We start from the raw sequence: 54862 nt of genomic DNA, 5'->3' as shown, positions 1-54862 counted from the left end.
GCTCGCCGCGGTCGGCCACCCCTGCGCGGTGAATCCCTCTCCGGGGCTGCTGGCGGAGGCGCAGCGTCGGGGATGGCCAGTGCTGTGGTCCACCGGCGGCTGACGGCGCGACGGCAAAAAAAAGGGGCGGCGCAATGCCACCCCTGATTCGCTCCCTGACGGGGATCAGCCCGGGTAGATGCCGCGGTCTTTACGCGCCATCAGGATGCGCTCGCAGGCCACGATATAGGCGGCGGTACGCAGGGTACATTCTTTCTCGGCCGCTTTATCGCAGACGTGAATAATGGCGTCGGTCATGATGCGGTCCATCTTGGCGTTGATCTCCTCTTCGCTCCAGAAGAAGCTGGCCATGTCCTGCACCCACTCAAAGTAGCTGACGGTCACCCCGCCGGCGTTGCAGATAACGTCCGGCACCACGATCACCCCGCGCTCGGCCAGCACATCGTCCGCTTCCGGATAGGTTGGGCCGTTAGCCCCTTCCAGCACCAGTTTGCAGCTCAGCTTCTCAGCGCGCTCGCGGGTGATTTGCCCTTCCAGCGCCGCCGGGATCAGGATGTCCATCGGGGTGGTCCAGAACGCCTCTTTATCGATCTCCTGGGCGCCCGGGAAACCGGCGATCTGCTTTTTCTCCGCCTGCCAGGCGGTGAGGGCGGCCATATCAATCCCGCCTTCGTTGTACAGGGTGGCGGTGTGATCCTGAATGACCACTACGCGGGCGCCGACGCCGGCGAACAGGCGCGCCGCTTCGCTACCGACGTTACCAAAGCCCTGCAGCGCCACTTTAGCGCCTTCAATTTCGATGCCGGCGCGACGGGCCACTTCCCGGCCGGTGACGAACACGCCGCGTCCGGTGGCTTTTTCACGACCGAGGGAGCCGCCGAGGTGGATCGGCTTGCCGGTGACCACGCCGGTGATGGTGGTGCCATGGTTCATGGAGTAGGTGTCCATCATCCACGCCATCACTTTGCCGTTGGTGCCAACGTCCGGCGCCGGAATATCTTTCTGCGGCCCGATGATAATGCCGATTTCGCTGGTATAGCGGCGAGTCAGGCGTTCCAGTTCACCTTCCGACAGCGAGAAGGGGTCGACGCGGATGCCGCCTTTGGCCCCGCCGTAAGGAATATTGACCGCGGCGCACTTAATGGTCATCCAGGCAGAAAGTGCCATGACTTCGTTAAGATCAACATCAGGATGGTAGCGAACACCACCTTTACCCGGCCCACGCGAAAGATTGTGCTGAACGCGATAGCCCTCGAAGTGGCGAATGGTGCCGTCGTCCATCTGCACAGGGATGTCGACGATCAGCGCACGCTTCGGATGGCGCAGGGTTTCCACCCAGTAGGCAAGATCGCCGAGATAAGGCGCGACACGGTCGATCTGGCGCAGGTAGGTGGTCCATGGAGATGTACTACTTTCAGATGCGTAAGATAACTTTTCCATAAGAGTCCTGTTTCTCAGTGTTATTTATGTCGTGTAAAACCGTGGAATAGCTACAGCAGTAAACTCTGTGCAATGAATGGTATCACCAATTTTATAAAGCGGTATTTGACGGCAATTCCGATTTTTAAATTTTTGTTAGAAATTTTATTTTTTAAGTGAATAACTACGCACGAGAACCACCCGCAAGCTGTGCATTTTAATTCACTTTTTATTCACTTAAGTGCATAAGAAAATATTTTTTCTATGTTTTTCATTATCTTGATGATCTTCAAAAAGTGAATAAATTGCGTTTCCCCATATTGACAATCTTATTGTTCACAGGCCAGCATTAGCCCACACAACAACATGGCGTTAACCATGAATTAACAAATACCCGTAAAAATAATAGGGCTTAACTTTTCTGTGGTGAATATTTTTACCATCGCAGCGGGCGCGCTCGTGCCCAAAATAAGCCGAGGGTCAGGGTTAATGTCGATTGTCCAACGCGGCGGGAGCGTTTTCCGTCGTCTTACGTTCCGGAGATGAATGATGTCAGGCAGTATGACTCGCGAAGATTTTGACGCTTACCTGGTTCCCTGTTTTGCCCCCGCGCCGTTTATTCCGGTGAGGGCGGCGGGCTCCCGCGTCTGGGACCAGCAGGGGAAAGAGTATATCGATATGGCCGGCGGCATCGCAGTGAACGCCCTCGGCCATGCCCACCCGGCGCTGGCTGAGGCCCTGCAGGGTCAGCTGGCGAAACTGTGGCATATCGGCAATGGTTATACCAACGAACCGGTGCTGCAGCTGGCGAAAACCCTGGTGCAGTCCACCTTTGCCGACAAGGTGTTCTTCTGCAACTCCGGCGCTGAAGCGAACGAGGCGGCCCTTAAGCTGGCGCGGAAATATGCCCACGATAAGTTCGGCGGTGAAAAAAGCGAAATCATCGCCTTCAACCACGCCTTCCATGGCCGCACGCTGTTCACCGTCTCCGTCGGCGGCCAGCCGAAATATTCCAGCGATTATGCGCCGCTGCCGCAGGGCATTACCCATCTGCCCTATAACGATATCGAGGCGGTCACCGCGGCGATCTCCTCACGTACCTGCGCGGTGATCGTCGAGCCGATTATCGGCGAAGGCGGGGTGATCCCGGCGGACCCGGCGTTCCTCCAGGCGCTGCGCGCCCTCTGCGATCGCCATCACGCCACCCTGATATTCGATGAGGTGCAGACCGGCGCCGGGCGTACCGGCCATCTCTACGCCTACCAGCATTACAACGTCGTCCCGGACATCCTCACCAGCGCCAAAGGGCTGGGGGGCGGCTTCCCGATCGGCGCGATGCTGGCGAAAGAGGCCTGGGCGCAGGTCTTCCAGCCAGGCACCCATGGCACCACCTTCGGCGGTAACCCGCTGGCGGCGACCGTCGCCAACGCCGTGCTGGCCCATCTGGATGCGCCGCTGCTGGCGGGGGTCGGCGAGCGCCATGCGCTGATCGTCGACCAGCTGAATGCCCTCTCTGCCCGCTACGATGCGTTCAGCGCCGTGCGCGGCGCCGGTCTGCTGATCGGCGCCGAGCTGGCCGGACCGCTGCGCGGGAAGGCCAAAACCCTGACCAACCTGGCGGCGGAAGAGGGGGTGATCGCCCTGATTGCCGGTCCGGACGTGCTGCGCTTCGCGCCGGCGCTCAATATCCCGCTGGCGGATATTGCGCAAGCCTTCGTGCGCCTTGATCGCGCCGTTGCCCGCTTAACCCGCTAACCGGGAGGACGGCCTGTGATACTATTTCGTCCCGTAAGGGAAAACGATCTTGACGACATCGTCCGCCTTGCCGCGCGGGCGGGGGTCGGCATGACCTCTTTACCCCATGATGCCGGGCGCCTGGCCGCCCGGATACGCCGCAGCATTGACACCTTCGCCGGCGCGCTGCCGCGCGGCCAGCAAGGCTTTCTGTTTGTGCTGGAAGACACCGCGCTGGAGCGGGTGGTGGGGGTCAGCGCCATTGAGGTGGCGGTGGGCCTGGACGAGCCGTTTTACAATTTTCGCATTCAGAAAACGGTTCGCGCCTCGAAAGCGCTGGGAGTCTATAAGCCTCAGGAGCTGCTCAATCTGAGCTATGACCACACCGGTCACAGCGAGCTGTGTACGCTGTTTCTCGACCCCGGGTATCAGCGCAACCGCAACGGTCTGCTGCTCTCCAAGGCGCGGTTTTTGTTTATCGCCGCCTTCCGCGAGTGGTTTTCGCCGCACCTGTTTGCCGAACTGCGCGGCTGCAGCGATGAGCAAGGGCAGTCGCCGTTCTGGGATGCGCTGGGCCATCACTTCTTCGAGATTCCGTTCGCCGATGCCGACCGGCTGACCGGCACCGGCATGAAAACCTTTATTGCCGAGCTGATGCCGGCGTACCCGATCTATATCTCGCTGCTGCCGGAGAATGCCCGTCAGGTCATCGGTCAGGTGCATCCCAACACCGCCCCGGCGCGGGCGATCCTCGAGAAAGAGGGGTTCAGCTGGCGCGGCTCGGTGGATATTTTCGATGCCGGTCCGGTGCTGGAGGCGGAGACCGATCAGATCCGCGCCGTGCGCGACTGCCAGTGCCTGCCGGCTCAGCAGCTGACGGGCACGCTGTCGGCGCCGACCCTGGTCGCCAACGGTCAGTTCGACAATTTTCGGGCGCTGCTGGTGGCCCACGAAGAGCAGGTCTCACTGGACGCCGCTGCGCTGGATGCGCTGCAGGTCACTGAAACCGACCGCGTTTACACGGTAACCCTGAACCCAGAGGAAAACAGATCATGGCGGTAAAAGCACAGTTCATAGCCGGGCAGTGGCAGCCGGGCAGCGGCGCTACGATGAGTAAACTGGCCCCGGAGGATCAATCTCTGCTGTGGCAGGCGGCCAGCGCGGGGGCCGACGACGTCCAGGCGGCCTGTGCCGCGGCGCGGGCGGCGTTTTATCCCTGGTCGCACCGCCCGCTGGCCGAGCGTATTGACGTCGTCCAGCGTTTCGCCGCGCTGCTGGAGACGCACAAAGAGGCGCTGGCGACCCTGATTTCCCGGGAGACCAGCAAGCCGCTGTGGGAGACCCGCACCGAAGTGCAGGCGATGATCGGCAAAGCCGCCATCTCCGTCGAGGCCTATCACCAGCGGACAGGCTTTCACGAGTCGACCCTGCCGGACGGTAAAGCGCAGCTGCGCCATAAGCCGCACGGCGTGATGGCGGTCTTCGGTCCCTACAACTTCCCGGGCCATCTGCCCAACGGGCATATCATTCCGGCGCTGATCGCCGGTAACACCGTGGTGTTTAAACCCAGCGAGCTGACGCCGGCCACTGCGGAACTGACGGTCCAGCTGTGGCAGCAGGCGGGCGTCCCCGACGGGGTGATTAACCTGCTGCAGGGCGGGAAAGCCACCGGCCAGGCGCTGCTGGAAAACCGCGATATCGACGGCGTACTGTTCACCGGCAGCGCGGCGGCGGGTTTCCACTTCCATCGCTACTTCGGCGGTCAGCCGGAGAAGATGCTGGCCCTCGAGATGGGCGGCAACAACGCGCTGATTGTGGCCGACGTGGCCGATGTCGATGCGGCGCTGCATGTGATTATCCAGTCGGCGTTTATCTCCGCCGGACAACGCTGCACCTGCGCGCGCCGGCTGATCGTTCAGCGCGGCGAGCAGGGGGATGCGCTGCTGCGGCGACTGGTGGAGGCCAGCGCGCAGATCCGCGCCGGGAAATGGGATGACCAGCCGGCGCCGTTTATGGGCGGGGTGATTTCCCTTGAGGCGGCGCAGAACATGCTGGCGGCGCAGCAGAAACTGGAGGCGCTCGGCGGCAAGGTGCTGCTGCGTATGCGCCAGCCTGACCCGCACTCCACGGTGCTGACCCCGGGGATCGTCGACGTCACCGGTATCGAGGTGCCGGATGAAGAGTACTTTGGTCCGCTGCTGACGGTTATCCGTTACGACGACTTCCCGGAGGCGATTCGCCTCGCCAACCAGACCCGCTATGGCCTGGCCGTGGGGCTGATCTCCAGTGATGCGGTGCAGTTTGACCAGCTGGCGGACGAGGCGCGAGCCGGGATCGTCAACTGGAACAAGCCGCTGACCGGCGCTTCCAGTAAAGCGCCGTTTGGCGGGGTGGGCGCCTCCGGCAACCACCGGGCGGCAGCGTGGTACGCCGCCGATTACTGTGCCTGGCCGATGGCCTCTCTGGTCAGCGACACGCTGACGCTCCCGGCGACGGTATCGCCGGGCCTGCCATTCTGATAACGGATCCTGTGAGGACATATGTCTGGTTTTGAAGCTAACTTTGATGGCCTGGTCGGCCCGACGCACCACTATGCCGGACTCTCCGTCGGCAATGAAGCCTCGCAAAATAACCGCGATGGTCTCTCTAACCCTAAAAAGGCCGCGCTGCAGGGGCTGTATAAAATGAAAGCCCTGGCCGACCGCGGATTCGTGCAGGGGATCCTGCCGCCGCAGCCGCGGCCGAACCTGCGCCTGCTGCGCGACCTGGGATTCGAGGGTAGCGATGAGCAGGTCATCCGCCAGGCGGCCCAGGCGGCGCCGCAGCTGCTCTCCGCCTTCAGCTCCGCCTCGTCGATGTGGACCGCCAACGCGGCGACCGTTTCGCCGTCGGCGGACAGCGCCGATGGCAAAGTCCATTTCACTGTCGCCAACCTGAACAATAAGCTGCACCGCATGCAGGAGGCGCCCACCACCTCGGCGATCCTGCGCGCCACCTTCGCCGATCCGCGCTACTTCGCCCATCACGCGGCGCTACCGCAGCATGGCGACCTCGGCGACGAAGGGGCGGCCAACCATAACCGCTTCTGCCGGGAGTACGATCGTCAGGGCGTGCAGCTGTTTGTCTATGGTCGACGCGCCAGCGGCGGCATCGCCCCGGTGAAGTATCCGGCGCGGCAGACCCTGGAGGCCAGCGAAGCGGTGGCCCGTCTGCACCAGCTGGATCCGCGCTATACGGTGTTTGCCCAGCAGGCGCCGCAGGCTATCGATCGCGGCGTGTTTCATAACGACGTTATCGCGGTCAGCAATCGCCATGTGCTGTTCCACCATCAGCAGGCGTTTGTCGAACAGTCGACAGTATTGGCGACGCTGCGGGCAAAAAGCGACCGTCTCGATATCCCGTTTACCAGCGTGGAAGTGCCGGACGAGCGGGTGTCGCTTGATGACGCCGTAGCCTCATATCTGTTCAACAGCCAACTGCTGAGCAAACCCGACGGCAAGATGCTGATCGTGGTGCCAGAGGAGTGCCGGCAGCGGGAAAACGTCTGGCGCTACCTGGGCGACCTGGCGGCCGACAGCGCCTCGCCGATCGATGAAGTGGCGGTTTTTGACCTGCGGGAAAGCATGCGCAACGGCGGCGGCCCGGCCTGCCTGCGGCTGCGGGTGGTGCTCAACGAGGCGGAGCGCGACGCGGTCAACGCCCACAGCCTGATGAACGACGAACGTTACCAGCAGCTGACGGCGTGGGTGGAAAAACACTACCGTGACCGGCTGCACGCCCGCGATCTGGCGGACCCGCAGCTGCTGAGCGAGGTTTATCAGGCGCTGGATGAGCTGACGCAGATCCTGCGTCTGGGCCCTGTCTATGATTTTCAGCGTTAAGGAGCGGCAGATGGAGCATCTGGTTAACGATTTACTGCACTGCCGCCTGCAGGAGTGGACCTTTCCGGCGGACATCGAGGCCCGCTGGCTGGGCGAGGGCATCCTGCAGCTGCTGCCGTCCACGCCGTGGCGTCAGGCGACGATCCTCTCCGCTGGCGTCCATGGCAATGAGACCGCGCCGACCGAGCTGCTGCTGCAGCTGACCCACGATCTGAGCCAGGGGCGGCAGCCGCTCACCCAGGCGCTGCTGATCGTCTTTGGTAACCTGCCGGCGATCCGCGCCGCGCGTCGCTATCTGCACAACGACCTCAATCGCCTGTTCGGCGGCCGCCATCTGGCGGTCTCCCCGGGCAATGAGTCGCGGCGGGCTTTTGCCCTCGAGCAGGCGGTGCAAGCCTTCTATCGCGCCGCCGACGCGGCGGGGCCGGTCAGCCGCAGTCATCTCGATATGCATACCGCCATTCGCGGGTCGCTGTATCGCCAGTTTGCACTGCTCCCGGCTCACGCGGAGGATTTTTCGCCCGGCTTCTACCAGCTGCTGCAGGCCAGCGGGATGGACGCCATCGTGCGCCATACCGAAGCGGGCGGCACCTTCACTCATTTCACCTGCGAAAAGTTCGCCGCGCAAAGCGCCACCCTTGAGCTGGGAAAAGTGATGCCGTTCGGCGCCAACGATCTCAGCCTGTTCGCCGCCGCCGACGCGGCGATCCGGGCCTGGATTTCTGACGCGCCGCTGCCACCGCGCGACAAAGCGCCGGTGGATTACTTCCTGGTCGAGGAGAGCATCATCAAGCGCGAAGGGGAATTTACGCTCAATCTGGCGGCCAACGTCGAGAACTTCACCGCGCTCCCGGCAGGGTATGAGATCGCCCGCCAGGCAGAGAAACGGTGGGTGGTGCAGGCCCGGGCCCCCTATATCCTCTTTCCCAATGCCGGGGTCGCCACCGGCCAGCGCGCCGGGCTGCTGCTCCGCGCCGCGGCGCTTCGCCTCCCGCAACCAGCCTGAGGAAACACCATGACTGAACATCAACATCAGGCGCCATCTGCCGCCGGAGGTGAAGGCGCGTCACAGCTTAAGCGCGGGCTTGGCGCCCGCCATATCCAGATGATCGCCCTCGGCGGCGCCATCGGCACCGGGCTGTTTATGGGGGCAGGGCGCAACATCGCCGTCGCCGGCACCTCGATTCTGGTTATCTATGTGCTGGTCGGGTTCTTTACCTATATGGTGATGCGGGCGATGGGGGAGCTGCTGCTCACCCGCCATGACTACCGCTCGTTTGCCGACTTTGTCGGCGAATATCTCGGACCGCAGGCCAGCTTTTATCTCGGCTGGACCTACTGGCTGAGCTGGGTGGTGACCTGTATCGCCGACGTGGTGGTGTGCGGGAGCTATATGCAGTACTGGTTCCCCGAGCTGTCGGCGTGGATGCCGGCCCTCAGCATGCTGGCTATCCTGTTTCTGCTCAACCTGCTGTCGGTGAAAATGTTTGGCGAGGCGGAGTTCTGGTTCGCCCTGATCAAGGTGATCACCATTATCGCCCTGATCGCCACCGGCGGCTGGATGATTGCCACCGGCTGGACCTCTCCGGACGGCGTGACGGCTTCTCTGAGCCATCTCACCGACCCGACGGCCTTTATGCCTCACGGTGTCACCGGCTTTTTCGCCGGCTTCCAGATAGCGATCTTCTCCTTTACCGGCATTGAACTGCTGGGGACGATGACGGCGGAGACCCGCGATCCACAGCGCATTTTGCCCAAGGCGATCAATGCCCTGCCGCTGCGGATTATCATCTTCTATCTGCTGTCGATGGTGGTGATCATCGCTGTCGCCTCCTGGCCGGGAGTGTCGGCGGAGACCAGCCCCTTCGTGACGCTGTTTGCCAAAGCCGGGCTGCCCGCGGCGGCGGCGGTGATTAACTTCGTGGCGCTGACCTCGGCGATGTCCTCGGCCAACAGCGGGGTCTTCTCCAGCACCCGCATGCTGTACGGCCTGTCGGTGGAGAAGCATGCGCACTGGCAGTTCCGCATTCTGTCGCGCAGCACCCGCATCCCGGTGCGCAGCCTGCTGTTTTCCTGCTTCTGTATGCTGATCGGTACGCTGCTGCTGTTCCTGGTGCCGAATGTGATGACCCTGTTTACCATCGTCTCGACCCTGGCGGCGATTATGGTGGTGTTCAGCTGGGGGATGATCCTCGTGGCCTATCTGGTTTATCGCCGTCAGCGTCCGGACCTGCACGCCGGTTCGATCTTTAAGATGCCCTTTGGCGTGGCGATGAGCTGGGTGAGCCTGCTGTTCTTCGCGTTCGCCATCTTCATCATGATCTTTGACCCGGACACGCTGCTGGCGCTGCTGGCTTCTCCGCTGTGGTTTATCGCGCTGTGGGCCTTCTGGAAGCTGAAGCAGCGGCGCGAGGGGCAGCTTCAGCTGGACAATCAGAGCGCCTGACACCCGCCGGCCCTGGCGGCCGGCTACAATTCGTCTTAACCGTTGTTCTCGTTTGTCTGCCCGGTGGCGGCTGGCGCCTTACCGGGCCTACTGTCTTACTGAGCCTGGGATGAGCGGTTTCCCACGAGGCGCGATCTCCCTGTAGGCCCGCGCAAGCGCAGCGCCGCCGGGCAGGATGGTCGACCCGGACCGGCTGCGGTTAGGCGCTTTCCGCCCGGGGGCGCGCCGCGCCAGGGACGGATTTCATCCGGCTGGCGCAGAATATCGCCAGCAGCGAAATCGCCACCGTAACGCCCAGGTAGATGGCCACCGGTCGCCAGTCACCATCGTATTTCGCCAGCAGACCGGTGGCGATAAGCGGCGCGGTGCCCCCGGCCAGCGCGGCGCCCAACTGGTAACCCAGGGTGATCCCGGTGTAGCGCACATTGGCGCTGAAAATCTCTGAGCACAGGGTACCCAGCACCGCAGTCACCGGCGCCCACAGGATGCCGAAGGCAACGATCGTCGCCAGCATAATGCCCCAGCTGGTGCCGGTGTCGAGCAGCAGGAACCACGGGACGATAAACAGCCCCAGCAGCACCACGCTCAGGGTGTACATCTTTTGCCGGCCCACCTTGTCGGACAGCAGCCCCATCAGCGGGATCATCACGGTGGCCACCAGCGCGCCCAGGGTGACGGATTCCAGCGCCTGCGACTTCTGATAGCTCAGGGTGGTAGTGGCGTAGCTGACCACAAAGGTAGAGAAGATATAGAAGGGGGCGGTCTCCACCACTTTCAGACCCGCGGCGATCAGCACCTCCCGCCAGTGGTGTTTGAGCGTCACGCGCAGCGGAGCCTTCGCCACCTGGCCAGACTGTTTCACCTGCTTAAAGGCGGGCGTTTCGTCGATATCTTTGCGGATCCACAGGCCGAGGAAAACGAGGACGGAGCTGAGCAGAAACGGAATGCGCCAGCCCCAGGCAAGAAACTGCGCCTCATCGAACAGGGTCATCAGCGAGACGATAAAGGTCGCCATCAGCATGCCGATGGTCACGCCGGCCTGAGGAATACTGCCGAAAAAGCCTTTCCGCTTTTCCGGGGCGTATTCGTAGGCCAGCAGCAGCGCGCCGCCCCATTCGCCGCCGATACCCATGCCCTGAATAATGCGCAGGGTAATCAGCAGGGCGGGCGCCCACAGGCCCACCATCTCGTAGGTGGGCAGCAGGCCAATGGCCACCGTGGCGCTGCCCATCAGCGACAGGGTCAGCACCAGCGTCTTCTTGCGACCGATGCGATCGCCGATGTGGGCGAAAATGACCCCGCCGATGGGGCGGATAAAAAAGGTGAGCGAAAAGGAGAGCCAGGAGAGGATCAAGCCGATGACCGGGTCGACCATTGGAAAGAAGATTTTGTTAAACACCAGCGCGGCGGCGGTGCCATAGAGAAAATAATCGAACCATTCGATGGCGCTGCCGGTCAGGCTCGCGATCAGGACCTTCTTGTTTTTCTGCAGAATGGATGCAGTGTTGCTTTCTGGATTGCTCATTACGAAACGTTCTCCCGCCACGGTAAAAGGTCAGGTGTCACTCTGTGCGTGCAGGGTGCAACCTGATGTGAAAAAGGTTGTGTAATTGTTAAGCAACTTAGAGTTGATGGTTACAATTGGCAAGTTATCCCTCGGCAACGCGGACGAGAAAACGCGCTTTTGTCTGGTGTAACCGCGAGGTAAATTTTTATTTTCCACCTGTTTTTGCTGTTTTTTGTTATTTTCATGGTCAGTTATTCAGGTGCAACCTGTGTGTTTTTAGATGTTTCTTGTTATTTCAAAATGGTTACAAATCGACGTCGCTTTGCGCCCCGGCAGGCGGCGTTTATGATGGCCGGACTATCCTCTCTGCGCGGCTGAGAGGTGATTAAGGAGATCAGAATGGCAGAACAATTTCCCCCGCTGTCGGCGACGACGCTGGCGGCGGCTAACCTGACTGGCGGCTGGCTGGCGCAGAACGATCTGGCGACGCTGACCGCGCCGCCGGCAGTGGATGTGGTGGTGCTGGCTGGCAATGCTGTGATCCCCACCATCGACGCCGCCTGCCGGCTGGCGGCGGAGCAGGAGGTTCCGCTGCTGATCAGCGGCGGCGTAGGACACTCCACCGGTTTTCTGTATGAGGCGGTGCGCGAGGATCCCCGCTACCGTTCGCTCGCGGTGGAGGGCCGCCCGGAAGCGCATATTCTGGCGGATATTGCGCATGACTTCTGGCACATTCCTCGCCCGCGGCTGGTGGTGGAGGATCGGTCGACCAACTGCGGGGAAAACGCGCGCTTTACCCGCACAATGCTGGAGAGCCGGGGGATCCCCCATCGTCGCGGGATCGTCATTCAGGACCCCACCATGCAGCGGCGGACGATGGCCACCTTCGCCCGCGTCTGGCAGGGGGAGACGACGCCGCCGCAGTGGCTGAGCTTTCCCGGCTGCTCGCCGGTGCTGGAGCAGACCGACGGCCAGCTGGGGTTTGCGGGCGGCGGGGCGGGGCTGTGGCCGGTGACCCGCTACCTCGCGCTGCTGCTGGGCGAGCTGCCGCGCCTGCAGGATTCCCCTGGAGGGTACGGTCCGCGGGGGAAAGACTTTATCAGCCACGTGACCTTCCCGCCGGCGATCCTCGACGCCTGGCGACAGCTGCGGGAGGATGACCGGCTTGCCGGGGCGCTGCAGGCCCGCATCCTCGGCTGAAAAATGCCCGTTTGCGGCAGATTTATCGCAAACGGGCAATTTGTGTTATTGAAATGTAACCTCAACCGGCCATTTTTGGCCCGGTTTTATGAATCAGCTCACAGAAATGCGCCAACGTGCTGCGAAGCCACGGCTTATCCGCCCGATATTTAACAAAAAAATCACTTGTTAAATACAAATGCACCACAGGAGCAGCCATGACAGCACCCGTTCAACACCCAATGTATATTGATGGCCAGTTCGTTACCGGTCGCGGCGACGGCTGGATCGACGTGCTTAACCCGGCGACTGAAGCGCTGCTGTCGCGGATCCCGGACGGGACTGCGGAAGAGGCGCGGCTGGCGATTGACGCCGCAGAGCGCGCCCAGCCGGCCTGGGAGGCGCTGCCGGCCATTGAGCGCGCGGGCTGGCTGCGCAAAATTGCCGCTGGCATTCGTCAGCGTGCCGACGACATCGCCGGGCTGATCGTCGCTGAAGGGGGCAAGATCCAACAGCTGGCGGCGGTGGAGGTTGCGTTTACCGCCGACTATCTCGACTACATGGCCGAATGGGCGCGGCGTTATGAAGGGGAGATCGTGCAGAGCGACCGTCCCGGGGAAAATATCCTCGTCTTCAAACGCGCGCTGGGGGTGACCACCGGGATCCTGCCGTGGAACTTCCCGTTCTTTCTTATCGCCCGCAAGCTGGCGCCGGCGCTGATCACCGGCAACACTATCGTCATTAAGCCCAGCGAACTCACGCCCAATAACGCCATCGCTTTCGCCGAGATCGTCCACCAGGTTGGGCTGCCGAAAGGGGTCTTTAACCTGGTGCTCGGCCGTGGGGAAACCGTCGGCCAGGAGCTGGCCGGCAATCCGAAGGTGGCGATGGTCAGCATGACCGGCAGCGTAGCGGCGGGGGAGAAAATCATGGCCGCCGCGGCAAAAAATATCACCAAAGTGTGCCTCGAGCTCGGCGGCAAAGCGCCGGCCATCGTCATGGACGATGCGGATCTGGAGCTGGCGGTGAAGGCGGTGGTGGACTCGCGGGTGATCAATACCGGGCAGGTGTGCAACTGCGTCGAGCGGGTCTATGTTCAGCAGGGGATTTACGATCGCTTCGTCAACCGCCTCGGCGAGGCGATGAAGGCTGTGCAGTTTGGCGACCCGGCGGCGCGCGATGACATCGCCATGGGGCCGCTGATTAACGCCGCCGCGCGGGATCAGGTGGCGCGCAAAGTGGCAAAGGCGGTGGCGCAGGGGGCGCGGGTCGCGCTGGGCGGTCAGCCGCAGGAGGGGAAAGGCTATTTTTATCCGCCGACCCTGCTGCTGGATGTGCGTCAGGAGATGGATATTATCCATGAGGAAACCTTCGGGCCGGTGCTGCCGGTGGTGGCGTTTTCGACGCTCGATGAAGCGCTGGCGATGGCCAATGACAGCGATTATGGCCTGACCTCCTCGATCTATACCCGCGATCTTAATGTGGCGATGAAGGCGATTAAGGGGCTGAAATTCGGCGAAACCTATATCAACCGCGAGAACTTTGAGGCGATGCAGGGATTCCACGCCGGCTGGCGTAAATCGGGGATCGGCGGCGCAGATGGCCGCCATGGCCTGAATGAGTACCTGCAGACTCAGGTGGTCTATCTGCAGGCCTGAGGCGCTCAATGCAGAATCGGCGGGCAGCGCAGGCTGTCCGCCGTTCACTTAGCGGGCAAATTTCTCCAGCACGCGGATCAGCTGGGTGACAAAGCCATATTCGTTATCGTACCAGGCGACGGTTTTCACCAGCTGTACGCCGCCGGCCTCCACAATCTCCAGCTGGGTGGCATCGTAGATTGAACCGAAATGGCTGCCGATGATATCGGAAGAGACAATCTCTTCTTCGGTGTAGCCAAAGGATTCATTGCCCTCTGCTGCCTGCTTCATCGCCTGATTGACCTCATCCGCAGTCACTTTTTTCTCCAGCACCGACACCAGCTCCGTCACTGAGCCGGTTTTGGTCGGTACGCGCTGGGCATGGCCTTTCAGCTTCCCGCTCAGGGCGGGGATCACCAGGCCGATAGCCTTGGCCGCGCCGGTAGTGTGCGGGATGACGTTTTCCGCCGCCGCCCTGGAGGCGCGCAGATCTTTACCGCGCGGCCCGTCCACCAGCGACTGGGTGCCGGTATAGGCGTGGATAGTGGTCATGGTGCCTACGGTGATGCCGAAGGCATCCTGCAGGACTTTGGCCATCGGCGCCAGGCAGTTGGTGGTGCAGGAGGCGACGGAGATGATGGTGTCATCCGGCGTCAGGGTGTCATCGTTGACGTTATAGACGATGGTTTTCATCTCGCCGGCAGGGGCGGAAATCAGCACCTTGCGCGCGCCGGCCTGGAGATGGGCCTGCGATTTCTCTGCCGAGGTGTAGAACCCGGTACACTCCACAATCACTTCCGCGCCCGCCGCCTGCCACGGAATATGCTGCGCCTCTTTTTCGGCATACACGGTGATGGTCTTACCGTTGACGATCAGCGCATCTTCCGTGAAGTCGACGCTCCACGGGAAGGGGCCGTAGTTTGAATCATGCTTTAGCAGGTAGGCCAGTACTTTTGGCGAGGTGAGGTCGTTGATAGCCACCACCTCGAGGTTGCTGTCGACTTCTAATAAACGGCGTAACACCAGACGTCCGATACGACCAAATCCATTAATCCCAAGTTTACTCATGGATATTCTCCGGTTGGTAAAACGACTCGATGTGATAAAACTCCTCCAGGCTTAGTCCTGACTCGCAGCCAGGTCAACTGACAATCTGTGCGGTTCGCTGCCGGGCCCGCAGCATGAGCCACAAAAGTGGATGTTTTGGCGGGCTTTTTTATCCGTGACGGCAGGGAATAATTTTTGTTACCGGAGATGAGGGGGCCGCCTGCTGGCGAAGCGGTGAAAAGCGTCTATGCTTAACTATTGAATAACTTAGTAAAATGTTGCCGTTAGATGAAGGGAGAGCTTATGGGATTCTGGAGAATCGTTTTTACTATCATTCTGCCGCCGCTGGGGGTACTGCTGGGGAAAGGTTTCGGCTGGGCGTTTATTCTCAACATTATTCTGACCCTGCTGGGCTATATTCCAGGCCTGATCCACGCCTTCTGGGTGCAGACCCGCGATTAAGGGCTGGCCCCTCAGGCCAGGCTTCCCCCTGGGACCCGCTCAGGGGGGAATCAGGCTCTCTTTATACAGCAGCCTGTTTTCCTTCGACCAGTAGTGGCGAGTCTCCTCGTCCAGGTCGACGCTCCACTTAAACACCCCGGCGCTGGCGAGATCCCTGCAGTACTGTTCAAAGTTGATGGCGCCGGCAAAATGGCGGATGACCGCGGCCGAGGTCAGCCGATGGCTGGGGGCGCTGCGCACGCGCAGCAGGCCGCGGGCGCTTTTTATCGTGATCACCTCGTCGTTGGCCATCACGAAATTCATATTGCCGGTAGAGACAAAGTAGATATAACACGAGACCTGATGCCGACGCAGTTCACTGGCGAAGGTGGAAAAATCGGCATCTGAACGCACTTGCTCAAAAAAATGACCCAGCCTGGCCAGCAGTTCCATTTCTATCCTTATTGTGTTGCGGTGCGCGGCTTTGGCCGGTAGCGGCAGAAACCATTCACGAAGTTACTTATTCGTATTTTAATAATATAGGCGCGTTATATTAAGGGTTATTGGATAACTGGAACATCGTTTCAAGTGTTACAATGTATTGCAATCGTTTGCCTGCACGGCCCCTCTGGTGGTGAGGAAATGGCGTGACGGGAGACAGGGAAACCCATGCCGGCGATGAAGGTCGCCGGCGGGAAAACGGGTTACTTCTGGATCAGATAGCGAATGGTCGGGCCATCCTGCTGAATATCCAGCACCGTATAGCCATGGTTCCTGGCATCAAGCGGAATGTTATTGATCGACTGCGGACAGTCGCTAATCACTTCGAGGATCTCGCCTTTTTGCAGGGAGGGCATCGCCTCCAGGGTGGCGACCGCCGGATAGGGGCAGGGCTCGCCGACCATGTCCAGGCGATAATCAGGGATGATGTTCTTCATGCGCTCTCCTTCGCGGTCCGGACCGCTGCCGACTGGCGGCGGAAAAAATGTCTCTCCCAGGCGATCACCAGCAGCAGGGCGATCAGCAGCAGCAGATAGGTCGCCAGCAGTCCGCCGAAGGGACCAAAAGCGTTCAGCAGGTTGACCTTTTGCCAGTGGGTGGCGAGCGGGGCGGCGATATCGTCCCAGCACCAGGCGAGCAGCGTGGAGCCGATAACGTTTCCCAGCCCCACCCACCAGTAGTGAACCTGGCCTTCCACCGCCCGGTACATCCAGCCGGTTTCACAGCCGCCGGCCAGCACGATGCCAAAGCCAAACAGCAGCCCGCCAATCGCCGCGTTAGGACCGGCCCACATGATTTTCGGCGCCATCCCCAGTTGCACATAGCTGAAGATGCCGATGGCGCTCGCCGCCATGCCGAAGATTATCGCCTTCGCCATCACCGTCCGGCCGGTGATCCACATATCGCGAAAGGCGGAGGTGAAGCAGATCTGCGCGCGCTCGATAAGCAGACCGAAGCCGATGCCGAACAGCATCGCCAGGCCGAGCGCAGGGTGGTCTGCGGCGGTGAGCAGGCCCCAGCCGATCATGGCGAAAAAGATCACCATGCCCAGGCGGAAACGGCGGCGCGCCTGCTGCGGTTTTTGGGTTAACGGCGAAGCAGCGGATACCTTTTGCATTTTTACCGGTATGCGAAAAAGAGGCAGCAGGGTGAAGCGAGCGCCAAACCAGGAGCCGATGGCGGTGGCGATGGCAAACAGCCAGGCGTGCAGGGAGAACTGCGGAATGCCGGTGAAAAAGGCCGCCAGGTTGCAGCCCATCGCCAGCCGCGCGCCGAACCCGGCGATGATACCCCCGGCTACGGCCTGCACAATGCGGATCCGGCTGCGTGGCAAGCGCAATTTGACGTTATTGGCCCACAGCGCCGCCGCCAGGCAGCCGCCGAACATGCCGATGATCATCCTGCCGTCGATGCGGGTCAGCGGCGTCCCGTCGAGATGGATCAGCTGATAATAGCCCCACTGTTCGCTGTGGACCCCCAGCAGCTGCAGCAGCTGGCCACCCCAGCGGGTAAATTCGCCGGTCACCGCCCAGAAGGTGCCGGTGATGCCAAAATAGTAGGTTGAGAGAATGCCCGCGGCGATGACCGCCGGGACGGGGGACCAGAACCGGATAAGCCAGGCCTGTTTGAAGGATTGCCATGTCATAAAAATGCCTCTGAACTCAGAAGGTATTAAAGGTCGATGACCGACCGAAGGGGGCACATAGTATCCGCCTTACCGCCAGCTTTCTCTGTTTAAGATCAAGGCCCTACCCCTGCGTCAGCACCGCCAGCAGCGCCAGCAGCGCGGGCAGCGCCTGAATATAGAGAATTTTGCGGCTGGCGGTCAGCGCGCCGAATATCCCGGCGGCCAGCACGCAGGCGAGGAAAAAGATCACCACCGGCTCGCCGGACTCCCCCAGCCACAGCCCCCACGCCAGGCCGGCGGCCAGGAAACCGTTATACAACCCCTGGTTGGCCGCCAGCACCCGGGTTTCCCGGGCGAAATCGGCGCTGAGGTTAAAGGCCCGGCGCCCGGCGGGCGCTTCCCAGAAAAACATCTCCAGCACCAGGATGGCGAGATGAATAATAGCGACCAGCGCAACGAGGAGAGTGGCTAACACAGCAGTCCTTAATCGATGAGATGAATGTGTCTGCAGTATAGCCGCTGGCGCTCACCAGGCGAGAGGGCGACTGCTATAGTGCATATAGCGTCATGTTTGCCTGCCGCGACGAGCGCCGGTTTATCTGATTGCCCTTTGGTTTAGCTTAGCGGTGATAGTATGCCGGGTTCTTTTTTTACGGGTGTGGCGTAGGTTACTGAATGTTGAATAAATTATGGCTTGTGTTATCCGGGCTGCTGTTGGTTGCCATGCCGTCGGCGCAGGCCGGGGAATTAAATCTCTATTCGATGAATACCGGTTCCTATGTTTATCACATGACCGGCAACCACGGACAATATAACGAGCATTTCAACAACAACTTTTTCTCGGTGGAGCGCAAGTTTTCAGCGGTTTCAAAATACAGCGCGCTGGTCGGCACCATGAAAAACAGCTTCGACGATCGCTGTCTGACCCTCGGCGTGCGCCGCGACTGGCTGAAAAACGACACCGGCTGGCTGCTGAAAGGGGTGTATGCCTATACCGGAGAATTTTTCTTTGACGCTTTCAGCCACTGCGGCGACTCAGGTACCTACCGCACCGCCAAAAAAATCACCGGCGTCGGTTTTTCGCCCTATATCTATCATGGTCTGCAGTATAACTTTACCGATTATTTCGGCGTCGAGGGCGGGATTATTCTCCCGGCGATCTTTGTGATGAGTATTCAGTGGAGCTTTCGCTAAGCGCCTGTATCAGGCCGGTAAAGAGAGGCCACCCTGGGTGGCCTGCTCATGTTGCCCTGGCGGCAGGGATTAATGGAAACCGAGACGGATCAGATCTAACGGACAGAAGCGGCCCTCGCAGCCGTCGATTTCCACGCAGTCCGCCCGACGCAGCTGCTCGGCGGTTTTCCCCTCGCCATGGATCGCTTTAATCACGCCCGTCGTACCGTTACCGGCGATCATGACCATGCTGCCGGTGGCAATAGCGTTACGATTACGGTCATAGGTTTTCATGCTCTCCTCCTCAATAAACCAGTGTAAGCAATGATTAAGCGGCCAAATTAATACCGCTTCCTGCCTAAAAAAGTTTTGAGGAATATCAAAATTATTTTAATAATGCCGACATCAGCCGGGCGCGAGAGTCATTCATGGCCGCTACAGGGTTTGCCTGCGCCGAGGGAAAAGCCTCGATCATCCTGCCAGCCATCTGGCAGGCAGGATAGGGTTTGACGACCAGATAATTCACTTTGCCGGCGCATCAGATAAGGCTGCGCAGGGCGGCTATCAGCCCAGCGACACCGCGCTCCAGCTAGCCGACATTGAGGCGCAGAAAGCCATTGCCTTCGGGACCATAGGTATACCCCGGCATAATCGCCACCTTCTGCCCGGCGACCGGCGCGTGGTTCGGTCTGCTGCGCGCCGGAAGGCAGAGTGGTGAAGATGGCGTCGACAGCTACTTCGAGCAGCGGGTGGCGCTGGCGGCGTTCGCCGATGTGCCTGAGGCCGCGCTTGACGACCTGCCGCTCACCTGGGTCACCACCCCGGCGCGCGAGATGGGAAAAACGCTGGCGGAGTCGATGCTGCGGCGGCTGGAGGAGGGCGCGGGCGAGACGCGAAATCAGATCATGCCCCCGCGGCTGGTGACGAGAAAATGACGGAGACGGCGCGCGGTGGCCGTCTCCTGAGCCGATAAGTTACGGCTGCGGGGCGGCGTCGTCCTGCTGAGGCGCGGCGTCATCCTGCTGCGGCTGGCCCTCCTGCGGCGCGCTGTCCGGTAACGAAGGCGCTTCGAGACCAAACATCGCGGCAAAATCCTCCAGCGGCATTTTCTGGCCGTTCAGCGTCACCTGGCCGTTCGCGTACTGCAGGCTGCTGCTGATGGCGTTATCTTCCATGGTGGTGATGCGGAACATCTGGCCCATCGCCGCCAGGCCTTTGACCTGCTGATCGGCGAGTTTGGCGGCGTCGGCTGGCTGGTAGCCTTCCAGACCGGCGATCTTAGTCATAAACTCCGTCGCCATATCCACCGGGATCACCACTTTGCCGTCAAGGGACTGCACCACGCGATCCAGGCTGTCCGCCAGGGTCTGCGGCGGGGCGGTCACCTGGGCCGGATCTTTCAGCAGCACCGAGAGGTTGAGGCTGCTTTCGCCTTTGGCATTGCGCCAGCTCAGCGGTGAGATAGTCACCGACGGATTGCCCTTAAGCAGGATCGGCAGCGCATTGAACAGGGTTTCGGTAAGCGCCTGCTGATACAGCTCCGGGTTCTGCGCCAGCTCTGGTTTCGCCAGCAGCGCCTGAGACTGCGCGCTGTACTGCTGGCTGAACTGGTGCCACGCCTGACCGTCGACGTTATCCATTTTCAGCGTCAGTTTGCCGCTACCCATATCCTGACCCTGCAGCTTCAGGCTGTTGACGGTGTAGTTCACCTGGCTGTTCACGCCTTTGCCGTCCTTGGTCAGCGTGGAGCCGCCGTCCAGCGCCATGCCGTCAACCAGTGCCAGCTCTTTGCCTTCGACGCTGATGGCCAGTTTATCGAGGGTCATTTTTTGCTGGCCGATACGCTCGTTGAAGCTGGCCAGCTCGGTGGCGCCGTCGGTGGTCAGGTTGACGAAGCGCAGCTGCACCTTCTGATTATATTCGTTGAGAGCATCGATCTGGCCGCTGCCGGCCTGGCCCTTCAGGCTGATGTTTTTGCCGTCGCGGTCGGCGTCGAGCTGGAACTCGCCGCCGCTGAAGGTGACTTTCTCATCCCCTTTGGCGTAGTCGAGGGCATTGAGGACGATCGCCGACTGGCTGTCGCCGCTGTAGGCGATGCGCGTATCGACAGTAAAGGGGGTATTGCCTTTGGCTATCTCGAACAGCGCCTGGCTGGCGTCGTTTTTCACCAGCGTGGTGTGGACCGAGGCCATCGCCGGGGCCAGATTAAAGGTTTTTAACGAGGCCAGCGGGAAGGGGCCGTGATCGACCACCTCGTCAAGCACCACGCTCTGCCCGGCGGCCAGCCAGCCGTTAGCCTGACCGGCGATCGGCTTCACCACCAGCTGCAGATGGCTGCTGAACAGCCCGCGCTGGTAGTCCTGATAGCTCAGCTCCAGACCTGACTCAGGCGCGCTGCTGCGTAACTGCGCGTTAGCCTGCTGCACCATATCGGCAATCCGGCCTTCCAGCTGTTTGCCGGTGTACCAGGCGCCGCCTGTCCATACCACGCCCAGCGCCACGATGATTCCTGCTGCGACCAGCGATTTTTTCATAGCATTTGTCCATAAATGAAGCCAGGCGGAGAGACCGCCTGGCTGAGTTGTCATAATCAGTAAGCGCGACCTGAAAGGTCTGTCGTTTACTGGAGCTTATTGAACACGCGCGCCACGCGGCCATGGCCGCTGACCTGCACCGGCGACTCATTGGCGGCCACAAAGGCAGATTCGCCCGGCTTGAGGGTCAGGCTCTGGTCGCCTTTGCGCAGCAGGGCTTCGCCGTCGACGCAGAAAACGATCGCCGCGCTCGCCTGGGCCAGATCGCTGGCCTCGGCGGAGAGATCGTGCAGCGAGAAGGCAAAATCTTCCACCGGGATCGGGAAGTCCAGCTCCGCGCCGTGCCGCTGCGGCTGGGTCAGCAGCTCACCCGCCGGTTTGGCCTCGAACTTGACGTTGGCCACCAGCTCAGGGATATCAATGTACTTCGGCGTCAGGCCAGCGCGCAGCACGTTATCCGAGTTGGCCATCACCTCCAGCGCCACCCCCTGCAGATACGCGTGCGGCGTTTCGGCAAACAGGAACATCGCTTCGCCCGGATTCAGCTTCACCACGTTCAGCAGCAGCGGGGAGAAAAGTCCGCTGTCGTCGGGATAAAATTCGGCGATCAGGCGGATGGTCTGCCACGGTTCGCCCTGTTCGCGGTCCAGCACCTCGCGCAGCGCCTGCAGCGCCTGCGCTTTTTCCTCGCCCTGCATATTCAGCAGGCTGGCAAACAGCTGGCTCAGGCGAGCCGCGTCCGGCTGCTGCAGGAAGGCGCCGATCGCCGGGTGCGCGTTAGCCACCGGCTGCAGCAGGCTGACAATCTCGCTGAACTCGCGAAACGCGTTCATCGCCAGGAACGGGGTCAGGGCGAAGACCAGCTCCGGCTTGTGGTTCGGATCTTTATAGTTACGTTCGGCGGCGGAGAGGGGGATGCCGGCGGCGTTCTCGCGGGCGAAACCCTCTTCGGAGGCCTGCTTGTTAGGATGGACCTGAATGGAGAGGGGCTGCGCGGCGCACAGCACTTTAAACAGGAACGGCAGTTCACCGAAGCGTTGCGCCACTTTGTCGCCGAGCAGGGCGGCTTTGTCCGCATCAATCACTTCGCGCAGCGAACGCGGCTGGCCGTCTGCCGCCAGGATCTGCGAGCTGCTCTTCGGATGCGCCCCCATCCACAGCTCTGCCATCGGCAGGTTGTCCGGGTTGGCGATGCCATACAGTTCAGTTAAGGCGGTGTGGCTTCCCCATGCATAGTTCTGCACGGCGTTAATCAGCTTTTGCATTCTCAATCCCTGTTTCAATCAAAGTAAAATTTATCGCCCTATTAAACCAGCAAACGCTGGAGAAGCAACTGCTGAAAGAAAAAGTCGTCCCTGTCTCAGTTTTTGTTAAAAAATTGTGTAAAATTGATCGACTCGCTTTTCTACAGGCACATGGAGTCCCTGCCTGAAACATAATCAGCCAAAGCAGTAAGTGAGAGTACAATGTCGAATAAACCGTTTGTTTACCAGGATCCTTTTCCCCTCAAAAAGGATGACACCGAGTATTATCTCCTCAGCAGTGATTACGTCTCCGTCGCCGAATTTGCCGGCCAGGAAGTGCTAAAAGTTGACCCTCAGGCGCTGACCCTTCTGGCGCAACATGCCTTCCACGACGCCTCCTTTATGCTTCGCCCGGCCCATCAGCAGCAGGTAGCGGATATCCTTAACGACCCGGAAGCCAGCGAAAACGACAAATACGTCGCCCTGCAGTTCCTGCGCAACTCCGATATCGCCGCCAAAGGCATTCTGCCTACCTGCCAGGACACCGGCACCGCCATCATCATGGGTAAAAAAGGCCAGCGCGTCTGGACCGGCGGCGGCGACGAAGCCGCGCTGGCGCAGGGGGTATACAACACCTACATCCAGGACAACCTGCGCTATTCGCAGAACGCCCCGCTGGATATGTATAAAGAGGTCAACACCGGCACCAACCTGCCGGCGCAGATCGACCTCTATGCTACCGATGGCGATGAGTACAAATTCCTCTGTATCGCCAAAGGCGGCGGCTCGGCGAACAAAACCTATCTCTACCAGGAAACCAAAGCGCTGATCACCCCGGCGAAGCTGAAAAACTATCTGGTGGAGAAGATGCGTACCCTTGGTACCGCTGCCTGCCCGCCGTACCACATCGCCTTTGTCATCGGCGGTACCTCGGCGGAAGCGACGCTGAAGACCGTCAAGCTGGCGTCCACCAAATACTACGATGGTCTGCCGACCGAAGGTAATGAGCATGGCCAGGCGTTCCGCGACATTCAGCTGGAGCAGGAGCTGCTGGTGGAGGCGCAAAACCTCGGCCTCGGCGCGCAGTTCGGCGGCAAATACTTCGCCCACGATATCCGGGTGATCCGCCTGCCGCGCCACGGCGCCTCCTGTCCGGTAGGGATGGGGGTTTCCTGTTCCGCCGACCGCAACATCAAAGCCAAAATCAACCGCGACGGCATCTGGATCGAGAAGCTGGAGAGCAATCCGGGGAAATATATCCCTGAGCATTTGCGCCAGGCCGGCGAAGGCGAAGCGGTGAAGGTGAACCTTAACCAGCCGATGAGCGAGATCCTGGCGCTGCTGTCGCAGTACCCGGTCTCCACCCGTCTGTCGCTGAGCGGCACCATTATCGTCGCCCGCGACATCGCCCACGCCAAGCTGAAAGAGCTTATCGATAACGGCGAGGAACTGCCGCAGTACGTGAAAGATCACCCGATCTACTACGCCGGCCCGGCCAAGACGCCGGACGGTTACGCCTCCGGCTCCCTCGGCCCGACCACCGCAGGCCGCATGGACTCTTACGTCGATCTGCTGCAGTCTCACGGCGCGAGTAAGATCATGCTGGCGAAAGGCAACCGCAGCCAGCAGGTCACCGACGCCTGCCACAAGCACGGCGGTTTCTACCTCGGCAGCATCGGCGGCCCGGCGGCGGTACTGGCTCAGCAGAGCATCCGCAGCCTGGAGTGCGTGGCGTATCCGGAACTGGGGATGGAGGCGATCTGGAAAATCGAAGTGGAAGACTTCCCGGCGTTTATCCTCGTCGATGATAAAGGCAACGACTTCTTCCAGCAGATCCAGACGTCGCAGTGCGCCCGCTGCGTGAAATAAACCTGGCCGCCCTTCGGGGCGGCTCTGGCCGATGACAAACCTGTTTTCGTTATCGTGCGCGCCTTCTGCCGGGTGGCGGCTTTCGCCTTGCCCGGCCTACGAAAACAGCAATATCAACCGGGTATGCCATTCCCTGTCGGCCCGCGCCAGCGCAGCGCCGCCGGGCAATCGCTGAAGATGGCACGTTGTCAGCCGTCCGGGCCGCCCTTCGGGGCGGCTTTTTTATGCCGCTTTGCGGCACGAACCACCAAAACAACTTATCAATCTGGCCAATACTTACTCTTTTAAGCAGGTGAGCTTTGTCGCTATGACGCACTTTTCATCCAAGGAGAAAGTAATGACAACGCATCGCAGTGAAAAAGACTCGATGGGCGCCATCGACGTCCCGGCCGATAAACTCTGGGGCGCCCAGACCCAGCGTTCGCTGGAGCATTTCCGCATCTCGACCGAAAAAATGCCCGGGGAACTGATATATGCCCTCGCGCTGACCAAGCGGGCGGCGGCGAAGGTCAATCAGGATCTTGGCCTGCTGACGGCGGAGAAAGCCGGGGCGATCGTCGCCGCCGCTGACGAAGTGCTGGCCGGAAAACATCCCCAGGAGTTCCCGCTGGCTATCTGGCAGACCGGTTCCGGCACCCAGAGCAATATGAATATGAACGAGGTGCTGGCTAACCGCGCCAGTGAACTACTCGGCGGGGAGCGGGGGATGGCGCGAAAAATCCACCCCAATGACGATGTCAATAAAAGCCAGAGCTCGAACGATGTGTTCCCCACCGCCATGCACGTCGCGGCGCTGGTCGCCCTGCGGGAAAAGTTGCTCCCGTCGCTGCAGGCGCTGCGGGCCACGCTCAACGAAAAAGCGGTGGCCTTCAGGGATATCGTGAAGATCGGTCGCACCCATCTGCAGGACGCCACGCCGCTCACCTTAGGCCAGGAAATCTCCGGCTGGGTGGCGATGCTGGACCATAGCCTGAAGCATCTTGAAGCCAGCCAGCCGCACCTTGCCGAGCTGGCGCTGGGCGGGACGGCGGTGGGGACCGGGCTGAATACGCATCCGGAATATGCCGTGCGGGTGGCGGCCGAGCTGGCCTCGCTCAGCGGACAGTCGTTTGTCACCGCGCCGAATAAATTCGAAGCGCTGGCCACTGTCGATGCCCTGGTCCATGCCCACGGCGCGCTGAAAGGTCTGGCGGCCTCGCTGATGAAAATCGCTAACGATGTCCGCTGGCTGGCCTCCGGGCCGCGCTGCGGGATTGGCGAAATCGCCATCCCGGAAAACGAGCCTGGGTCATCGATTATGCCCGGTAAGGTCAACCCGACGCAGTGCGAGGCCCTGACCATGGTCTGCTGCCAGGTGATGGGTAACGACGTGGCGGTGAATATCGGCGGCGCCTCGGGTAACTTTGAGCTCAACGTCTATCGGCCGATGGTCATTCACAACTTCCTGCAGTCGGTGCGTCTGCTGGCGGACGGCATGACGAGCTTTAACGAGCACTGTGCGGTGGGGATTGAGCCGAATCGTGAGCGGATCACCCAGCTGCTCAACGAGTCGCTGATGCTGGTGACCGCGCTAAATACCCATATCGGCTATGATAAAGCGGCGGAGATCGCCAAAAAAGCGCACCATGAGGGGCTGACCCTGAAGGCTTCGGCGCTGGCGCTGGGCTACCTGACGGAAGCCGAATTCGATAGCTGGGTGCGCCCGGAACAGATGGTCGGCAGCCTGGCTACTCGCTAGCCAGCCAGAGGTGCAGACGAGGGATCAGTAATCTCAGCGCCTGCGCCTCCGGTTTGTAGCGGTATTGCACATTGTCGGCATCGTAGTTGAGCAATTCCCCAATATCCGGCACGCTGACCCCCTGGCTACCGGACATCAGGGCGATCAGCGGGCTGGGGCAGGCGTACTGCACCTGTTTCTGCTCGCTGGCATACCAGACGCGGGCAATCGGCTGCACTTTCACCGGCCGTTTGATTTTCAGCCGCGCCCGCTGCGGCAGGGCGGCGATATCCTGATACTCCCTTTCCAGTTTGCTCTGCCACTGCTCGCGGGTCCAGGGCGGCACCGCCCGCGGCGATTGCAGGCTTTTTTCCAGCATCATCAACACCTGGTCGCGGGTCAGATTTTTGATCACGTGCTTATTGGCCCAGCCGAAGCGGATAGTGCTCGGGTCGAGGAGGGGCGTTAGCGTGCGATAGGCGCTGAGGGTGATTAACCCAGGCAGATGGCGATGCACCCACTCAAAGCGGGCGGTGGGGGGCAGGCCAGCGTCGACAGTGACGATTTTCTCGAAGGTGGCCTTCAGGGCGTTAATCTGCTGAATGCGCGCCAGCAGCGCCTGCTGTTCCGCGGCGGAGACCTGGAGACAGATAGCGCCCGGCAGGCGGACGGCGGCTTTGCTGCTGCGGGTTTCCGACTGCTGCTGGATAAACAGATGGCCGTAGTGGCGCAGGGCGAGATCCAGCGCCGCCTCGCCGGTGTGCTGGACGACCGTAATGTTCGCCAGCGGGTCGTGCTCGGCATCCTTACTGATCGCCGGCAGCTCAAACACCCGGCCCGCCAGCAGCCGGCAGGCCGCTAACGCCTGGCGCAGCGCCTGCAGCTCCAGTTCGATCTGGCGAAAGGTATCATTCAGACGTTCAACGAGGTCGTAGCTGGCCATCGCCTTCACCTTAGTTACAACATACTATTCGATTTTTGCAGCATACCCAGCCCGCGGCTTCTGCGCAAGTTTTATTCAGGCAGAGGTAAAATCGGGCAACTGATGATAGACCGGCCAGCTAAAGCAGAAGCGGGCGCCGCCGAGTGGACTGGCCTCGCAGCGAACGTCGCCCCCCATCGCCTGGGCGATACTGTGGACAATGGCCAGGCCGAGGCCGCACCCTCCGGTCGCCCGATCGCGGCTGGGGTCAAGACGAACAAAAGGTTCGAACACCCGCTCGCGCTCCTCGGGGGCAATGCCCGGGCCGTCATCGTCGACCTGCAACGACGCGCGGGAACCCTGCAGGGTCAGGCTGACCGCTACCCGCTGACCGCTGTAGCGCAGGGCGTTGTTCACCAGATTATCCAGCACCCGCTCCATCAACCGCATATCCAGCGCGCCATAGTTGCCGCGGGTCAGCGTCGCGAGGCCGACTTCGCGCTGCGGGTTGACCATCTGGATATCCTCGACGTGGTCGCGGATCCAGGCGGGGAAATCGGGAGTGGTCAGGCTGAGCTCCGTCTGCGGGCGGTCGAGACGGGCGTAGGTCAGGAGCTCTTCTATGAGCGCCTCCAGCTGGCCGATATCGCGGTTCAGCGCCTGCGATTCCGCTTCTGTGAGGTTTTCGCTCATCTCCAGACGGTAGCGCAGGCGCACCAGCGGCGTCCTGAGCTCATGGGCGATGCCGTCAATCAGCTGCTTTTTACTGGCAATGAGGGCGTTAATGTTGTCGGCCATCTGGTTGAAGGCCACCCCGAGCCGCTCAAAGCTGGACATGCTGTCAAAATGAATACGCTCGCTGAGGTGGCCTTCGCCAAAGCGCTGGGCGGCGGTCTCAATGCGCAGCATGTCCTGCCAGTGCGGACGCATCCAGATAAACACCGGGAAGGCCAGCGAGATAGCGATAAACGCCATCAGCGCTACGTCCAGGAGACGCATTTCATGCAGAAAATAGAGATAGGGCACCGGGCCCACGGATAACACATAGTGGCTGCGGGGGATGCGCTGGATAAAGGTGTACTGGTCGTCGAGCGCGACGATATCCCCGGCGCGCAGGTGCTGCATCGAGCTTTCCGACAATTTGAATTTGCTCATCGGTTCGATGTGCAGGTCGAACGACAGATTAAGATCCAGTTCTTTCAGCGTCTTGCTCCAGTCGCGAGGCGGAATTTCCCGCAGCTCGCTGCGCATCAGATACAGTGAGCTTTTCATCAGATCGTCAAGCGACTGCCGGCCGGCGCGTTCAGCGGTAAATTTATAGACCAGGCCCACCAGCATGGTCATCACCAGAAAGCAGACGAAGAGCAGAAGGTAGAACTGCACGAACAGCTTTTTCATTACATTACCGCATAGTCAAAAAGAGAAACCTGCCGGCGCCTCGGGACCATCTGCCCGGCGAGGCGGAAACGTCTCGGGTTTACCGGGGCGAGCCGAGGCCCGCGCGGGAGTAACCGATACGCTATCAAAGCAGGGTTTATGCCCCCTGACAATAGCCAGCCGGGGGGAGCGACGTCGTTGAAAATGTGACAGTGTCACTTATTGCGAGCTTACCTCTGCATTAGGCAAGGATTATGTCCAGTGTCATCTGCGCGCCGCTGGGCGCTACTCGCGATAGTAGGGGATATCCACCGGATAGAGGGTGGCCAGGCTCAGCAGTCGACAGCGCACCAGCTGTTTTGCTTCGGCATACCAGTAAGCAAATTCGCCGGTGGTCTGGTGGTAAATCATCTGATCAAGGTTAGCAAACGGGATCACCAGCAGCGGCCCCTGGCGCACGTATCCGCCGCCGGTTTCGAAATGGTGATCTCCCCAGGATTGCTGGGTATGTTGATAGCGGTGGAGGAGCACCTTAATTTGCCCGCGCTGTGGACAGAGGAGCCGGATATCGGCGTTGTCGAGGGAAAAAGCCCAGCCAGAGAGTGACGTGAAGAGGGTAAGTGCCAAAAGTACAACGTATTTCATCATGCAAAAGTCCTGTGTTTTCAGGCTTTATGCCACTCTGATAACGGTAAGTCCTTGAGCACAATCATATTGAGGGGTTATGTGATGGGCTTCTGTACGGCGAAACATATTGATTTACTCAATATGACAAACTGGCGGCGGCCCGCCAGCGCGAAGGCGGCGGAAAATGCGATGCGCATACCGCCGGGGAACAGGCGGTAAACGGGCCCCTTTCAGGGCCGCAGAAGGAACGCTCAGTTGTCCCAGGCGTGGGGGGCGAAGAGGTAGCCTTTATTGCGTACCGTCTTAATCCGGTAGGGTTCTGTGGCGTTATCGAGCAGTTTTTTGCGCAGGCGCGAGATGGCGACGTCGACGCTGCGATCCATCCCGTCGTAGGTGACGCCGCGTAAATTTTTCAGCAGGGCGTCGCGGTCCATAATCTGCCCGGCGTGGGTAGCCAGCTCCCACAGCAGGTCGAAATCGGCGGTAGACAGGGCGACGCTTTCTCCGCCGAGCAGCACCTGGCGGTTGACCGGGTCAATGGTCAGTGAGCCAAAGGAGATGGTCTTGTGCGGGGTCAGCGTCGCAGGCGCGCCTGCTCCCGCCGGGGCGATATGCTGGCGCAAATGCAGACGCAGTCGCGCCAGCAGCACCGCCGGCGGGGTGGTTTTCAGGATATAATCGCTGGCGCCCATCTCCAGGGAGAGGATATGGTTCATATCGCTGTCGAGCGAGGTCAGCAGGACAATCGGCCCTTGCCATTGCCCACGCAGATCGCGACAGAGCGTCATTCCGTCCTTGCCGGGCAGCATAATGTCCAGGAGCACGAGGTCCGGTTTCTCCCGCGCGATCACTTCCTCTGCGCGGTCGCCGCGAGGCTCGACCACCACATCCATATCATGCTTGCCGAGATAGGCGGCGATCAGCGCCCCTACCTCAGGGTCATCCTCAACAAAAACGATTTTATTCATGTCTATTGCACATCAGTAAAAGAAGTAACATACACCGCGCCTATTTTACCCGCCATTCCTCTTTTAAAAACAGCGCTAATTCCGCTATGCTGCGCTAACTTGTTGATTCATTGTTAAGGCATAAGGACATGGGGCTGTTAATCAAAGGGCTGCTGGGCGCGCTGGTGGTGGTGCTGATTGGCGTGCTGGCGAAAACCAAAAACTACGCCATCGCCGGACTTGTTCCGCTGTTTCCCACCTTTGCGCTCATCGCCCACTATATTGTCGCCAGCGAGCGCGGTATTGAAGCCCTGCGCACCACTATCGTGTTCGGTATGTGGTCGATCGTTCCCTATTTTATCTATCTGCTGTCGCTGTGGTACTTCACCGGGATCATGCGCCTGCCGTTGGCGCTGGCAGGCGCAGTGGGGTGCTGGGGGCTGTGCGCGTGGCTGTTGATTGTTGGCTGGAGCCGCTTCCACTAACGCAGAGGGCGACCGCCGTCGACGGCGAATGACCGGCCGGTCACGTAGCGGCTGGTAAACAGATAGTCGATAAGGTCGCTGATCTCTTTCTCGCCCGGGGCGATTTTCATCAGCGACTTATCCAGCGCCTGCTGACGATAAGCCTCGTCGTCACCTTCATTGAACATGATCAGCGACGGCGCAATGGCGTTGACTTTGATCTCCGGGGCCAGCTTGCGGGCAAAGGAGCGGGTCATGTTGTCCAGCGCGGCCTTGCTGGCGGCGTAGGCGATATGTTTATCGCTCCCGCGCTCCACCACGTAATCGGTGATATGGATAATGTCGCTGGCGGCATGGCCGTGGCCGCGCAGGAGATCCTCCAGCGCGTGGTTGAGCAGATAGGGGGCATGGACGTGGATCTGCATCATGCGGTTGATCACCGTGCTGAGCGGTACGCCCGGCTTCTCCGCCATCCAGTCGCTGGCGTTGTGGATGATGGCCCGCAGGCCGCTGGTATGCGATTTAACCGCTTCGGCAAAGGTCAGAATGCCGTCATCGCTGCTGAAGTCGGCCTGCAGACAGAGGGCGCCCGCTTCGCGCAGGTCTTCGATCGCCGGATAGGGCGTGCGATAGCTGACGATCACCGGCTGGTGTTGCTGCAGAAAATGGTGCGCCAGCGCGAGGCCGATGCGGCGGCCTCCTCCTGTGATCAGAACCGGGCGGGGCTGTTGTTCAGCCATGGGTATCTCCTTTGATTTCTGCGGCAGGGCGACCGCTTACCCCACCAGCATCCACGTTGCCGGCACAGCGGCAACCAGCAATAAACCAATTAGCGCCAATTCGCGGCGTTTGAGCGAACGATCGTGCTGGTGCGTACGTCGGGCGTACAAAAAGACCAGAAGACCCGGAGCGTAAAGTACCACCGACAATAGCAAATGCACAGGTCCCGACGCGTATAATAACCATAAGCCATAAATGCAGGCGCCGATACCCACCGCTTTATGCAGCGGATGGGTGGCGATTTTGAGTAAAAAGGCGCCGACCAGCAGATAGGGCACGAGGATCATCTCTGAGGCGATGGTCAGCAGGGTGCCGTAGTCCGAACCGGTCAGCCAGATGAGGACCAGCGACGCCTGAACGCTGATATTGGTCAGCCACAGCGAAGCGGAGGGGGCGTTGTTGCGGTTCTGGCGGGCGAACAGGCGCGGGAAGGCTTTGTGAGTGGCGGCGAGGTAAGGCACTTCGGCGGCCATGATCGTCCAGCTGAGATAAGCGCCACACACCGACACGATAAGCCCGGCGGCAATCACAATTTCACCCCACGAGCCCATCAGTCTGACCATCAGTCCCGCCATCGACGGGTTGCGCATTTCGGCCAGTTCGCTACGCGGCACCACGCCCAGCGACAGCAGGGTGACCAGCAGATACACCGCGAGGGCCGAAAGCACCGCCAGCAGCGTCGCGCGGCCAACGTCCCGCTTGTGTCGCGCGCGGGCGGAGACCACCACCGCGCCCTCGACGCCGATAAACACCCACAGAGTGATCAGCATCGTGTTTTTAACCTGCTCCCACACCGGTACGCCCAGCGCCAGGCCGCTGAAATCGAGGCGGAACGTATCCAGCTGAAAGGCCAGGGCGGCGAGGGCGACAAACGCCCCCAGCGGCAACAGCTTGGCGAGGGTGGCGACCAGGTTAATCCCCGCCGCCGTCTGCACGCCACGCAGGACCAGGAAGTGGACCACCCACAGCAGAACTGAAGCGCCAACGATAGACTGCCAGGTGTTGCCATCGCCAAACAGGCGCAGCTCAGGGGTATCGGTGAAGAAACTGAGCGCCGAAAAGACGATCACCAGATAGGAGACATTGGCGATCACCGCGCACAGCCAGTAGCCCCAGGCGGAACAGAAGCCGATCAGCTCGCCGAACCCTTCGCGGGCGTAAGTGAAGATCCCGCCGTCGAGGTCGGGACGAATACGGGTCAACAACAGCATCGCGAAGGCGAGGAACAGGATCCCGACGCCGGTAATCGCCCAGCCGATGAGCAGAGCGGAAGGGCTGGCCACGGCCGCCATATTTTGCGGCAAACTGAATACGCCAGCGCCGAGCATTGAGCTGAGGACCAGGGCGGTCAGGGCGCTCAGGCCCAGTTTCTTTTCCATTGCATTCCCGAAGTGAAAATGGCTGTTCCAGAATATTTATTTTGCGAAATCGCATAAAAATGGAGGATTGCGCTAAGGCGCGGGATTTTACGGAGTGTCCGGGGGCCATGCAATGGCGGGGGATGAAAAAAAATGAAAAGGCGGCAATGCGCCGCCTTTTTAGCCAGTCAGCAGCGATTATTTGTACAAATCGGCGCTGATGGTGATGTTGCCGCCGCGTTCCTGCCACTGGCGGGTAATGTGATAGTACTTCGCCCCTTTCTTCGCCGCGCGTTTTGCCGTCTGATAGGAGATCTCGGTCATGTTGCCGTAGTTGCCGGTGAACTTGATGTTATCGAACGGCACCATTTGCGCCGCAGTCACTTTGTTCACTTCTTCAACTTTGGTGCCATCCGGCAGCGTGACAGTGTAACGTCCGCCTTTTGACGACTGGGTCTCGAAGAAACGACCTACGCCGGTGCCGGAGCCAACCGCCGCGGTGGTGGCGACGCCCGGGATTTCGACGTTTTTCGCCGCTTCGCCGCCTTTGGCCAGCGCCGCGCGGCCGGCTTCAGAATCAGCCGGGATAGCGTCCGGGCTCTGCAGAACACGTTTTTCCGCATCTTTTTTGTAGATATAGGCGGTAATGCGCTGATTGCCGCCCTGGTTGGCGTCCACCTGGCGGACGATGAAGAACGCATAGGCGCCTTTCGCTTTCGCCGCTTTGGTGATGGCGTCGTTCACTTCCGGCTGGCTGCGATAGAAGCCCTGGACGGTGACGGTGTCGTAAGGCATCAGCTCAACGGCCTGATCTTTCGGCAGCTCCATCACGCCATTGATGATGCGATTTTTCGGCGCATCCGCTTTCGGCGCGTCGTCTTTATAGAGGTCAGCCGTGACGCGCCAGTTGCCGCCATTGCCGTAATCCGACGTGTCGACAACATAGAATGAGGCCGCGCCGTCTTTGTCAGCTTTGCGCGATACCGCTTGCACCGCGTCGCCAATGGCATTAAAGCGGCCGGTGACGACAACGCGATCGTAGGGCTTCAGCGCAGCCGCCTGCTCCGGGGTCAACTCGGTCGCTGCGTGGGCAGACAACGTGGCGGTTGTCAGGAGAGCAGACGCCAGGAGGGTGTTTTTAAGCTTCATAAAAATAATCCTTTGCCTTGCGCAAACCATATACTGGTGTTGTTGTTGACTGAAAACGTTTGATTATTGCATTTAATCGCCGTGACTGTCTGCGTCATTTTTTGCGTGCCGCCCGAATCGTATACTACGGAAAGATAACATTTTTCGATATGTTGAAAAAACAGCCGCTTGACCAGCAAAAACGATAATCGATACCACTTTTATTAGTTAATGTAATGTTAATACAATGATCTCAATGGCGATAAATGGCGTTTTATACCACTGGATAAGCGGATTATCAGGCCTGAGAGGCAAATTCAGGTAAATATTGCTGCCCGGAACCATCTGTGCTGACAATAAGCAATAAAATCAAAATTTCTGTTTTATCGCTGTAGATCACAATCGCTATTTTCAGTAGGTTATAAAAAGTTTGTTACTGTTTCATTTTGCAGACAGCGAAAGATGGCGAGGATGATTTTGCCGTCCTGTCGCTGTTGGTCAGAAAAGTAAACCATCATCAAAAACCGATGGAAGGGAAAACTATGCGTATTGGTGTACCACAAGAAAGGCTAGCCCAGGAGACCCGGGCCGCCGCCACGCCGAAGACCGTTGAGCAGTTGCTCAAACTCGGCTTTAGCGTCGCGGTAGAAAGCGGCGCCGGGAAGCTGGCCAGCTTTGACGATGAGGCCTTTGCCCAGGCAGGGGCTGAAATCGTGGCCGGCGACGAGGTGTGGCAGTCTGATGTCATCCTCAAGGTCAATGCCCCGAATGACGATGAAATTGCCCTGTTAAACCCAGGAACCACGCTGATTAGCTTTATCTGGCCGGCGCAAAACCCGCAGCTGATGGAAAAACTGGCGGCCCGTAATATCAACGTGATGGCGATGGATTCGGTGCCGCGTATCTCACGCGCCCAATCGCTGGATGCGCTCAGCTCAATGGCCAATATCGCCGGGTACCGCGCTATCGTTGAAGCGGCCCATGAATTCGGTCGTTTCTTTACCGGGCAGATCACGGCGGCAGGCAAAGTTCCGCCCGCCAAGGTGATGGTTATCGGCGCCGGGGTAGCTGGACTGGCGGCGATTGGCGCCGCCAACAGCCTGGGCGCGATTGTCCGCGCCTTCGATACCCGCCCGGAAGTGAAGGAGCAGGTGCAGAGTATGGGCGCCGAGTTCCTCGAGCTGGATTTTAAAGAGGAAGCGGGCAGCGGCGACGGCTATGCCAAGGTGATGTCCGAAGCCTTTATCAAAGCCGAAATGGCGCTGTTCGCCGCTCAGGCGAAAGAGGTCGATATTATCGTCACCACGGCGTTAATACCGGGCAAACCGGCGCCGAAGCTGATCACCCGGGAAATGGTTGACTCAATGAAGTCGGGCAGCGTGGTGGTCGATCTCGCCTCGCAAAACGGCGGCAACTGCGAGTACACCGTGCCGGGCGAAGTGGTGACCACCGCCAACGGCGTGAAAATTATCGGTTATACCGACCTCCCAGGCCGTCTGCCGACCCAGTCCTCCCAGCTCTACGGCACTAACCTGGTGAACCTGCTGAAGCTGCTGTGCAAAGAGAAAGACGGCAATATCGTTATCGATTTCGATGACGTGGTGGTGCGCGGCGTTACCGTGGTGCGCGAAGGCGAAATCACCTGGCCGGCGCCGCCGATTCAGGTCTCCGCTCAGCCGCAGGCCGCGGCGAAAAAAGTGGAAGCGCCGAAAGAAGAGGTCAAACCGGCGTCGCCGTGGCGCAAATATGCGCTGATTGCGCTGGCGATTATCCTCTTCGGCTGGCTGGCCAACGTGGCGCCAAAAGAGTTCCTCGGCCATTTCACCGTCTTCGCGCTGGCCTGCGTGGTGGGTTACTACGTGGTATGGAATGTCTCCCATGCCCTGCATACGCCGCTGATGTCGGTGACGAACGCCATTTCGGGCATTATCGTGGTTGGCGCATTGTTGCAGATAGGCCACGGCGGCTGGGTCAGCTTCCTGAGCTTTATCGCGGTACTGATCGCCAGCATTAATATTTTCGGTGGTTTTACCGTGACTCAGCGCATGCTGAAAATGTTTCGCAAAGGATAAGGGGTAGCACATGTCTGGTGGATTAGTTACAGCTGCATACATTGTTGCTGCAATCCTGTTTATTTTCAGCCTGGCGGGTCTGTCGAAACACGAAACCTCGCAGCAGGGCAACTATTTCGGCATCGCCGGGATGGCCATCGCTCTGATCGCCACCATTCTGGGGCCGGACGCCGGCAACGTCGGCTGGATTATCCTCGCGATGGTGATCGGCGGGGCAATCGGTATTCGTCTGGCGAAGAAGGTCGAAATGACCGAGATGCCGGAGCTGGTGGCCATCCTGCACAGCTTCGTGGGCCTGGCGGCGGTGCTGGTAGGGTTTAACAGCTACCTGCAGCATGAAACCGGTATGGAGCAGATTCTGGTCAATATCCATTTGACCGAAGTGTTCCTCGGCATCTTCATCGGCGCGGTGACCTTCACCGGTTCGGTGGTGGCGTTTGGTAAACTGCGCGGCAAGATCTCCTCCAAACCGCTGATGCTGCCTAATCGCCATAAGCTGAACCTGGCGGCGCTGGTGGTCTCCTTCGTACTGATGGTAATTTTCGTGCGCTCCGACAGCACCGGCACCCAGGTCCTGTGCCTGCTGGTGATGACCGCGATCGCGCTGGCCTTCGGCTGGCACCTGGTGGCCTCTATCGGCGGCGCGGACATGCCGGTGGTGGTCTCTATGCTCAACTCCTACTCGGGCTGGGCGGCGGCGGCGGCGGGCTTTATGCTGAGCAATGACCTGCTGATCGTCACCGGCGCGCTGGTGGGCTCTTCCGGCGCCATCCTCTCTTACATTATGTGTAAGGCGATGAACCGCTCCTTTATCAGCGTGATTGCCGGCGGCTTCGGCACCGATGGTTCCTCCAGCGGCGGCGATGAAGAAGTGGGCGAGCACCGCGAAATTAGCGCCGAAGAGACGGCGGAGATGCTGAAAAATTCGCACTCGGTCATCATCACCCCGGGCTATGGTATGGCGGTGGCCCAGGCGCAGTATCCGGTGGCCGAGATCACCGAGAAGCTGCGGGCGCGCGGCATTAAGGTGCGCTTTGGCATTCACCCGGTCGCCGGCCGTCTGCCGGGGCATATGAACGTCCTGCTGGCGGAGGCCAAGGTGCCTTACGACATCGTGCTGGAGATGGATGAGATCAACGATGATTTCAGCGACACCGACACCGTGCTGGTCATTGGCGCTAACGATACCGTCAACCCGGCGGCGCAGGACGATCCGAAGAGCCCGATTGCTGGTATGCCGGTGCTTGAGGTGTGGAAAGCGCAGAACGTGGTGGTCTTTAAGCGTTCGATGAACACCGGTTACGCCGGCGTACAGAACCCGCTGTTCTTTAAAGAGAACACCCATATGCTGTTTGGCGATGCCAAAGCCAGCGTCGATGCGATCCTGAAAGCGCTGTAATGTAACATTATTGTTTTACAACGTTTGTTTATAAGCCGTCTCCTGTGAGACGGCTTTTTTATATGCAGAAGGATGCCAGGAATTGTTCATAAAATAAGCGGAGAGAGGTGATATAATGTTCCGGTTCTTACATCAGACAGAGGATATTATGGATACCGAGTTAACCCCAACGCAGATGGCCATCGAATTCTTACGCCGCGACACTACCGTCATGACCCCAGCGCAGTATCTGAAAAAACTTAAACTGCTGGAGCTGGAGTTTGCTGACCTGATGGCGCTCTCCTCGCTGGAGCTGAAAGAAGAGATCGATCTGGCCTGGCGTCTGGGTATCCACTGAGTTGTTCATGATCGCCATGCAATGACGGGGCCGCAAGCGGCCCTTTTTTGTGCCTGAGGGAAAGCGGGCAAAAAAATCCCCCGCGAGGCGGGGGAAGGTGAACGTTCCGGGAGGGAAGGTTAATCGTCGTCGTCGTCGTCCAGTTCCACCGGCGTCTGATAGGCCTCTGGTTTAAGCACCAGCAGATCGCAGCGCAGGTGGTCGACGACCTGCTCCGCGGTATTGCCAAGGAACGCCGCGGAGAGGCCGGTGCGTCCGACCGTACCCAGCACCACGATCCCCGCCTGCAGATGCTCGGCGAGATCCGGGATCACCTCCTCAGGCAACCCTTTTTCCACATGGGTGAATTTCTCGTCAATGCCAAACTTCTGCCGCAGCGCTTTCATCGCCAGCAGATGCTGACCGCGAATGGCGTCGTTGTACACGCTGGGATCGAAATCCGGCAGCTCAATCGCGATATTGATCGGGGTGACCGGATAGGCGCCGATAAGGTGCACTTCAGTGTGGTTGACTTCTTCCGCCAGCGACAGCGTCTCGCGAACCAGCTTCTCGTTGAGGGTGTTGTGATAATTCTCTTCACTGGCCAGATTGACGGCGACCAGCGCTTTACCGCCTTCCGGCCACGGCTGATCTTTCACCATCCAGACCGGGCAGGGGCACTTACGCAGCAGATGCCAGTCGGTCGGGGTGAAGATCACCGCTTCCAGCTTGTCGTGCTGGTGGGCCATCTTCAGCAGCAGGTCGTGTTTCTCACTGATCACTTCCTGAATAATGGCTTCGAAGGGGCGGTTGTGCCACACCACTTTCACGTCAATCGGCACACCGGATTCAAGATAGAATTTCGCCTGCTCGCGGATCCAGGCCGTTCGTTGGGCAATGACGCCCTGACGCATCGCCGTCCGTTCGTCCGGCGACAGCAGGGTGGTCATTTCATAAGAAAAATCATAGATCGGCAAAAAGGCTTTGATGCGTCCACCAATCCGTTGGTGCAGGTACACCGCTCGCCTTAGCGCCGGCTGGTCGTCCTGGTTAGGATCGATTACTACCAGCATGCTCTGATACTTCGCCATACAGGGTCTCCTTACAACTGCAGCTACCGTCAGTTATTAAAAAGATAACCTATATGGATGAATTGAAACAGGGGAGGAGCCTGGTCAGATCAACAAATCTGAAAAAAATGCCGATCCTGACCAGGTGTTGCGCGGAGATTAAGCGACGTTGCGCGCCTGACCGGCCAGCTGGGCCAGCAGGTCGCCGTTTTCAATGGTGATGTATTTGCCTTTCACCGCCAGCATGCCGCTCTTCTGGAAACGCCCCAGCAGACGGCTGATGGTTTCGACGGTGAGGCCGAGATAGTTGCCAATGTCGCCGCGGGTCATGGTCAGTCGGAACTCGCGGGGAGAGAAACCGCGCTGCGCGAAACGGCGTGACAGGTTATAGATAAACGCGGCCAGGCGCTCTTCGGCGTTCTTTTTGGAAAGCAGCAGGATCATATCCTGGTCGCCTTTGATCTCACCGCTCATCAGGCGCATCATCTGCTGACGCAGATTCGGCATTTTTCCGGAAAGATCGTCGAGGGTTTCAAAGGGGATCTCGCACACCATCGAGGTTTCCAGCGCCTGGGCGAAGCTCGGGTGCAGGCCGGTGCCGATGGCGTCGAAGCCCACCAGATCGCCCGCCAGATGGAAGCCGGTAATCTGCTCATCGCCTTGCTCGGTGATGGTGTAGCTTTTGATGGTCCCGGAGCGAATGGCGTACAACGATTTCAGCTCATCGCCCGCTTTGAACAAGGTTTGACCTTTCTGGATGGGCTTTTTCCGCTCGATAATATTATCCAGCTGATCAAGCTCATGCTCGTTCAGAGTAAAGGGGATGCAGAGCTGGCTGATACTGCAATCCTGACAATGGATAGCACAACCGCCAGACTGAATGCGTCGAATAATTCGCTTCTCAGGGATCATATGTCTGCTCAGGCCTTAATTGATATTGGTCAATTTTAACATCTTTTTGATGAGCAGGTAAGTCTTCAGGCTCTGAAACACGTAATATCAGCAGGGTAAATCAACACAGGCTGATATCTGCTTGATTAAAAATAGATTATTCAGCCACATTGGATTGTAAAATTACCTGAAAATTCCGAAAACGCATTTTCAGTCAAAGCAACAGATAGCCCTCGTGGCGCAGAAGCCACTCTTTACGCTGCACGCCGCCGGCATAGCCGGTCATCGTGCCGTTACGCCCGATGACCCGATGGCAGGGCACCACAATACTCACCGGGTTGGCGCCATTGGCGGCCCCCACGGCGCGCGCCGCGCCGGGACGACCGAGCGCCTCGGCCAGCTGACCGTAGTGCATCACCTGGCCGCAGGGGATCTCGCGTAACGCCCGCCAGACCTGACGCTGGAAAGGGGTGCCGGCGGTGGCGGTAGGCAAGGTCTCGATAACGGCCAGATCGCCGGCAAAATAGTCGTTCAGCTTACTGCTGAGACCGCCTGGATTGCGGCAGTCGACGCGCTGATAGCCTTCCCGGCGATAGTGTACATCGAGCAGGGTTTCCATCCGATCGCGGTGCTCGTCCCACTCGACGGCGCGCAAATTAAACTGTTCGTCGCAGAGCACCCACAGCGCCCCCAGCGGGGTATCCATTTTATCCTGCAGCAAGGTCAACATCGTTTCGGTCATCCACCATCGTACACGAGGGCCACACGATACCACGCGCCGGCGGCGGTCAACTATACTCCCAAAAGATAAACCCGCATCATCGACCGGCAGCCAGCGGCCGTTACGTTGATTTATTTTTGGATCGATCCTGGCGGGTTATCGGGCATGGTTTTTGCTACTTTTAAGCTGACGACGCCGGTCCTCCGCGCAGCTTTGCGCGCCCGGGAAGGTGCCGCCGCGTCGGCGCGGCGCGGTTAATAACTCAGAGGTGGGGCTATGCAATATATACTGACTGGCGTAATCGTATTGATCTTCAGCGGCCTGGTTATCCATGGCCTCACGCTGTTGCTCGAACGCGGGTATCGCGCGCTTTTCGGCATCTTCGCCGGAGCCGCGGATCTCCCCCGCAAGGTCAAAGTGAAGGTTCCGCGTTAAGCGTAAGCCGCCGTCCCTGGCGCTTCAACGGCTTAAGGAAGCCGCGGATAGATGCCAGGGCCGATGGGCAGTCCTGCCAGATACCAGCCCACCAGCAACAGCAGCCAGACGGCGAGGAAAATCAGCGGGTAAGGGAGCACCAGCGAATAGTATGTCCCGAGGCGGGCGTCCGGTCGGTAGCGCTGTAAAAAACCGAGAAACAGCGGCACAAACGGTGAAACCGGCGCCAGCGGCAGCACCGATGAATCGGCGATGCGAAACAGGATCTGCGCAAACGCCGGGTGGAAGCCCAGCAGCATAAACATCGGCACGAAGATCGGCGCCAGAATCGACCAGATGGCCGAGCCGCTGGCGATAAACATACACAGAAAAGCCGACAGCAGCGCCAGACCGACAAACGCCGGGACGCCGTTCATGCCAGCGCTCTCCAGCAGGTCCGTCAGGCCAACGGCCATAAACTTACCCATATTGCTCCAGTTGAACATCGCCACGAACTGCGCCAGCGGGAAGACCATCACGATAAATCCGGCCATCTCTTTCATCGGCTCAATCATCAGCTGCGGCAGATCGGCCTGGCGGCGAATTTTGCCGGTGGCGATGCCGTAAGCCAGCGACACGACAAAGAAGAAAAAGATGATCAGCGGCACGATGCCTTTGATAAACGGCGAGGGCATGACCGTGTGCTGAACCGGATCGCGAAGAATGCCGTTTTCGGGAACCACCATCAGGGCGATGACCGCCACGAACGCCAGCGTCGCCACGCCGGCGATGCGCAGGCCGAAACGCTCCTCGGCGGTCAGGGTCTGCAGCTTGTCATCACGACTGCCTTGCCATTGGCCCAGCCGCGGCTCCACCAGCTTGTCAGTGATCAAACCGCCGACGAGGGTCAGGAGGATCACCGAGGTCGCCATAAAGTACCAGTTGTCGATCACGCTGACGTGCAGAGAGGCATCGATGGATTTGGCCGCCTCGGTGCTGATCCCGGAGAGCAGCACGTCGGTGGTGACGATCAGTAAATTGGCGGTAAAGCCGCAGCCCACCCCGGCAATGGCCGCCAGCAGGCCGGCGACCGGATGCCGACCGACGGCGAGAAACATCAGCGCCCCCAGCGGCGGCATGATCACCAGCGCGGCGTCGGAAGAGATATGGCTGAAAAAGGCGATAAACAGCACCATATAGCTGGCATAACGGGCGCTAACGTGGGAGGCCATCTTCACCATCAGCGCGGGCAACAGGCCCACCCGCTCGGCAAAGCCGGCTCCCAGCACCAGGGCGAGGATCGCCCCCAGCGGCGCGAATCCGCTGAAGTTTTTAATCACGTTCGGTAGAAACCAGTGCAACCCTTCCACGCTGAGCAGGTTTTTGACCACCACCCGCGACCCGTCCGCAGGGTTTTGGACCCCGACGTTGAAGGCGTAGAGTATCGCCGTGGCGGCGATCAGCGCCACGATAAGATAGATAAACAGCAAAAACGGGTGCGGGACCTTATTACCGATCTTCTCTACCCAGCCATAGCGCTTTCCGGCGGGGGAAGGCGACGGTATGGATGACATACTCATGGGCGTTCCTCTGTTGTCGTTGTTGTGTTAGGCAGGCCTGCTCCCGTACTGCCGGCGGTTATTATGGTCGGTGCGTGCCGCGATGCCGGTCAGCGTCTGTCAGGAGCGGTCTGGTCTGTATGGTTAGCGTAAAACCGACGGTCTCACCTCCGCCGGGATCGGGCAGCGGTAGGGATGTTCGGCCAGTGCTTGCCTGAGCTCTCGCTGGCTGGCCTCCAGCAGCGCGCGGTCGCTGAATAAGCGGATCGCCGTCGCCGCGAGGACTTTCCCCGCCAGCAGCATCCCTTTATGGGCGATGGCGGTGCGTCCCTGGCTCACCAGCTGCCAGCTGTGCAGCGGGGTACCCACCGCGAAGCAGGGGCTGAAGCACTGGGCCACCGGCGCTTTCCAGCTGACGTCGCCGACGTCGGTGGAGCCGGCGAGGAGCGTATCCGTGGCCGCCCACGGCGCCACCTCATCAATCAACAGCGTGTCGCGGTGGCGACGAGCGAAGGTTTTCCCCGCCTCGCCGCCGGTGCCGGCGATATTGTTCAGGCTGTTGTTGATATCGTTGTCGCTGAGCGAGGCGCGGATCGCCGCGGCAAAGGCGCGCTCGTCGTCGCTCCATGCCGGCGTGCCGTAATGGCATACCGCCTGGTACATCGCCGCTTCGAGCGTGCGGTTGGGCAGATAGCCCGAGCAGGCTTTTTCAAAGCGGCAGCTGACGTGGGTCTCGGTCATCAGCGCGGCCCCCTGGGCAATCTTCTCAATGCGGGCGAAAATCTGTTCCACGTCGGCCATCTCCGGCGCGCGGATCAGATACAGCACTTCCGCCTGGGCCTGGACGACGTTGGGCGAGACGCCGCCGGTATCGGTAATGGCGTAATGAACCCGCGCCTTCTCGATAATATGTTCATTCAGGAAGTTGCTGCCGGTGGTCATCAGGGTGACCGCGTCCAGGGCGCTTCGCCCCAGGTGCGGCGAATTGGCGGCGTGGGCGGCGGTGCCGGTAAAGCGCCACGCCGCCTGAATGTTGGCGAGGGTGCGGGTGCTGAACATCCCGGCCCAGGCCTCCGGATGCCAGGTGAGGGCCGCATCGACGTCATCAAACAGCCCTTCGCGCACCATAAAGGTTTTGCCCGAGCCGCCTTCTTCCCCCGGGCAACCGTAGAAGCGCAGGGTGCCTGCGCCGCCGTGCTGCTGCAGCCATTTTTTAGCGGCCACCGCCGCGGCGAAAGCCGCCGTCCCGAGCAGATTGTGCCCGCAGCCGTGACCGTTGCCCCCCGGCGTCGACGATGTCGGCTCCGCGCTGTGGGCCTGCTGGCTAAGACCCGCCAGGGCGTCAAACTCGCCCAGCAGGGCAATAACCGGTTGGCCCTCGCCGACGCTGGCGATAAAAGCATTGGGGATCCCGCCGGCATCCCGGGTAAGCTGAAAACCTTCCGCTTCCAGGGCGTCCGCCAGCCGGCGGGCGGACCAGAACTCCTCAAAGCGCGTCTCCGGGTGATCCCAGATGTCATCGGCGATAGCGCAATACGTCTCGCGGCTTGCCTCAATCACCTCGTCCACAAACTGAAAGATGGGTTCCATCACACCCCCCGCTGCCAGGGAAAGTTAAGCGCGACGCGCGCCAGGGTGTCGACCGCGACCGTCATTACGCTCTCGTCGAAGTCAAACTTCTCGTTGTGGTGACCGGCGCTCAGTTCGGTGCCGAATATCATGTACGAGGCGAGGCCGCCGCGCGCCTGGACCCGGGCCATCATCAGGGTGGCGTCTTCCGATCCCGCCGGGGCGGCGATGCGATCCACCGCCTGCTGCACGCCGGGCACAAGGGCGGCCTGTTCGCGCAGGTACGCCACCCACGCCGGCGACGGGGCGCTGGCGGTGGCCGCGCCCATCATGCGTAACTCGTACCCGGCTTGATGCATCGCCGCGGCCCCGGCGATGACGTGCTGCGCCCGGTCAAAAACATACTGATTGATGGCTTCGCTTTCGCCGCGGGTTTCCACTTTTAACAGGGCCGAAGAGGGCACCACGTTGCGTCCGGTGCCGGCCTGCATCACCCCAACGTTGACCCGCGACGCGCCGGCGCTGTGCGGTGGGATGGCGTGCAGAGCAAGGGCGGCCTGGGCGGCGGCGAGCAGCGCGTTGCGCCCATCTTCAGGCTTACCGCCGGCATGGGCGGCCACGCCGCTAAACTGCACATCGAATTTGGTGGTGGCCATAAAGTTGTCCCCCCCGCACACCACGGTGCCGACCGGAACGCCGGTGCCGATATGGATGGCGGTGAAATAGTCCACCTCGTCCACCACGCCGGCGGCCACCATCGCGCGGGCGCCGCGGGTACCCTCTTCAGCAGGCTGGAAAATCAGTTTAATGACCCCGTTGAGCTGGGCGGCATACTGCTTGAGCACATGCGCCAGACCCAGCCCGATGGCGGTATGTCCATCGTGGCCGCAGGCGTGCATCATGCCGGCGTTGCAGGAGGCGAAATGGTCGCGATGGGGGCGGTGGCTGTCATCGTGCTGCTCATTGAGGTCGAGGGCGTCCATGTCGACGCGAAAGGCCAGGGTTGGGCCGGGACGTCCGGTGTCGAGCGTCGCCACCACACCGGCGAACCCGCCTTCAAACACCGGCAACCAGCGTTCCGGCGCCCCTTGCTCGCGGGCGCGCTCGAAAGCCTGGTTCAGGGTCTCCTCATCCGGCAGCCCCATCCGGCTGTCGGCATCGATGACGTCACGCCCCAGCGCCAGCTGGTAGCCGAGCCCGTCGAGGATCTCCGCCACCTTGCTGGCGGTGCGAAACTCCAGCCAGCCGGATTCAGCGTGCAGGTGAAAATCGCGGCGCCATTGGGTCATGGCTGGCGCCAGCTGGCGCAGGTATTCATCAAGTTGCGGCATAGCTTATCCTGTCATAAGTAAAAAATGTGACGGTGTTCACGGTGTGATAGCTTTTGTTTATCACTGACGCGCTACAGGCCTTAACGCTCTTAACCTGCCACAGCCTGATGGATTACAGTAGATGTCATTTTCTTCCGTCTGATAAACAACGGTTATCACCAAAAGCATGGCATTTCAGATTAAATTTCATCAAATTCGCGCCTTCGTCGAGGTGGCCCGGGAAGGGAGTATTCGCGGCGCCAGCCGCTCGCTGGCGGTCTCGCAGCCGGCCCTGACCAAAGCGATTAAAGAGCTGGAGGAGGGGCTTTCCGCTCAGCTGTTCGTCCGCCGCCGCCAGGGGGTGGCGCTGACTGACGATGGCGAAAGTTTTTATCAACATGCGAGCCTGATCCTCGAGGAGCTGCGGGCGGCGCAGGATGAACTGCTGCAGCGCCAGGGAGAGCAGGCCGGGCAGATCAATATTGGCCTTGGCGCCAGCGTCGCCCGGTCGCTGATGCCGTCGGTGATCTGCCGCTTTCATCAGCAGCATCCGCAGGTGAAGGTGCGGATCATGGAGGGCCAGCTGCTGGCGATGATCAATGAGCTGCGCCAGGGGGAGCTGGATTTCACCATCAACACCTACTATCCCGGGCCGTACGACCATGAGTTCAGCTTTGAAAAACTGTTTGAGAAACCGTTCGCGGTCTTCGCCCGCGCGGGGCATCCGGCGGCGCAGGCCACCTCGCTGGTGGAGCTGATGGATCACCACTGGACCATGCCGACGCCGCGCGGCAGCTACTTTAAACAGCTGCAGGACCGGTTTAATCAGGCCGGACTGGCGCCAAAGGTGGATATTGTGTGCGAGACCTTCTCGTCGTGCATCAGCCTGGTGGTGAAAAGCGATTTTCTCAGTATCCTGCCGGTGGAGCTCGGCAACGATCCGATGATGGCGGACAAGCTGATGATGATCCCCGTCCGCGAAGCGTTGCCGACGGCGGCCTATTTTCTGATCCAGCGGCGCGACACCCGGCAGACGCCGCTAACGGCGTCATTAATCACCCTGTTTCGCCGCCAGAGTCGACAATTGTTTCCTTAACCGCCCGTCGCGCTCACTTTGCCAGCAGACGGGGCTAAACGCGTTGAGGGGGGAGCGCGAGGCGGCTATAGTAGCTGGCGACAGCCGCTGGAGGAGAGCCCATGAACCTTGATGACAAATCCCTGTTTCTTGACGCCATGGAAGATGTCCAGCCCCTGAAACGTAACAATGACGTGCACTGGCATCCCGGGCGCAACAGTCGCGCCCCGCAGCGCGTCGACACCCTGCAACTGGATAATTTTCTCACTACCGGCTATCTCGATATCGTACCGCTCGCCACGCCGCTGGAGTTTAAGCGCGAAGGGCTGCAGAGCGGTGTGCTGGATAAGCTACGGCGGGGGAAATACAGCCAGCAGGCGAGCCTCTCCCTGCTGCGCCAGCCGGTGGAACAGTGCCGGCAGATGCTCTTCGCCTTTATGGTGCAGGCGCAGAAAGAGGGGTTACGCAATGTGCTGATCGTTCACGGCAAAGGCCGCGACGACCAGTCCCATGCCAATATCATCCGCAGCTATCTGGCGCGTTGGCTGGAAGAGCTGCCGGAGGTGCAGGCCTTCTGCGCCGCGCTACCACATCATGGCGGTAGCGGCGCCTGCTATGTCGCGCTGCGTAAATCGGCCGAAGCGAAGCAGGAGACCTGGGAGCGGCACGCCAAGCGCAGCCGTTAGCGCAGCAGCAGCGTCAGCTCGCGGGCGGCTTTTTGCAGCTCCGGCAGCACGCGGTCGATCATCTCGCGGGCCGACATCTGGCCCGCATGCACCCCGACGTTCAGCGCTGCCTGCGCCTGCCCCTGGGCGTTAAACAGCGGTACCGCGAGGGAGCGCAGGCCCATCTCCAGCTCCTGATCGTTGAGGGCATACCCCTGCTGATGCACCCGTTTCAGCTCGGCGCGCAGCTTCGCCACCGAATCCACCGTCTGCGGGGTATAGCGGATCATGGTTACCCGGGCCAGCATGTCGTTGAGCTTCTCCTCCGGCTGATGGCTGAGCAGCACCCGACCCATCGAAGTCGCCCACGCCGGAAGGCGGCTGCCGATATCGAGGTCGATGGTCATGATCCGCGAGCTGGAAGCGCGGGCGATATACAGGATATCGTCCCCGTCGAGGGTGGCGATGGAGCAGGATTCATTGAGCATTTCGCTCAGATGCCGCAGCACCGGCTGCGCCGAACGCGCCAGCGGCGTTGAGGCCAGCCAGGCGTGCCCCAGGGCCAGGATCCGCGGCCGCAGCTGAAAATGCTTACCGTCTTCGGCATAAACGAACCCCAGCTTGCTCAGGGTATACAGGCAGCGGCGCACCGCTGCGCGCGGAATGCCGGTCTTTTGACTGATCTGTGAGATAGACAGCAGGGGCCGCTGCGGCGTGAATGCCTGAATCACCTCCAGGCCGCGCGCCAGCGAGGCCATGAAGTTAGGATCGCCCTTAAACGGATCGCCGTCGCCGGTCAGTAAATCGTCTGGATGCTTGTCCATTTCTGTTCCCCATATTTGCCATCGATCACATTCTTTCGCTAAAGATAACCGATGTTCGATTATCGCACCATATTTCGATTATCGCCCTTGACCGACATCGTTGAGCGGGTCACATTTTGTGCGAACAACGAATAAAAGTGCGATTACCGCACATCAATGGAGCGACCTGATGATTGATAAAAGCGTATCGACGCTGAGCGAGGCCATCGCCGGGATCCACGACGGGGCGACTATTATGATCGGCGGCTTTGGTCCCGCCGGCCAGCCGACCTTTCTGATTGACGCCCTGATTGACCAGGGCGCCCGCGACCTGACCATCATTAACAACAACGCTGGCAACGGCGAAGTGGGGCTCGCGGCGCTGCTTAAGGCTGGCCGGGTGCGCAAAATGATCTGCTCCTTCCCGCGCCAGGTCGATTCCCAGATTTTCGATGACCTCTATCGCCGCGGCAAAGTGGAGCTGGAGCTGGTGCCGCAGGGCAACCTCGCGGCGCGGATCCAGGCCGCCGGCGCCGGGCTGGGCGCGGTGTTTACCCCCACCGGCTACGGCACGCCGCTGGCGGAAGGCAAGGAGACACGGGAAATCGACGGCCGCCACTATGTGCTGGAGTATCCGATCAAAGCCGATTTCGCGCTGATTAAAGCCCACCAGGGCGACCGCTGGGGCAACCTGGTGTATCGCAAAGCAGCGCGCAACTTTGGCCCGATTATGGCGACGGCGGCGAAAACCACCATCGTTGAAGTCTCGCAGCTGGTGTCGCTGGGCGACCTCGACCCGGAACACATCATCACCCCCGGCATTTTCGTCCAGCGCGTGTTCTCGCTGGAAAACCTGACTGCCGCACAACGCGCCTGAGGAACCCGAGATGCAAAAACTGACCCGTGACGAAATGGCCCAGCGCGTGGCCCGCGATATCCCCGAAGGCGCTTACGTTAACCTCGGCATTGGCCTGCCGACCCGGATTGCCAACTACCTGCCTGCCGACAAAGAGGTGTTCCTGCACAGCGAGAACGGCCTGCTGGGCATGGGGCCGAAGCCGCAGCCCGGAGAAGAAGATCCCGAGCTGATCAATGCCGGTAAAGAGTACGTTACCCTCCTGCAGGGCGGCTGCTATTTCCACCATGGCGACTCCTTCGCCATGATGCGCGGCGGCCATCTCGATATCTGCGTGCTGGGGGCCTATCAGGTCTCCGCCAGCGGCGATCTCGCCAACTGGAGCACCGGCGCGCCGGACGCCATCCCGGCGGTCGGCGGGGCGATGGATCTGGCCATCGGCGCTCGCCAGGTGTTTGTGATGATGGACCATCTAACCCGCGACGGCGAGTGCAAGCTGGTGGAACAGTGCAGCTACCCGCTGACCGGCGTCGGCTGCGTGAGCCGGATCTATACCGACCTGGCGGTGATCGACATTACCGACCGCGGCCCGGTGGTGCGGGAAATCTTTAACGGTCTCTCTTTTGAAGAGCTGCAGCGCATCACTCCGGTGACGCTGACCTTTGAACAACTGGCGGAAAGCGCGTAAGGAACCTATGATGAATCAGGCATTTATCTGTGATGCGGTGCGTACACCCTTTGGCCGTTTTGGTGGTACCCTGGCGACGATGCGCGCTGACGACCTGGCGGCGCTGCCCCTGAAAGCGCTGCTGGAGCGTAACCCGGGACTGGATCCTTCGCGCATTGACGATGTGATCTTTGGCTGCGCCAACCAGGCCGGGGAAGACAACCGCAACGTGGCGCGGATGGCGCTGCTGCTGGCCGGGCTGCCGGAGAGCGTGCCCGGCAGCACCATCAACCGCCTGTGCGGCTCCAGCCTCGATGCGATCGGCGTCGCGGCGCGGGCGATTAAAAGCGGGGAGACGCAGCTGATGATCGCCGGCGGCGTGGAGAGTATGTCCCGGGCGCCGTTTGTGATGGGTAAAGCGGAGAGCGCCTTTAGCCGCAGCATGCAGATGGAGGATACCACCATCGGCTGGCGCTTTATTAACCCGCAGATGAAAGCCCTGTACGGCGTGCATTCCATGCCGGAGACGGCGGAAAATGTCGCCGATGAGTTTGCCATTTCCCGCGCCGATCAGGATGCGTTCGCCTTACGCAGTCAACTGCGCACCGCCGCGGCCCAGGAGGCTGGGCGTTTTGCCGATGAGCTGATCGCCGTCCAGGTGCCGCAGCGTAAAGGCGAACCGCTGCGGTTTAGCCGCGATGAACACCCGCGCAGCACCTCGCTGGAGGCGCTGGCGAAACTGCGCGGCGTGGTGCGCGCCGACGGCAGCGTCACCGCCGGCAACGCCTCAGGCGTTAACGATGGCGCCTGCGCGCTGCTGCTGGCCAGCGAAACTGCGCTGGCGGCCAACGATCTTCAGCCGCTGGCCCGGGTGGTCGGCGTGGCGACGGCGGGGGTGGCGCCGCGCATTATGGGCTTTGGCCCGGCGCCGGCGGTGCGGAAGGTGCTGGCGCAGACCGGTCTGACGTTAGCCCAGATGGATGTGATCGAGCTGAATGAAGCCTTCGCCGCCCAGGCGCTGGCGGTGACCCGCGATTTGGGCTTACCGGACGATGCCGCCCATGTGAACCCCAACGGCGGGGCGATCGCCCTGGGGCATCCGCTCGGCGCCTCCGGCGGCCGCCTGGCGATGACCGCAGCTTACCAGCTGAAACGGACCGGCGGCCGCTACGCGCTGTGCACCATGTGCATCGGCGTCGGGCAGGGGATCGCCCTGATTATTGAACGTGTTTAAGGAGCCAGAATGAGTTTGTTGACCCCGATGCTGCGCAGCAGTCCGCTCACCGACTGGTTCAGCGACGCGCAGCGGGTGCAGGGCATGCTGGATTTTGAAGCGGCGCTGGCCCAGGCGCAGGCCGCCTGCGGGATGGTGCCGGCGGCGGCGGTCGGGCCGATTGTCGCGGCCTGCCGCCACGAGGCGATCGATTTTACCGCCCTGGGCGAGGCGGCTGTGGGGGCGGGTAATCTGGCGATCCCGCTGGTGAAACAGCTGACGGCCCAGGTAAAAGCACGGGATCCAAACGCCGCGCGCTACGTTCACTGGGGCGCCACCAGTCAGGATGCTATCGACACCGGGCTGGTGCTCCAGCTGCGCGGGGCGCTGGATGCCGCCGAGCAACTGCTTGAGCGACTGTTGGCGGCCCTCGCCGGGCAGGCCGACCGTCATTGCCACAGCGTGATGCCGGGCCGGACCTGGATGCAGCATGCGCTGCCGGTGACCTTTGGTCTGAAGCTGGCGGGCACTCTCGACGCGCTGCTGCGCTGGCAGCAGCGGCTGCGGGAGATGCGTCCGCGTCTGCTGGTGCTGCAGTTCGGCGGCGCCGCGGGGACCCTGGACGCGCTGAAAGCGCAAGGACCGGCGGTTGGCCAGGCGCTGGCGCAGAACCTCGGTCTGTCGCTGCCGGATACCCCGTGGCACAGCCAGCGCGATCGGCTGCTGGAGGCAGGCGCCTGGTTCGCTGGCGTCTGCGGCACCCTGGGGAAATTCGCTAACGACTTCTCCCTGCTGATGCAGACCGAAGTGGCTGAGGTGGGCGAGCCGGTAGCGGAAGGGCGCGGCGGCTCGTCGACGATGCCGCATAAGCGCAATCCGGTGGCCTGCGCGGCGATCCTGACCGCCGCCCAGCGCACCCCGGGTCTGATGGCCACCCTCTACGCCTGCCAGATTCAGCAGCACGAGCGGGCGCTGGGCGGCTGGCAGGCGGAGTGGGAGACCCTGCCAGAGCTGATTACCCTGGTGGGCGGGGCGCTGGCGCAAAGCGAGGCGCTGGTGCGCGACATGCAGGTCTTCCCGCAAAAGATGCGCGCCGACCTCGATATCACCCACGGGCTGATCATGGCTGAGGCGGTGACCCTGGCGCTGGCGGAATGCATCGGCAAAGCTGAGGCGCACCATCATATTGAGGTGCTGTGCCGTCAGGCGCTGGACCGCCACCGCCCGCTGGTCGATCTGCTCGCGGCAGACCCGCAGGTTAGTCAGTATCTCTCCCGCGAACGCTTAACCACGCTGCTGGACCCGGCAACGGCGACCGGCAGCGCCGAACGCTTTGTGCGCCAGGTGCTGGCGCGTTATCAGGAGCAACATGATGAATCTTGATTATCAACTCGACGGACCGGAAGGTGCGCCGGTTATCGTTCTCTCCAACTCGCTGGGTACCACCCGGGCGATGTGGCAGCCGCAGATAGAGGCGTTAACCGCCCATTTCCGGGTGCTGCGCTACGACACCCACGGCCACGGTAAAACGACGAAAAATGGCAAAGTGACCCTCGCCCAGCTGGGGGAAGATGTGATTGCGCTGCTCGATCATCTGAATATCGACCGCGCCTGGTTCTGCGGGATCTCGATGGGCGGTCTGACCGGTCTGTGGCTGGGCCGCTTTGCGCCAGAGCGTTTTTATGGTCTTGCCGTCGCGAACACCGCGGCGCGCATCGGCGATCAGGCCAGCTGGCTGTCGCGGGCGCGGGCGGTACGCCAGGAGGGAATGGCGGTGGTGGCCGCCGGGGCGGCAGATCGCTGGTTCACCCACGCGTTTCGCCAGAAGGCGCCGGAGGTGGTGGAAGCCCTGTGTCACCAGCTGACCCATACCGACGCCGAAGGCTATGCCGCCTGCTGTGAGGCGCTGGCCGCCGCCGACCTGCGGGGCGAAGTAGGGCAGATCCCGCTGCCGACGTTAATCATTGCCGGGGAAAGTGACCCTGTCACCACGGTCGGTGACGCTAATTTCCTGCAGCAGCAGATCCCCGCCTCCCAGGTGGTAGTTCTGCCGGCATCGCATCTGTCAAACATTGAGGCGGCGAAAAGCTTTACTTCAGCGCTGCTGAGCTTTTTCCAGGGAGAACGCCATGGAGGATAAACAGCGCTATCAGGACGGGTTGGCGGTGCGGCGCAAAGTACTGGGCGACGCCCACGTCGACCGTACGCTGCAGCATCTGACGCCGTTGAACGAAGAGTTTCAGGACTTTATCACCCGCTACGCCTGGGGTGAGACCTGGACCCGTCCGGGGCTCGACCACCACACCCGCAGTATGATCACCATTGCCATGCTGATTGCTCTCAATCGCGAGGCGGAGCTGAAGATGCATCTGCGCGCGTCGTTTAACAACGGGGTGACCCGCGATGAGCTGAAAGAGTTGATCATGCACTCTGCGCTGTACTGCGGACTGCCGGCGGCCAATGCCACGATGCATCTGGCGCAGCAGGTGTTTGACGACATTGACGCCGCGCAGGGTTGAGTCGTCGTCCAGGTCGAATTGCCCGGCAGTCGTTGTCGGCCGGGTAAGGAACAGACGCCACCCGGCGGAAATGCCGCTACGTTATCCATTATTTCTTACCCTCCTGCGGCGCGACGGCTGGGGCATCGTCCCGGTCGACCCGAGGGTCAGCATCAACCCGGGAAAGGGAATTATTGTTATTTTTCAGCATTCAAGGGACGACTTGTCGTTGAGCATAGCCGGGCAGGAAGTGAATTCAAGCTGGGGCGGCGCGGGCATAAAAAAAGCCGTCACCTGAACGGCGACGGCCTGCTGTTAGCGCCAGAGGGGGGCGTTAGCCGTGCTGTTTACAGCCGGCGCACTGCTTGTTCTGGATCTGCTGGAAGAAATCGTTACCTTTATCATCGACGAGAATAAACGCCGGGAAATCTTCCACTTCGATTTTCCAGATCGCCTCCATCCCCAGTTCCGGATACGCCACGCACTCAAGGCTCTTGATGCTCTGTTGCGCCAGCACCGCCGCCGGGCCGCCGATGCTGCCGAGGTAGAAGCCGCCGTGTTTGTGGCAGGCGTCGGTGACCTGCTGGCTGCGGTTGCCTTTCGCCAGCATCACCATGCTCGCGCCATGGGACTGCAGCAGATCGACGTAAGAGTCCATGCGGCCTGCGGTGGTCGGGCCGAGGGAGCCGGAGGCGTAACCGGCAGGCGTTTTGGCCGGGCCGGCGTAGTAGATCGGATGATCTTTCACGTACTGCGGCAGTTCCTCGCCATTATCGATAAGCTCTTTCAGCTTGGCGTGGGCGATATCGCGGGCGACGATAATAGTGCCGTTGAGACTCAGGCGGGTGGAAACCGGATGGGCGGACAGTTGCGCCAGGATCTCGCTCATCGGCTGATTAAGGTTGATGCTGACCACCTTGCCTTCGCCCTGCTGACGCAGATGTTCAGGGATATATTTTCCTGGATTGCTCTCCAGTTTCTCAATCCAGATACCGTCGCGGTTGATTTTGGCTTTGATGTTGCGGTCGGCGGAGCAGGAGACGCCCATGCCGATCGGACAGGAGGCGCCGTGGCGCGGCAGGCGGATCACCCGGATATCGTGGGCGAAGTATTTGCCGCCGAACTGCGCGCCGAGGCCGAGGTTTTGCGCTTCCTGCAGCAGTTCCTGCTCAAGCTGCACATCGCGGAACGCCTGACCGTGCTCGTTGCCTTCAATCGGCAGGCCGTCGTAGTAGCGGGTGGAGGCCAGCTTGACGGTTTTCAGCGTCGCTTCCGCCGAGGTGCCGCCGATGACAAAGGCGATATGGTACGGCGGGCAGGCCGCCGTGCCGAGGGTACGCATCTTCTCCACCAGATAGTTTTTCAGCTTCGCCGGGGTGATCAGCGCTTTGGTTTCCTGATAGAGATAGGTTTTATTGGCGGAACCGCCGCCTTTCGCCATGCACAGGAATTTATATTCGTCGCCCTCGACGCTGTAGAGATCGATCTGCGCCGGCAGGTTGGTGCCGGTGTTGACCTCTTTATACATATCCAGCGGGGCGTTCTGCGAGTAACGCAGGTTATCTTCGGTATAGGTGTTGTACACGCCCTGCGCCAGGGCGGCTTCGTCGCCGCCGCCGGTCCAGACGCGCTGGCCTTTTTTACCCATGATGATGGCGGTGCCGGTGTCCTGGCAGGTGGGCAGAATGCCTTTGGCGGCGATTTCCGAGTTGCGCAGGAACTGCAGGGCGACATATTTATCGTTATCGCTGGCCTCCGGGTCGAGCAGAATCGACGCGACCTGCTGCTGATGGGAGACGCGCAGCATAAAGGCGGCGTCGTGGAAGGCCTGCTGCGCCAGCAGGGTCAGCGCCTGCGGTTCCACTTTCAGCACTTCCTGGCCGTCAAATTCGGCGACGGAGACGTGCGCTTTGCTGAGCAGATAGTATTCGGTATCGTCGTGCGCCAGCGGGAACGGATCCTGATAAACAAACGGTTTAGTCGACATAATCACTTACTCCATAAAGATAAAACCGCCGGGGTGGTCCCGGCGGTTATGAATCAGAACATCATGGACATCCACGGATAGCCAATCAGCAGCAGGGCGGCCAGGAAGATGGCGCCAAAGATGGTGCCGAGGCGCCAGTAATCTTTGGTCGGCAGATAGCCGCTGCCGTAGTAGATCGGGCTTGGGCCGGTACCGTACGGGGTGATGATCCCCATCAC

Annotated in this window: 53 protein-coding genes and 3 pseudogenes (2 of these 56 running past the window's edge); 27 read left to right on the top strand and 29 right to left on the bottom strand. The window is 60.6% G+C overall.

Features of this window, described 5'->3' with window-relative positions:
* Positions 1–103: the 3' end of an HAD-IB family hydrolase gene (locus ABLX76_RS21110; protein ID WP_048297416.1), read on the top strand. Its footprint begins 551 nt before the window's first position; only the last 103 of its 654 coding nucleotides appear in the window; the start codon falls outside the window, past its left edge; it ends in the stop codon at positions 101–103.
* Between the two features lie 62 nt (positions 104–165).
* Here ABLX76_RS21110 and ABLX76_RS21105 read toward each other — a convergent pair whose 3' ends face one another.
* Together ABLX76_RS21105 and ABLX76_RS21100 are read right to left on the bottom strand one after the other, a co-directional pair.
* The gene (locus tag ABLX76_RS21105; RefSeq protein WP_023289478.1) at positions 166–1440 is read right to left on the bottom strand and encodes a Glu/Leu/Phe/Val dehydrogenase; all 1275 of its coding nucleotides are present in this window, start codon (positions 1438–1440) and stop codon (positions 166–168) included.
* Positions 1441–1652: 212 nt separating this feature from the next.
* Positions 1653–1799, bottom strand: a pseudogene (locus tag ABLX76_RS21100) (hypothetical protein).
* A 169-nt stretch (positions 1800–1968) separates the two neighbouring features.
* Here ABLX76_RS21100 and ABLX76_RS21095 point away from each other — a divergent pair.
* From ABLX76_RS21095 to ABLX76_RS21070, 6 genes are read left to right on the top strand one after another with little or no spacing between them, the layout of a single operon-like run.
* Positions 1969–3174 carry a bifunctional succinylornithine transaminase/acetylornithine transaminase gene (locus ABLX76_RS21095; RefSeq protein ID WP_023289479.1) on the top strand — a complete coding sequence of 402 codons (1206 nt, stop codon included), beginning with the start codon at positions 1969–1971 and terminating at the stop codon, positions 3172–3174.
* Between the two features lie 18 nt (positions 3175–3192).
* A complete protein-coding gene (gene astA / locus ABLX76_RS21090) occupies positions 3193–4215 on the top strand; it encodes an arginine N-succinyltransferase (protein WP_023289480.1) in 1023 nt (340 codons plus the stop codon).
* Positions 4206–5672, top strand: coding sequence for a succinylglutamate-semialdehyde dehydrogenase (gene astD, locus ABLX76_RS21085; RefSeq protein WP_261901491.1), 1467 nt, complete (start codon positions 4206–4208; stop codon positions 5670–5672). The genes astA and astD overlap by 10 nt, the downstream gene beginning before the upstream one ends.
* A 21-nt stretch (positions 5673–5693) precedes the next feature.
* The gene (gene astB / locus ABLX76_RS21080) at positions 5694–7034 is read left to right on the top strand and encodes an N-succinylarginine dihydrolase (protein WP_262963295.1); all 1341 of its coding nucleotides are present in this window, start codon (positions 5694–5696) and stop codon (positions 7032–7034) included.
* Positions 7035–7044: 10 nt separating this feature from the next.
* Positions 7045–8040: a succinylglutamate desuccinylase gene (astE, locus tag ABLX76_RS21075; protein WP_032452676.1), complete on the top strand. Its 996-nt coding sequence runs from the start codon at positions 7045–7047 to the stop codon at positions 8038–8040.
* A gap of 9 nt (positions 8041–8049) precedes the next feature.
* On the top strand, positions 8050–9480 hold the full coding sequence (locus ABLX76_RS21070; protein ID WP_348875240.1) for an amino acid permease: 1431 nt from the start codon (positions 8050–8052) through the stop codon (positions 9478–9480).
* Between the two features lie 199 nt (positions 9481–9679).
* Here ABLX76_RS21070 and ABLX76_RS21065 read toward each other — a convergent pair whose 3' ends face one another.
* Positions 9680–11005, bottom strand: coding sequence for an MFS transporter (locus tag ABLX76_RS21065; RefSeq protein ID WP_023289485.1), 1326 nt, complete (start codon positions 11003–11005; stop codon positions 9680–9682).
* A 381-nt stretch (positions 11006–11386) separates the two neighbouring features.
* Between ABLX76_RS21065 and ABLX76_RS21060 the strand changes: the two genes are divergently transcribed.
* On the top strand, positions 11387–12187 hold the full coding sequence (locus ABLX76_RS21060; RefSeq protein ID WP_348875238.1) for a YdcF family protein: 801 nt from the start codon (positions 11387–11389) through the stop codon (positions 12185–12187).
* A 61-nt stretch (positions 12188–12248) separates the two neighbouring features.
* Here the strand turns inward: ABLX76_RS21060 and ABLX76_RS21055 are convergent, their stop codons facing one another.
* Entirely contained in the window at positions 12249–12386 is a 138-nt protein-coding gene (locus ABLX76_RS21055; protein WP_048334914.1) for a hypothetical protein, read from the bottom strand.
* Here ABLX76_RS21055 and aldA point away from each other — a divergent pair.
* Positions 12385–13824, top strand: coding sequence for an aldehyde dehydrogenase (gene aldA / locus ABLX76_RS21050; RefSeq protein ID WP_348875235.1), 1440 nt, complete (start codon positions 12385–12387; stop codon positions 13822–13824). The genes ABLX76_RS21055 and aldA overlap by 2 nt on opposite strands.
* A 48-nt stretch (positions 13825–13872) precedes the next feature.
* On the opposite strand, the gene gap is transcribed toward aldA, so the two are convergent.
* The gene (gap, locus tag ABLX76_RS21045) at positions 13873–14871 is read right to left on the bottom strand and encodes a type I glyceraldehyde-3-phosphate dehydrogenase (protein WP_243805642.1); all 999 of its coding nucleotides are present in this window, start codon (positions 14869–14871) and stop codon (positions 13873–13875) included.
* 282 nt (positions 14872–15153) lie between these two features.
* Here gap and ABLX76_RS21040 point away from each other — a divergent pair, with 282 nt between their 5' ends.
* Complete coding sequence (locus ABLX76_RS21040) at positions 15154–15312, top strand: YqaE/Pmp3 family membrane protein (protein ID WP_002903230.1); 159 nt, start codon at positions 15154–15156, stop codon at positions 15310–15312.
* Between the two features lie 39 nt (positions 15313–15351).
* Here the strand turns inward: ABLX76_RS21040 and ABLX76_RS21035 are convergent, their stop codons facing one another.
* From ABLX76_RS21035 to ABLX76_RS21020, 4 genes are all read right to left on the bottom strand, one after another.
* A complete protein-coding gene (locus ABLX76_RS21035) occupies positions 15352–15744 on the bottom strand; it encodes a DUF1398 domain-containing protein (RefSeq protein ID WP_087827641.1) in 393 nt (130 codons plus the stop codon).
* 251 nt (positions 15745–15995) lie between these two features.
* Positions 15996–16229: a sulfurtransferase-like selenium metabolism protein YedF gene (yedF, locus tag ABLX76_RS21030; RefSeq protein WP_004204092.1), complete on the bottom strand. Its 234-nt coding sequence runs from the start codon at positions 16227–16229 to the stop codon at positions 15996–15998.
* Positions 16226–17437, bottom strand: coding sequence for a selenium metabolism membrane protein YedE/FdhT (yedE, locus tag ABLX76_RS21025; RefSeq protein WP_023289489.1), 1212 nt, complete (start codon positions 17435–17437; stop codon positions 16226–16228). Before yedE ends, yedF begins: the two co-directional genes overlap by 4 nt.
* 103 nt (positions 17438–17540) lie before the next feature.
* Positions 17541–17894, bottom strand: a complete 354-nt coding sequence (locus tag ABLX76_RS21020; RefSeq protein ID WP_048297423.1) for a DUF1304 domain-containing protein — start codon at positions 17892–17894, stop codon at positions 17541–17543.
* A 239-nt stretch (positions 17895–18133) separates the two neighbouring features.
* Between ABLX76_RS21020 and ABLX76_RS21015 the strand changes: the two genes are divergently transcribed.
* Positions 18134–18613, top strand: a complete 480-nt coding sequence (locus ABLX76_RS21015) for a hypothetical protein (protein WP_170927874.1) — start codon at positions 18134–18136, stop codon at positions 18611–18613.
* Between the two features lie 69 nt (positions 18614–18682).
* Here ABLX76_RS21015 and ydfZ read toward each other — a convergent pair whose 3' ends face one another.
* The gene (ydfZ, locus tag ABLX76_RS21010; RefSeq protein WP_004151566.1) at positions 18683–18886 is read right to left on the bottom strand and encodes a putative selenium delivery protein YdfZ; all 204 of its coding nucleotides are present in this window, start codon (positions 18884–18886) and stop codon (positions 18683–18685) included.
* A 295-nt stretch (positions 18887–19181) separates the two neighbouring features.
* A pseudogene (locus ABLX76_RS21005) lies at positions 19182–19271 on the bottom strand (hypothetical protein); the annotation flags it as partial.
* Here ABLX76_RS21005 and ABLX76_RS21000 point away from each other — a divergent pair.
* A pseudogene (locus ABLX76_RS21000) lies at positions 19261–19527 on the top strand (substrate-binding domain-containing protein); the annotation flags it as partial. The pseudogenes ABLX76_RS21005 and ABLX76_RS21000 overlap by 11 nt on opposite strands.
* A 39-nt stretch (positions 19528–19566) precedes the next feature.
* Here the strand turns inward: ABLX76_RS21000 and ABLX76_RS20995 are convergent.
* Positions 19567–21126 carry a YdgA family protein gene (locus ABLX76_RS20995; RefSeq protein ID WP_348875232.1) on the bottom strand — a complete coding sequence of 520 codons (1560 nt, stop codon included), beginning with the start codon at positions 21124–21126 and terminating at the stop codon, positions 19567–19569.
* Between the two features lie 86 nt (positions 21127–21212).
* Positions 21213–22391 (bottom strand): mannose-6-phosphate isomerase, encoded by a 1179-nt coding sequence (gene manA / locus ABLX76_RS20990; RefSeq protein WP_023289494.1) that lies wholly within the window; start codon positions 22389–22391, stop codon positions 21213–21215.
* Positions 22392–22592: 201 nt separating this feature from the next.
* Between manA and fumA (ABLX76_RS20985) the strand changes: the two genes are divergently transcribed.
* Together fumA (ABLX76_RS20985) and fumC are read left to right on the top strand one after the other, a co-directional pair.
* Positions 22593–24239, top strand: coding sequence for a class I fumarate hydratase FumA (gene fumA / locus ABLX76_RS20985; RefSeq protein ID WP_023289495.1), 1647 nt, complete (start codon positions 22593–22595; stop codon positions 24237–24239).
* Between the two features lie 337 nt (positions 24240–24576).
* On the top strand, positions 24577–25977 hold the full coding sequence (gene fumC / locus ABLX76_RS20980) for a class II fumarate hydratase (protein WP_087849869.1): 1401 nt from the start codon (positions 24577–24579) through the stop codon (positions 25975–25977).
* On the opposite strand, the gene tus is transcribed toward fumC, so the two are convergent.
* The 4 genes from tus to rstA form a co-directional block, all read right to left on the bottom strand.
* The gene (gene tus / locus ABLX76_RS20975) at positions 25967–26899 is read right to left on the bottom strand and encodes a DNA replication terminus site-binding protein (RefSeq protein WP_065882259.1); all 933 of its coding nucleotides are present in this window, start codon (positions 26897–26899) and stop codon (positions 25967–25969) included. The two genes, fumC and tus, sit on opposite strands and share 11 nt — an antisense overlap.
* A gap of 75 nt (positions 26900–26974) precedes the next feature.
* Complete coding sequence (gene rstB, locus ABLX76_RS20970) at positions 26975–28276, bottom strand: two-component system sensor histidine kinase RstB (RefSeq protein WP_065882260.1); 1302 nt, start codon at positions 28274–28276, stop codon at positions 26975–26977.
* A 264-nt stretch (positions 28277–28540) separates the two neighbouring features.
* Entirely contained in the window at positions 28541–28903 is a 363-nt protein-coding gene (locus tag ABLX76_RS20965; RefSeq protein ID WP_023289499.1) for a hypothetical protein, read from the bottom strand.
* Between the two features lie 230 nt (positions 28904–29133).
* Complete coding sequence (gene rstA / locus ABLX76_RS20960; RefSeq protein WP_023289500.1) at positions 29134–29850, bottom strand: two-component system response regulator RstA; 717 nt, start codon at positions 29848–29850, stop codon at positions 29134–29136.
* A gap of 128 nt (positions 29851–29978) precedes the next feature.
* On the opposite strand from rstA, the gene ABLX76_RS20955 reads away from it, so the two are divergent.
* Complete coding sequence (locus tag ABLX76_RS20955) at positions 29979–30314, top strand: GlpM family protein (RefSeq protein ID WP_023289501.1); 336 nt, start codon at positions 29979–29981, stop codon at positions 30312–30314.
* Here the strand turns inward: ABLX76_RS20955 and folM are convergent.
* The 3 genes from folM to ydgH all read right to left on the bottom strand — a co-directional run bounded on the left by folM (position 30311) and on the right by ydgH (position 33580).
* Positions 30311–31033, bottom strand: a complete 723-nt coding sequence (gene folM / locus ABLX76_RS20950) for a dihydromonapterin reductase (RefSeq protein WP_048297427.1) — start codon at positions 31031–31033, stop codon at positions 30311–30313. The genes ABLX76_RS20955 and folM overlap by 4 nt on opposite strands.
* 36 nt (positions 31034–31069) lie before the next feature.
* The gene (locus ABLX76_RS20945) at positions 31070–32452 is read right to left on the bottom strand and encodes an amino acid permease (protein WP_065882261.1); all 1383 of its coding nucleotides are present in this window, start codon (positions 32450–32452) and stop codon (positions 31070–31072) included.
* A gap of 177 nt (positions 32453–32629) precedes the next feature.
* Entirely contained in the window at positions 32630–33580 is a 951-nt protein-coding gene (gene ydgH / locus ABLX76_RS20940) for a DUF1471 family protein YdgH (RefSeq protein WP_004887044.1), read from the bottom strand.
* Between the two features lie 521 nt (positions 33581–34101).
* Between ydgH and pntA the strand changes: the two genes are divergently transcribed.
* From pntA to ABLX76_RS20925, 3 genes are all read left to right on the top strand, one after another.
* Positions 34102–35631 carry a Re/Si-specific NAD(P)(+) transhydrogenase subunit alpha gene (gene pntA / locus ABLX76_RS20935; RefSeq protein ID WP_348875230.1) on the top strand — a complete coding sequence of 510 codons (1530 nt, stop codon included), beginning with the start codon at positions 34102–34104 and terminating at the stop codon, positions 35629–35631.
* A 10-nt stretch (positions 35632–35641) separates the two neighbouring features.
* Positions 35642–37030, top strand: a complete 1389-nt coding sequence (gene pntB, locus ABLX76_RS20930) for a Re/Si-specific NAD(P)(+) transhydrogenase subunit beta (RefSeq protein ID WP_023289505.1) — start codon at positions 35642–35644, stop codon at positions 37028–37030.
* Positions 37031–37178: 148 nt separating this feature from the next.
* Positions 37179–37367 (top strand): YdiH family protein, encoded by a 189-nt coding sequence (locus tag ABLX76_RS20925; protein ID WP_004887037.1) that lies wholly within the window; start codon positions 37179–37181, stop codon positions 37365–37367.
* Between the two features lie 119 nt (positions 37368–37486).
* Here the strand turns inward: ABLX76_RS20925 and uspE are convergent, their stop codons facing one another.
* The 3 genes from uspE to ogt all read right to left on the bottom strand — a co-directional run bounded on the left by uspE (position 37487) and on the right by ogt (position 40037).
* Positions 37487–38437, bottom strand: coding sequence for a universal stress protein UspE (gene uspE / locus ABLX76_RS20920; RefSeq protein ID WP_004887033.1), 951 nt, complete (start codon positions 38435–38437; stop codon positions 37487–37489).
* Positions 38438–38575: 138 nt separating this feature from the next.
* Entirely contained in the window at positions 38576–39328 is a 753-nt protein-coding gene (gene fnr, locus ABLX76_RS20915; RefSeq protein WP_004887031.1) for a fumarate/nitrate reduction transcriptional regulator Fnr, read from the bottom strand.
* Positions 39329–39521: 193 nt separating this feature from the next.
* Positions 39522–40037: a methylated-DNA--[protein]-cysteine S-methyltransferase gene (ogt, locus tag ABLX76_RS20910; RefSeq protein WP_023289506.1), complete on the bottom strand. Its 516-nt coding sequence runs from the start codon at positions 40035–40037 to the stop codon at positions 39522–39524.
* Between the two features lie 267 nt (positions 40038–40304).
* Between ogt and ABLX76_RS20905 the strand changes: the two genes are divergently transcribed.
* Positions 40305–40463 (top strand): hypothetical protein, encoded by a 159-nt coding sequence (locus ABLX76_RS20905; RefSeq protein WP_023289507.1) that lies wholly within the window; start codon positions 40305–40307, stop codon positions 40461–40463.
* A 32-nt stretch (positions 40464–40495) separates the two neighbouring features.
* Here the strand turns inward: ABLX76_RS20905 and abgT are convergent, their stop codons facing one another.
* From abgT to ABLX76_RS20890, 3 genes are all read right to left on the bottom strand, one after another.
* Positions 40496–42022 carry a p-aminobenzoyl-glutamate transporter gene (abgT, locus tag ABLX76_RS20900; RefSeq protein WP_261901486.1) on the bottom strand — a complete coding sequence of 509 codons (1527 nt, stop codon included), beginning with the start codon at positions 42020–42022 and terminating at the stop codon, positions 40496–40498.
* A 123-nt stretch (positions 42023–42145) separates the two neighbouring features.
* Positions 42146–43591 carry a M20 family metallopeptidase gene (locus ABLX76_RS20895; RefSeq protein ID WP_348875229.1) on the bottom strand — a complete coding sequence of 482 codons (1446 nt, stop codon included), beginning with the start codon at positions 43589–43591 and terminating at the stop codon, positions 42146–42148.
* Positions 43591–44901: a M20 family metallo-hydrolase gene (locus tag ABLX76_RS20890; protein ID WP_348875226.1), complete on the bottom strand. Its 1311-nt coding sequence runs from the start codon at positions 44899–44901 to the stop codon at positions 43591–43593. The genes ABLX76_RS20895 and ABLX76_RS20890 overlap by 1 nt, the downstream gene beginning before the upstream one ends.
* A gap of 166 nt (positions 44902–45067) precedes the next feature.
* Between ABLX76_RS20890 and ABLX76_RS20885 the strand changes: the two genes are divergently transcribed.
* On the top strand, positions 45068–45976 hold the full coding sequence (locus tag ABLX76_RS20885) for a LysR family transcriptional regulator (protein ID WP_044522727.1): 909 nt from the start codon (positions 45068–45070) through the stop codon (positions 45974–45976).
* A 101-nt stretch (positions 45977–46077) separates the two neighbouring features.
* Positions 46078–46641, top strand: coding sequence for a DNA endonuclease SmrA (smrA, locus tag ABLX76_RS20880; protein ID WP_032452707.1), 564 nt, complete (start codon positions 46078–46080; stop codon positions 46639–46641).
* On the opposite strand, the gene ABLX76_RS20875 is transcribed toward smrA, so the two are convergent.
* Entirely contained in the window at positions 46638–47444 is an 807-nt protein-coding gene (locus tag ABLX76_RS20875) for an IclR family transcriptional regulator C-terminal domain-containing protein (RefSeq protein WP_023289513.1), read from the bottom strand. The genes smrA and ABLX76_RS20875 overlap by 4 nt on opposite strands.
* A 169-nt stretch (positions 47445–47613) precedes the next feature.
* Between ABLX76_RS20875 and ABLX76_RS20870 the strand changes: the two genes are divergently transcribed.
* From ABLX76_RS20870 to pcaC, 6 genes are read left to right on the top strand one after another with little or no spacing between them, the layout of a single operon-like run.
* Positions 47614–48300, top strand: coding sequence for a 3-oxoacid CoA-transferase subunit A (locus ABLX76_RS20870; protein ID WP_023289514.1), 687 nt, complete (start codon positions 47614–47616; stop codon positions 48298–48300).
* A gap of 10 nt (positions 48301–48310) precedes the next feature.
* Positions 48311–48967 (top strand): 3-oxoacid CoA-transferase subunit B, encoded by a 657-nt coding sequence (locus ABLX76_RS20865; protein ID WP_023289515.1) that lies wholly within the window; start codon positions 48311–48313, stop codon positions 48965–48967.
* Positions 48968–48977: 10 nt separating this feature from the next.
* Complete coding sequence (pcaF, locus tag ABLX76_RS20860; protein ID WP_048297434.1) at positions 48978–50180, top strand: 3-oxoadipyl-CoA thiolase; 1203 nt, start codon at positions 48978–48980, stop codon at positions 50178–50180.
* A gap of 9 nt (positions 50181–50189) precedes the next feature.
* Positions 50190–51542 carry a 3-carboxy-cis,cis-muconate cycloisomerase gene (locus tag ABLX76_RS20855; protein ID WP_065882276.1) on the top strand — a complete coding sequence of 451 codons (1353 nt, stop codon included), beginning with the start codon at positions 50190–50192 and terminating at the stop codon, positions 51540–51542.
* Positions 51532–52299 carry a 3-oxoadipate enol-lactonase gene (pcaD, locus tag ABLX76_RS20850; RefSeq protein WP_080901503.1) on the top strand — a complete coding sequence of 256 codons (768 nt, stop codon included), beginning with the start codon at positions 51532–51534 and terminating at the stop codon, positions 52297–52299. The genes ABLX76_RS20855 and pcaD overlap by 11 nt, the downstream gene beginning before the upstream one ends.
* Positions 52289–52678 carry a 4-carboxymuconolactone decarboxylase gene (pcaC, locus tag ABLX76_RS20845; protein ID WP_023289519.1) on the top strand — a complete coding sequence of 130 codons (390 nt, stop codon included), beginning with the start codon at positions 52289–52291 and terminating at the stop codon, positions 52676–52678. The genes pcaD and pcaC overlap by 11 nt, the downstream gene beginning before the upstream one ends.
* A gap of 313 nt (positions 52679–52991) precedes the next feature.
* Here pcaC and fumA (ABLX76_RS20840) read toward each other — a convergent pair whose 3' ends face one another.
* Both fumA (ABLX76_RS20840) and ABLX76_RS20835 read right to left on the bottom strand, forming a co-directional pair.
* A complete protein-coding gene (gene fumA, locus ABLX76_RS20840; protein ID WP_348875223.1) occupies positions 52992–54644 on the bottom strand; it encodes a class I fumarate hydratase FumA in 1653 nt (550 codons plus the stop codon).
* Positions 54645–54697: 53 nt separating this feature from the next.
* Positions 54698–54862, bottom strand: partial view of an anion permease gene (locus ABLX76_RS20835; protein WP_049092623.1) — the 3' end only. The gene runs 1347 nt beyond the window's last position; only the last 165 of its 1512 coding nucleotides appear in the window; the start codon falls outside the window, past its right edge; it ends in the stop codon at positions 54698–54700.

Source organism: Klebsiella sp. JB_Kp004 (assembly GCF_040065795.1).
Classification (GTDB): Bacteria; Pseudomonadota; Gammaproteobacteria; order Enterobacterales; family Enterobacteriaceae; genus Klebsiella; species Klebsiella quasipneumoniae.
This window is presented reverse-complemented; position numbering and strand designations above follow the sequence as displayed.

What these genes read in the sequence shown, in the direction of transcription:
- ABLX76_RS21105 (WP_023289478.1), bottom strand. Translation starts at nt 1,440, where the DNA reads ATGGAAAAGTTATCTTACGCATCTGAAAGTAGTACATCTCCATGGACC.
- ABLX76_RS21095 (WP_023289479.1), top strand. Translation starts at nt 1,969, where the DNA reads ATGTCAGGCAGTATGACTCGCGAAGATTTTGACGCTTACCTGGTTCCC.
- astD (WP_261901491.1), top strand. Translation starts at nt 4,206, where the DNA reads ATGGCGGTAAAAGCACAGTTCATAGCCGGGCAGTGGCAGCCGGGCAGC.
- astB (WP_262963295.1), top strand. Translation starts at nt 5,694, where the DNA reads ATGTCTGGTTTTGAAGCTAACTTTGATGGCCTGGTCGGCCCGACGCAC.
- astE (WP_032452676.1), top strand. Translation starts at nt 7,045, where the DNA reads ATGGAGCATCTGGTTAACGATTTACTGCACTGCCGCCTGCAGGAGTGG.
- ABLX76_RS21070 (WP_348875240.1), top strand. Translation starts at nt 8,050, where the DNA reads ATGACTGAACATCAACATCAGGCGCCATCTGCCGCCGGAGGTGAAGGC.
- ABLX76_RS21065 (WP_023289485.1), bottom strand. Translation starts at nt 11,005, where the DNA reads ATGAGCAATCCAGAAAGCAACACTGCATCCATTCTGCAGAAAAACAAG.
- ABLX76_RS21060 (WP_348875238.1), top strand. Translation starts at nt 11,387, where the DNA reads ATGGCAGAACAATTTCCCCCGCTGTCGGCGACGACGCTGGCGGCGGCT.
- aldA (WP_348875235.1), top strand. Translation starts at nt 12,385, where the DNA reads ATGACAGCACCCGTTCAACACCCAATGTATATTGATGGCCAGTTCGTT.
- ABLX76_RS21055 (WP_048334914.1), bottom strand. Translation starts at nt 12,386, where the DNA reads ATGGCTGCTCCTGTGGTGCATTTGTATTTAACAAGTGATTTTTTTGTT.
- gap (WP_243805642.1), bottom strand. Translation starts at nt 14,871, where the DNA reads ATGAGTAAACTTGGGATTAATGGATTTGGTCGTATCGGACGTCTGGTG.
- ABLX76_RS21040 (WP_002903230.1), top strand. Translation starts at nt 15,154, where the DNA reads ATGGGATTCTGGAGAATCGTTTTTACTATCATTCTGCCGCCGCTGGGG.
- ABLX76_RS21035 (WP_087827641.1), bottom strand. Translation starts at nt 15,744, where the DNA reads ATGGAACTGCTGGCCAGGCTGGGTCATTTTTTTGAGCAAGTGCGTTCA.
- yedF (WP_004204092.1), bottom strand. Translation starts at nt 16,229, where the DNA reads ATGAAGAACATCATCCCTGATTATCGCCTGGACATGGTCGGCGAGCCC.
- yedE (WP_023289489.1), bottom strand. Translation starts at nt 17,437, where the DNA reads ATGACATGGCAATCCTTCAAACAGGCCTGGCTTATCCGGTTCTGGTCC.
- ydfZ (WP_004151566.1), bottom strand. Translation starts at nt 18,886, where the DNA reads ATGAAAACCTATGACCGTAATCGTAACGCTATTGCCACCGGCAGCATG.
- ABLX76_RS20995 (WP_348875232.1), bottom strand. Translation starts at nt 21,126, where the DNA reads ATGAAAAAATCGCTGGTCGCAGCAGGAATCATCGTGGCGCTGGGCGTG.
- manA (WP_023289494.1), bottom strand. Translation starts at nt 22,391, where the DNA reads ATGCAAAAGCTGATTAACGCCGTGCAGAACTATGCATGGGGAAGCCAC.
- fumA (WP_023289495.1), top strand. Translation starts at nt 22,593, where the DNA reads ATGTCGAATAAACCGTTTGTTTACCAGGATCCTTTTCCCCTCAAAAAG.
- fumC (WP_087849869.1), top strand. Translation starts at nt 24,577, where the DNA reads ATGACAACGCATCGCAGTGAAAAAGACTCGATGGGCGCCATCGACGTC.
- tus (WP_065882259.1), bottom strand. Translation starts at nt 26,899, where the DNA reads ATGGCCAGCTACGACCTCGTTGAACGTCTGAATGATACCTTTCGCCAG.
- rstB (WP_065882260.1), bottom strand. Translation starts at nt 28,276, where the DNA reads ATGAAAAAGCTGTTCGTGCAGTTCTACCTTCTGCTCTTCGTCTGCTTT.
- ABLX76_RS20965 (WP_023289499.1), bottom strand. Translation starts at nt 28,903, where the DNA reads ATGATGAAATACGTTGTACTTTTGGCACTTACCCTCTTCACGTCACTC.
- rstA (WP_023289500.1), bottom strand. Translation starts at nt 29,850, where the DNA reads ATGAATAAAATCGTTTTTGTTGAGGATGACCCTGAGGTAGGGGCGCTG.
- ABLX76_RS20955 (WP_023289501.1), top strand. Translation starts at nt 29,979, where the DNA reads ATGGGGCTGTTAATCAAAGGGCTGCTGGGCGCGCTGGTGGTGGTGCTG.
- folM (WP_048297427.1), bottom strand. Translation starts at nt 31,033, where the DNA reads ATGGCTGAACAACAGCCCCGCCCGGTTCTGATCACAGGAGGAGGCCGC.
- ABLX76_RS20945 (WP_065882261.1), bottom strand. Translation starts at nt 32,452, where the DNA reads ATGGAAAAGAAACTGGGCCTGAGCGCCCTGACCGCCCTGGTCCTCAGC.
- ydgH (WP_004887044.1), bottom strand. Translation starts at nt 33,580, where the DNA reads ATGAAGCTTAAAAACACCCTCCTGGCGTCTGCTCTCCTGACAACCGCC.
- pntA (WP_348875230.1), top strand. Translation starts at nt 34,102, where the DNA reads ATGCGTATTGGTGTACCACAAGAAAGGCTAGCCCAGGAGACCCGGGCC.
- pntB (WP_023289505.1), top strand. Translation starts at nt 35,642, where the DNA reads ATGTCTGGTGGATTAGTTACAGCTGCATACATTGTTGCTGCAATCCTG.
- ABLX76_RS20925 (WP_004887037.1), top strand. Translation starts at nt 37,179, where the DNA reads ATGGATACCGAGTTAACCCCAACGCAGATGGCCATCGAATTCTTACGC.
- uspE (WP_004887033.1), bottom strand. Translation starts at nt 38,437, where the DNA reads ATGGCGAAGTATCAGAGCATGCTGGTAGTAATCGATCCTAACCAGGAC.
- fnr (WP_004887031.1), bottom strand. Translation starts at nt 39,328, where the DNA reads ATGATCCCTGAGAAGCGAATTATTCGACGCATTCAGTCTGGCGGTTGT.
- ogt (WP_023289506.1), bottom strand. Translation starts at nt 40,037, where the DNA reads ATGTTGACCTTGCTGCAGGATAAAATGGATACCCCGCTGGGGGCGCTG.
- ABLX76_RS20905 (WP_023289507.1), top strand. Translation starts at nt 40,305, where the DNA reads ATGCAATATATACTGACTGGCGTAATCGTATTGATCTTCAGCGGCCTG.
- abgT (WP_261901486.1), bottom strand. Translation starts at nt 42,022, where the DNA reads ATGAGTATGTCATCCATACCGTCGCCTTCCCCCGCCGGAAAGCGCTAT.
- ABLX76_RS20895 (WP_348875229.1), bottom strand. Translation starts at nt 43,591, where the DNA reads ATGGAACCCATCTTTCAGTTTGTGGACGAGGTGATTGAGGCAAGCCGC.
- ABLX76_RS20890 (WP_348875226.1), bottom strand. Translation starts at nt 44,901, where the DNA reads ATGCCGCAACTTGATGAATACCTGCGCCAGCTGGCGCCAGCCATGACC.
- ABLX76_RS20885 (WP_044522727.1), top strand. Translation starts at nt 45,068, where the DNA reads ATGGCATTTCAGATTAAATTTCATCAAATTCGCGCCTTCGTCGAGGTG.
- smrA (WP_032452707.1), top strand. Translation starts at nt 46,078, where the DNA reads ATGAACCTTGATGACAAATCCCTGTTTCTTGACGCCATGGAAGATGTC.
- ABLX76_RS20875 (WP_023289513.1), bottom strand. Translation starts at nt 47,444, where the DNA reads ATGGACAAGCATCCAGACGATTTACTGACCGGCGACGGCGATCCGTTT.
- ABLX76_RS20870 (WP_023289514.1), top strand. Translation starts at nt 47,614, where the DNA reads ATGATTGATAAAAGCGTATCGACGCTGAGCGAGGCCATCGCCGGGATC.
- ABLX76_RS20865 (WP_023289515.1), top strand. Translation starts at nt 48,311, where the DNA reads ATGCAAAAACTGACCCGTGACGAAATGGCCCAGCGCGTGGCCCGCGAT.
- pcaF (WP_048297434.1), top strand. Translation starts at nt 48,978, where the DNA reads ATGAATCAGGCATTTATCTGTGATGCGGTGCGTACACCCTTTGGCCGT.
- ABLX76_RS20855 (WP_065882276.1), top strand. Translation starts at nt 50,190, where the DNA reads ATGAGTTTGTTGACCCCGATGCTGCGCAGCAGTCCGCTCACCGACTGG.
- pcaD (WP_080901503.1), top strand. Translation starts at nt 51,532, where the DNA reads ATGAATCTTGATTATCAACTCGACGGACCGGAAGGTGCGCCGGTTATC.
- pcaC (WP_023289519.1), top strand. Translation starts at nt 52,289, where the DNA reads ATGGAGGATAAACAGCGCTATCAGGACGGGTTGGCGGTGCGGCGCAAA.
- fumA (WP_348875223.1), bottom strand. Translation starts at nt 54,644, where the DNA reads ATGTCGACTAAACCGTTTGTTTATCAGGATCCGTTCCCGCTGGCGCAC.